Origin of the sequence: Nostoc sp. CCY0012 (assembly GCF_963920855.1) — a bacterium.
Lineage (GTDB): Bacteria > Cyanobacteriota > Cyanobacteriia > Cyanobacteriales > Nostocaceae > Cyanocohniella.
Window position 1 is genome coordinate 1 of record NZ_CAWUDM010000050.1, and the last position, 43,710, is coordinate 43,710.

A 43,710-nucleotide genomic window follows, 5' to 3' on the forward strand; every position below is an offset into this window, starting at 1 on the left:
CTCAGTCAGACTCCTGGTATACAAGCGGTTCAAGACTTTTCTGCACCACTAAGGCACAACAGATTAAAAAGCTAAATCAGTCAACTTTCTGCTTAATAATGGCGCGGAAGTTTTACCCAGATTCTACTGGTCAAAAAACTGCTAAACCTGATGATAAAATTAATAAACCATCAACCCGCAAAGCATTAGCAATGGCTGGTGCTGGTGTGCAGTTTCTATTACCCATCGAAAAGACCCGAAAAGCAAACTGTCTTAAACTCGCAAATTTTTTCCATAGGATGCAATCAGCATTAAAAGATTTAATCTTTGCTCATTCTGGTCGAATTGATGATATCAAAGAAAAAGCTGATAAGTATCTGCAAAATATTCCACCCGAAGCTAGACCAAAAGAAATTATTGCAATTACAATTGTCCGGAAACAAAAGGGTCGCGCTCGTGGAAACATTGGAAATACATTTTTACCAATAGCAATCCGCATCAATGTAGATACAGGAAAGTGTGAGTTCTGCTGTGCTTATGATAGAGGAAATTTAGTCACCAGTTCGTGGGCTAGTTTTTCTGATGCACGGGCTTTTATTGCACAGCTTACTCCAATAAAACTTGCTGATAAAGAAGAGGTACGCAAGACCCGATTCATGGACTTTGTAAAAAAGATTATTTCTGAATCTGTGGAAGAAGGGAAGCAACCATTGATTATGATTGATTCTTCCAACTGCGTTAAACTTTGGAATTGGTTAGCTGATATTAGAATTAATGCTAATGAAATTAACATTGGTTCGTGTCAAAATATGCAAATTAATTGGCAAGGCGCACGTATAATTCGCATACGCCAGGAAATTGCCCCTGGCATTATTGAGAAAAAATCTAGACATTTAATAGAGACTTCTGTAGAAGATACTAGAACTAAAGAAGAACTAAAGGAACTGCCTCCTACTCTAGAAATTCCTTCAGCATCTAGTGCAACTGGCTTATTTCGACTCAGTGCAACTAACAAAACTGGATGCGTAGCTTATCTATCTGTAGCGCGTGAGCTACCACATCAACATACTCGTGGTCAAAGTTGCTATCGATCAACCTACAGTCTAGATAAAAAAACTAATTTACTCACTAAACAAGCTCCGTTTGCAGGTCGCTGGCCTACTCCCAACCCCCTTGAGATTGTCGTTACCTTACGCCAAGCAGAAGACAACCCTGACGACTTAGCAGCCTTTGTAGAGTCACTACGCTACGGCTTTGGTCACTACAGTGATTGGACAGCCTTACCTGCTCCCCTATTTTTTGAGCGTGTTGTACGAGACTACATTAGCGATTTCACTATTGAAGATGAGGAAACTGAATCAGACTAAAATGTCTCACCACTAAACAACAAATTTCCCAAGAAATCCACAACCCCACACATTTAGGATTTCATGTTCTACTAAAGTGCGATCGCCAAATCTTCAAGCTTCATTATTTGGGCAGACTACAGATGGCGTTATACATTAATAAATATATCTGTAACACCTGACTAATTTGGGCTTGGTATTTCACAGCGAAGGGTTTAGAAATGTTTACTTCGTCAGAGACTCCCATAATTGGGACAATTTTACTAATTGCTTTGGGTATTTTAGGTTGGGGCTTTTATCGCGCTAGGCCTTTTGGGAAACTGGGAATCTTAGCCTGGTTGCAGTCGGTGGTATTGATGACTCCCTGGCTGTTATTCTTCGGTTTATTTGCCGCAGGAATTTACATTAATATAGTTGGTATCTTGATTTTGGTGGTAGTTTCTGCTGGTGTGTATGTTTATTTAGGCAGACAGTTACGCACCGCTGGGCAAGATGCCATACTTAAGCAACGGGCAACCGAAAGATTAGCGGCTAGTTCTGCACAGGAAGCAGAAAATAATCCGCAAGTGGTGCTGGAGGAATTAAAAATCGAACCACTACCAATCCCCGATGAAGATTTAAGCGCCATTAAAAGTATTTTTGGGATTGACACATTTTTTGCCACAGAAACTATTTCTTACCAAGATGGAGCTATTTTTAAGGGAAATCTGCGGGGAGAACCAGAAGAAGTTCATCATCGACTGACTGCAAGTTTACAGGAACGCTTGGGTGAGCAATATCGGCTATTTTTGGTAGAAAACACAGATACCAAACCTGTGGTGATTGTTCTACCTAGCCGTAATGATCCCCGTCCGATGACGTTATCGCAAAAGTCCTTTGCGGTGATTTTATTGATTGCAACTATCGCCACCAGTCTAGAAACTGCGGGATTACTGCTGAATTTTGATTTATTTGCTAACCCAGAAAAGTTTACAGCCGCTTTACCAATAGGTGTGGGGATATTTGCAATTTTGGCAGCTCATGAAATTGGTCATTGGGTACTCGCCCGTCGTCACCAAGTCCGCCTTAGCTGGCCGTTCTTTTTGCCGGCTGTGCAAATCGGCTCTTTTGGTGCCATTACTCGCTTTGAGTCTCTGTTACCTAACCGCAAGGTACTATTTGATATTGCTTTAGCGGGGCCTGCTGCTGGCGGAATCGTTTCTTTGTTAATGTTAATCACCGGTTTGCTGCTTTCCCACCCCGGTAGTTTATTTCAGTTACCCAATCAATTTTTTCAAGGCTCAATCTTAGTAGGTAGCTTGGCGCGGGTTGTCTTGGGTTCGGCTTTACAATCACCCGTAGTTAGTGTCCATCCTTTGGTGGTCATTGGTTGGCTGGGTTTGGTAATCACTGCTTTAAACTTAATGCCAGCCGGACAACTAGATGGGGGCCGTATCGTCCAAGCAATTTATGGACGCAAAACCGCAGGAAGAGCCACCATCGCAACTTTAATTTTACTAGGGATAGTGTCTCTGGGTAATGCTTTAGCTGTTTACTGGGCAGTAGTTATTTTCTTTTTACAACGGGATTTAGAACGCCCCAGTTTAAATGAAATCACCGAACCAGACGATGCTAGAGCCGCTTTAGGTCTTTTGGCTCTCTTTTTAATGATTACCACCCTCTTGCCTTTGACTCCTGGTGTAGCAGGAAGATTGGGAATTGGAGGATGAGGGTTAGGGAGATAGGGGCTTTTACCAAAAGATCAGGTTTAAAGCCGAGTGGAATTGTGGGCGGTAGCTCCCCTTACTCTGTTGGTTGTACTCTTACGGAGAAGCCAGCTACGCGCAGCGTCTGGTAGAGAAGCCCCAACCCCCAATCCCCTAGGGCGTGTTTTCAAACTCGTTATATCCTCAAAAAAGAGGCGATCGCCTTTGGCGCTGCGCTGCGCGCAATCGCTTGGGGATGATCATGAATCGAGGAGACTTAAGCAACGAACGTTGGGAGAGGTTAAAACTGTTACTACCACAGCAAAAACCGAAAACAGGCAAGCCAAGTAATGACCAGCGCACTATCAACCGACTTAAACAATTTCGTCGCATCGCCACCTGCTATGGCAAACTTGCAGCCGATTATACAGCTATGATGACGATCGCCTCCATTTTGTTGTGGTTATAGTTTGAAAACACGCCCTAGCCTCTAGCTCCTAGCCCGGTTATTCTAATACATTAGACAATCAATATTGTAATTAGGTAGGTACACACTGTGGCAAAGGCTTCATTTTCTTGGCAGCAACGGATCAACCAGATTCCCATTTGGTCGCTTTTAGAGTTCAAGACAAGAAGCCAGAAGCAAAGAACTTTCAAGCCTTTCTCTGGGCCAGGTGGTATTCTCGGCTTCCTGACAATTATCATTGCTATGCTGCTGTGGAACTGGAAACTCCTCTTGGCACTGATAGTAGGTATTGGGGTAATGTTATTAGTTTACTCAATGCCAAAATGGAACTGGCAACTAAACTGGTCGGAAGTACGGAAGTTTTTAAATGGCCCTAACTTTCGTTTAGCCTTAGCGGTTGGTAGTGGAGGTATTGCTACTGTTAGTACATATATGGCATCTGCCATCTGGGTTGAGTCTACCAGTTCTTGGATTGCCACTGGGATGATTTTGCAGGGTTTGGGGACGCTATTAACTTTAATTTTATTGGTGTGGCAAATTGTCAACTTTTATGGCAACCAAGAGGAAGACAGTATTAATCAGTGGATAGTCAATTTAACCGAGTCAGATCCCTTGAAGCGTTTGATTGCTATCCGCCAATTAACACAAATTATTACCAATAAACATCTTGATTCTCAGGTGCAGCAAGAAGTTGTCCAATGCTTGCAACTATTACTCAGTCAAGAACAAGAAACAGTCATCAGAGATGCCGCTTTAGAAAGTTTACAAGCCTTAAATGGTTTACAATCAAGTTCATCCAGTGCCATGCCGACATTGATTCCGCTATCGACAAAAGTCAAAACTCGCATATACCAGTAGTTTTGTCATTGCATCACATAGCACCAGATAAAAGGCGATCGCCTGATAAAACCCTATAATCTAACACGCTTTAATGAAGGTTTTGAGACTTCGGCGTGTTTCGTACTTAGGGTCTGTTGTCCATACTGAAACCATTAACTAGTTTTGTCTTTGATTTGTTGAGAAGTAGCTTCCAAAAATTCCACTATTACCTGTGTGAGTTTATGGATACCCTCACTACCCCCGGCAATTAACCCGCCTGTTAAAAACACATCTAACCAACGAAAAACAGTTACTTGATTATCAGGTAAACCCTGTATATTCACAAATGTTTCTAACGCACGAATGCCGACTGCACTAGTCATAATACCCAGTATCAGAGATGACCACTAAGCGTCGTGTATCAGATTTGTAGTTAGCCCTATCCATTTCATTGCTTTTTAAAGCATCAATTTCTAAATTCAATTGCTCAAATAAATCACCTTCTTGCCTGGGAGATTCTTTAATCACCGTAGCTGATTTTTGAGATAATTCACTATGATTAACGAGGCTTTCTTTAACTGATGTAGCAGAAATTTCAGTTTGTGGTTGATTTTCTAAGCGTTTATTGATTTCATAAATTTTACGTTCATGCTTATGGAGTTCAACATCTATTTTTTTGATAGTTGAACCCCGCCACGTGGATATAAAAACTTCTAAAGCCCGTTCTAGAAACAAAGAAATAAGTAAAAGTAAAGTTAGTAACTGCGTAACTTCGTTGACTCCGAAATCTTTAATAATGAGGGGTTTGGCAGATAGCCAAGTTGGCCAAGCAACTATAATGGCACCAATAACTGTTAAAAATAAAAATTGTTCAATTTTTTGTTTTTCCGCATTTTTGCGGTTTTCTGGAAATCCCTTCATAATTATTAAAAATCATCAATTTTTTTGTGTCCTGTTATTTTCACTTCAAAGTGGTTGCTCTTGTTTCCAGAAAAAGCGGGTAAAAATTCCATATCAATATTCATCCTCCAAAATCCGAAGAATTTTGAAGGATTGATTGCGGGGTTTTCAGGAGGCTACTTTATGGTAAATTTTCCCATTGCGGACTTGTACCACAGGATTATTGCACCGACGGACTAGTTGTTCATCGTGGGTGGTGACAATGACTGTGGCCCCAAATTTATTTAACTTTTGGAGAATCTGCATGATTTGCCAAGAATTATCTGGATCAAGGTTACCTGTTGGTTCATCGGCTAAAAGTAAAGGTGGCGTTCCCACGATCGCCCGCGCAATACTGACACGTTGTTGTTCTCCGCCAGAAAGCTGATCGGGAAAACAATCGGCTTTAGACAGTAAACCCACTAGCTTTAATGTAGGTTCTAAACGCCGTTGAATTTCTTTGCGGGTATACCCTTGAGCTTGCAAGACAAAAGTGACATTTTCGGCGACTGTGCGCTGGGGAATCAATTTGTAGTCTTGAAACACAATCCCAATGCGTCGGCGCAATAATGACAAGCGATCGCCCCGCAAATTTTTGACATGGCACTCATCAACAATTACATCGCCTTGTGTGGGCAACTCTTCGCCATATAACAGTTTTAAGAGAGTGGATTTTCCCGAACCACTGGGCCCTGTAATAAAGAGAAATTGTTTCTGTTGCACCACTAGATTCACGTCCAACAGCGCATAACAACCGTTGGCATATGTTTTACTCACAGCTTGTAATTGCACCATGGCCGCAGTATTGCTACTGTGCTGTTGAGTTTTGCCCTCTTCTGTGTTAATCGATTTGTCAGTAGTTCCTGGGGTTACTAATACTGGCATTGCTAGACTTTCCTCACGTCCTCAACCAAATAGCTGGAAATTTGCGATTTGAGATGCACCTTAAAACCAGGATTCCCAGGCAGCACCCAGGAATCTCAAATCACTAACCCAAAAATTAAAGTTTTGGAAGTTGTGAGGATTTAGTCAGTAATAATACTGAATATTAAGTACTAAATTGCACCCTTAATAGTTAAACGATACAGAAAAGCTTTCAATGCAAACTCCGGCAAAGCCAACATTCGCCGCCAACGCCAAGGTTCTTGATAAAGCCGATATAACCACTCTAAGTTATTATTGCCCAGCCAAGCTGGCGCACGAGTTTTCGTCCCTGACCAAATATCAAAACTTCCCCCGACACCAATCCAAATTGCTTGGGGACACAAATGGCGGTTTTGGGCAATCCATAATTCTTGACGTGGTACTCCCAAACCCACAAAAATTACTTGTGGCTGCAATTCAGTCAGTGTTTGTTTTAATTGCTCTTCTTCATCTGGGGAATGGTAACCAGAGTGAGTACCTACTAAATTCAAACTAGGAATTTGCTGCTGCCAAAACTCTGCGGCTTTTGCTGCTACTCCAGGCGCTCCACCGTAGAAAAAAAGTTTGGCATCTGTCTGCTGTTCTCCTATTTCACGCAACAAAGTTTCTGCTAGCTCAATTCCTGGACAACGCTGTACTTTTTGCCAGCAAAGCCACTGCAAATACAGAACTACCCCCGCACCATCGGGAATCACTAGCTCGGCATTGTGAATTACCTGAGCTAAAGAAGGATTCCGTTCTGCCTGCATAGTCATTTCTGCATTGAGCGTGACTACATGAGTCCCTGTGCTAAGTTGCAAGCATTCTAGCAACCAGCCTGGATAGTTACTCATAACATGAACTGGTATTCCCAGTACCGAAAACATTTTAGGCGGTTTAGACATAGCCTAGTTCTTGATTAAACTCACACCAGATTCTCTAGAACGATAGTCTATCAAATTTTTTAATAGGCCGCCTGCGGCAAAATGAGTAATAAATAATTTGCTCATTGAGCCAGGAAAACTAGGCTAAGTAAGTACTCAAGCTGCGTAAGCAGGCTGAAGTAAGACTATATACCACGATTTTTATTGAATAAAAATATTTTATATCACCGCCAGAGCTTTGTATCAGCGATTTTTGACAAGATTTTTGGCCCGACAAACCAAAAATATGAGGTTTCATTGGATTTATTTCATCTTGTGAGTTCACACACCTGCCACAATAGAAAGCAGAATTAAACTACTTGGGGTTAATCTTCGCTGCTGTTATATTGAAGTGTTTTGTACAAATGTTTTTAAACACACCGCATCTATATCTAAAGTTTTTAGTCAAGCATTTTTCGCCATGCAGCAATGCAGAGGTTTCCAGAGCGAAAAAATTTAATGTACCCCATTGAAGTTAAGGTAATGTCACGTGCGGAATTTGGCTATGAGTAAAATTCGGATTGCTCTGATTGAAGATCATGACCTCACTCGTGTAGGTATTCGGACAGCTTTACTCCAGAAGAACGAAATCGAAGTTGTGGGAGAAGCTGCCAATGCAGTAGAAGGGCTGAAGATGTTAAAAATAGCACAACCAGATATTGCCATTATCGATATTGGTTTGCCAGATAAAGATGGTATTGAACTAACGCGGGAATTGAAAGCTCTGACAGGTGGAGAAGACTCATCAATTAGGGTGCTGATTTTAACGCTTCAGGATAATAAAGAAGCTGTGCTGGCAGCTTTTGCCGCCGGAGCCGACTCATACTGCATGAAGGATATCAAGTTTGATAATTTACTAGAAGCTATACGTGTAACCCACAATGGTAACGCTTGGATTGATCCAGCGATCGCCCGGATTGTGTTACAACAAGCACAACAAAATCCGCCGAAACTAGACACAGACACCACAGATCACAAAAATTCTTCGCAAAACTCAGATTCTGAGGAATATCAAGAAAATATTGATGCTTATACCCTTACAGAAAGAGAATTGGAAGTGTTACAGTTAATCGTCGAAGGTTGTAGTAATGCACTCATTGCCGAACGACTATATATCACCGTGGGAACTGTGAAAACACACGTCAGAAACATTTTGAATAAGTTATGTGCCGACGACCGCACTCAAGCGGCAGTACGTGCCTTACGTTCTGGATTAGTAGGATAAATTTAATTTTTGGGTGTAGCAAGCCCGAAATCAACTAAAAGAAGTTAAAACTTTTGAGTCAATTTATACACTCAAACTGGGTAACTTCTGTGACAAGATAGGTTGTTGATAATTATTAGGTGAGATAAAAATTATTCTATCTCGCCACTTAAGTGTCCGTAAATTTAAAGTCAAATATGACTGATACAGGGATAGAAAAACTAAAGCTCATGGTCGTAGATGATGAGCTAGATAACTTAGATTTACTTTACCGTACTTTTAGGCGAGATTTTCAAGTATATAAAGCTAATCATGCCCTGAGTGCGCTAGAGATTTTAGACAAAGAAGGCGAAATGGCTGTGATTATCTCGGATCAAAGAATGCCGGAAATGAACGGCACCGAGTTTCTGAGTCGCACAGTCGAGCTATTTCCCGATACAATTCGGATTTTACTCACGGGGTTTACTGATGTTGAAGATCTAGTAGATGCCATTAACTCTGGTCAAGTATTCAAGTATGTCACCAAACCTTGGAAGCCAGAAAGCTTGAAGGTTTTAGTTGAACAAGCCACTGATACATATCGCGTAGTTAAGCAGCGTACCTACGAGTTACGTCGGGCCTTGCGGCGAGAATCATTGTTTAATGCGGTGACAACGGCAATTCGGGAATCTTTGGATTATGGCAGTATGCTACAAAAAATTGCTGCTACCATCGGCGAAACATTTGCCGCTACTTATTGTTTACTCAAACCAGTAGAAGGCGATCGCCTAACAGCAGACGAGTTTTACTATCAAGATACTGAATTTAGTTTACCTTGTTGTGACTACGATCCTGATCCGTTAATTGAAAAAGTTCTGCAAACTCGCCATTATCAACTGACTCAAAATACCTATAACGGCAAATTATGTCACCACTTGGTGGTACCACTTTCTTACCAAAAACACCTGTTAGCTATTCTGGCTATTTACCAATGGGGAGACGAACCACCTTGGCACAATGAAGAAATTCAACTAATTGCAGGTGTTGCCGAACAAGCAGCTTTAGCTTTATCTCAAGCAAAACTTTACCAGGATCTCCAAGAAAAACAAGCGCAGCTAAGAGCTGAGTTAGAAGTTGCTCGACAAATTCAAAATAATCTACTGCGCCAAACTTTGCCAGATATCAAAGATGCGAAGTTACAAGCCTGCTGTTACCCTGCGCGGGAAGTGGGAGGTGATTTTTTTGAAGTCTTTGTCCATCCCAAGGGCGATTTATGGATAGCCGTAGGCGATGTTTCTGGTAAGGGTGTTCCTGCGGCTTTATTCATGGCTAGTGCTATTTCCGTATTGCGGCGAGAATTATCTCAAGAAACACCAGCTGAACCGAATGTGGTGGTACATAATCTCAACAGCGCTCTTTGTGATGACTTAATTGGCAATAATTGCTTTATTACTCTCATCTTAGCCCGTTATACCCCGACCACAAGAGAATTGGTATACGCTAACGCTGGACACATTTATCCCCTACTTTGGTCACGTCCAGGCACCATAGCTGCTGAACCTCATTATCTCAAGGTGCGCGGCATTCCTTTAGGTATCTTACCTCAGTGGCAGGCTCAGTCGGGTCAGTTGGTTCTCGCGCCTGGAGACACCATCCTGCTAGCCAGTGATGGAATTACTGAAGCTGTAGTATCAAATGAACTATTGGAATGGGAGAAATCCGAGGGTAGCCTTCAGCCAATTGGCCGTTCTATGCTGAATCAAGAAGGTCTGTGGCAACTCTTGCAAACTGAACCCCAACCGTTCTCGTTGAATCATTTAATAACTCGCATCCAGGCAGATAACCAAGTTCAAGAAGATGATCAAACTATACTTTCATTGGAGGTTTTGTAGGTAATGAAAAGTGAGCTGCATGTACCAAGTGACTTAAATTATTTAAACATAGTCGAAAGCTGGTTACTAGGATGCTTAAAAATCCAGCTAAAAGAATCTGTTGATTGGTCACGGCAATCAAGTCGTTTGCGACTGGCTTTGGTAGAAGCGTATTCCAATGTAGTACGTCATGCCCACAAAGAGCAGGCGAATTTGCCAGTATTACTACGATTGGAACTGAAAGATCGAGATATCGCCTTAGAAATTTGGGACTATGGCGAAGGCTTTGATATGTCTACTTACTTTGCACCCAATCCTACAGATAAACAAGAAGGTGGCTATGGTTGGCTGATTATGAATCGTCTGATGGATAACGTAGAGTACCAATTACAAGTTGATGGTGCAAATTGTCTCAAGTTAGAAGCTACTTTACCAGAACTAGCTAGTTGATAATTTTGACAATTTTCAATGCTCAGATTGCCGATTGCTAGACTTTTACTGTATTCTCTACGCTCACTTGCAGAAAAAGTCTGGTAATTGCTAACTTTTTTATACACTCAGAAAGCTTGTTGGGGTATTTTGTTGAATGATACCCTGCGATAATCAGAGTCTTTTATGTTGACACATGAAACAATCCTTAATTCATGGGATAGCGGGGACGTGGTTCATGGACTAACCACACAGGCGGTACCATCATCGCTTCATAGAAGTCAATTGTATAAAAGACTCCCGGTTGAGCTTTCAATTCCACAACCGATCCTGGTAAATACTCAAACGCTTCATCCCAATTGGTTGCTGTCTCAAAGTTCATCATATTACATCAAATTATTTATGCGTGAAGATGGCAATTTGTCTATGGCTTGCCATCTGATAATCAACAGTAGAAATCACTTCTGTGTAACCGCATTTCACCGTAGCTTGGCACCCAAGCAATCCAACTATCCGGGGATTCCTGGCATAGCAGCAGTGCTTCGTCAAAACTATACTCATCGGGAAGTTGAAGTAGCTTAACCCACGAGTCACGATTATAAGTAATGTTGCAGACAGGATGCCCTGTAGGCGCACTTGTCTTATGAATTTCTGGAACTAATGGACAGGTTAAATAAGTTGATTTCAGTAGCATTTCTAGCCTCCGTCTCGCTCAAGGAAATTGGGCTTGGGGCAACTTCACCCACCAAGCCAACAAAGATAATCTAATTTATTTCTGTATCCATTGTTACAGTTTCTTGGATTTATAGCTTTAATTATTTTGCATAAATTTACAAAATACTGAAAGTTCCTCATTACAGTTCGCAGAGGTAATTTCATTAAAAAATATTAAGCGCGTTACTAACTTTTGCTAACTTTATTTGATTTCTCACTAGTAACTATTAAATACTGGAATATAGGCGCAAGCTGAAAATGCTGACTTTACATCAACAAAAAAGTAATGCTCAGATAAAACCAAAGATAACTAACGGCATAACCCCACAATCCTCAATCTTGATCCCCAGGATGATCAAGGGGTAAAGAATCACCTTAAGCGAACCAAAGTCATGACTCAATCTAGAGAAACTTTATTTTGTTTGTCGCCACGCTATCGCCTTGATGACGAATCGCCTTGGCTAGAGGGTATTGACCCCAGCCGTCATTACTGGGTGGCAGTGAATGGTGACAAAAATTTAACAGTAGCTATACCTGGGTTGGTAGTTTCTTCAATGAGCGAGTTGAAGCAGAATATTCGCCAATTTCGCGCTTTACAGCCAGGGGAAAAAATGACTGTGGCGAGAATTGCCAGTGCTTGCACAATTCACTGTATTAGTTCCAATTGTTATGCAATAGAAGATCAAATAAATGATGCTCAAGTTTGGCATCTATTTGATCAAGAAACTTTAGATAGTTTGTTAATGACTGCACATCCAGATTGGCAATGTGCGCCATCAGATATGGAATTAGGGCGTAGATTATTACTGCGCTCTTTGCAGGAGACAACCGCTACTAAGAAGTGAAAAAGCAGGGGGGCAGCACTTCGGCTACACTCAGTGGACGGGGGCAGGGGAGAAAAACCACCCACATATTTTTAAAGATTAGCACCGACTTATTTATTATCTACTGGTTAATCTTCCCGACGCAGAGAAAGTAACTCTTGGGGAGAAGCTAACAGCTTGATATTAGTGCTGAGAATTTGCTGTTGCTGGTTGAGGGTAAATAGCCACTTTACATTGACACCACACCAAGAAGTTTGAGCCTTACCTATTACTTGAACTTGGATGTGGCCATTTTCTAAAGTCTCAGCTGTTCCTTGCCGGGGGAAGGCTTGAATATTTTCAGCTTCTTGTTGTAAATAGGTAGCGATCGCACTTGGGCCCACAATACCAGATTCAAAAGGCGGATACATCACACCATCATCGGCAAATAAGGCAGCAGTAGCCGGAAATTCTCCGGCATTTAAAGTTTGAAAGTAACTCAGGATGCTGGATTCTGCAATTCCCTCAATTTGAAATTCTGTTGCCGCAATTGATTCAGCCGCTGTCATATAATCACCTGATATTAAGCTAACTGAATATTCATTGAAATATAAAAGTAGATATAAAAAAAGTTGCTATGGAGGTAGATTGCCAAAAGTACAAATAAATCTTTCTCGAGAAATATTAAATATCACTTGTGAAAGAATTTTTTCCCAGGTGTGAGCCGGGGATATACAATTGGCAACACATTGAGGTTGGAAACTTATGGACAGCTGTTTAGTCGGCTAGGGGGTCAACGCCCATCTCAGCTACGACTTTGCGGAGGACAGTGATTTGCTGACCAAAATCTAGTTCCTTGATAGCTTCAAGTACTTGTACACCATCACGAGATAGTTGATAGCCTGCTGGCATGGGAGCAACCAAGCCTTTTACCATTAATTCTGATAACTCGTACCAGAAAGCTAACTTCGTGTTATTGCTGAGAATACCGTAGGAGCGGCAAATTGGGGTGTTTTTCTTAGCAGCCAAGTCACGCATAACATTTAACTGGTCTGCATGAGACATCTGCTTAATTTGAGTTAGTAGACCTGCGGCTAATTGTAAACGAGCAGCACCTGTAGCGGCTGGTGTAATCGAACGTCCCATTTCTGTGTAGGCATACCAAAGCACTGCCAGTTGGTCATCGATGCTGAGGCTTTGGAAAACCGCAGTTGTGGAGGTAACAGCATCACCAGGCTGGTTGCCGTAATTCAAGGCGTTAGACAAGCCAGTTGCAGCGGAATCAGAAGTAAATGTCATGATGGCACCACAGTTGATGAATTTAGGTAAAAAGGTAATTAATGTGAGGTTTACATTACTCTGGGTTTTTTGACCTCTGTGTCTACATTCTGCATTATTTCTTAATAAACGGCAAATAAATTTTACATATAGGTGTGGTAACAAATATTAAACACAGGCTGTAGAAGCATAATGTATAAAGAAGTTGCCCAGAATTGCGGCCCAATTCACATAAAGAAATGAGTCAGTATTGCGTAACCAACAGCAGTCTAGTTAAAGAAAAAGCCCAAGAGTTGGGATTTCATCAGGTAGGGATTGCAGCTATAGCAGAGGGAGATAATACAGATAATCAGAGGTTAGAAGCATGGATAAACCAGGGTTATCACGCCGATATGCAGTGGATGAATAACCCCAAGCGTCAAGATATTCACTTAGTAATGCCAGAGGCGCGATCGCTTGTCTGTGTCGCTTTGAATTACTACACCCCACATCAACGTCCAGAGGGCGAAGAATATGCCAAAATCTCCCGTTACGGCTGGGGTAGAGACTATCACAAGGTGATGCACAAAAAGCTTAAGGCGTTGACAACCTGGCTAGAATCACTGGATGCAGGTATTCAAGCTCGTTATTATGCCGACACGGGCCCGGTACAAGATAAAGTCTGGGCGCAACGAGCTGGTATTGGATGGATAGCCAAAAATGGTAATGTGATCACAAGACAATATGGCTCTTGGGTATTTTTGGGAGAAGTGTTGACAAATCTGGAACTAGAGAGCGATCGCCCACATACAGAACATTGTGGTAGCTGTACTCGTTGCTTAGACGCTTGTCCCACAGGTGCTATTACTCAACCTTTTGTAGTGGATGCTAATCGCTGTATCGCCTATCATACCATTGAAAATCGGTCAGAATCATTACCAGAAACCGTCTCCCCTCATTTACAGGGTTGGGTTGCTGGTTGCGATATTTGCCAAGATGTTTGTCCTTGGAATCAGCGTTTTGCTCAGACAACGAATGTGGAAGATTTTCACCCTTATCCTGCCAATGTTGCGCCCCAGCTGATAGAATTAGCCAACATCTCAGATGAGGAGTGGGATAAACGATTTCCGGCATCAGCGTTGCGGCGGATTAAGCCAGAAATGTTACGACGAAATGCCCGTGCTAATCTTGACGCATCCAGACAACAGCATGACCCAGAAAGTAATTATTTTTGATTTTGATGGCACGATTGCGGATACAGTTGATGCTCTTGTCAGTATCGCCAATCGTTTCGCTGTAGAGTTTGGTTATGTCCAAATTACGCCAGAAGAACTTGCCCTCTTAAGAAATTTCACCTCTAGGGAAATTATTAAATATTCCGGCATCTCTTTATTAAAAATTCCCTTTCTTTTAAAAAAAGTCAAAGGAGAATTAAAACACAAAATCCAGGAATTTAAGCCAATACCGGGAATCCAAGAAGCCTTAATAGAACTGCAAAGCCAAGGTTATAGATTAGGAATTATTACATCTAATTCCCAAGAAAATGTCACAGCCTTCCTGAAAAATAATGAGTTAGATCAATTATTTGATTTTATTTATTCAGGAGTCACAATTTTTGGTAAGACAACAATAATCAATAATGTTTTAAGACAAAAACAACTGAAAACTCATGCGGTAATTTATGTTGGAGATGAAACCAGGGATATAGAAGCCTCAAAAAAAGCTAATATTAAAGTGATTGCAGTCACTTGGGGCTTCAATTCTCCAGAAGTATTAGCTAAACAAAACCCAGATTTTTTGATTCATCAACCCAGCGAACTTTTAGCAGTGATCAAAAGTTGTAAAAATTAAAACTGCCTTCACCCTATTAGGGTGAGGCTGTGCAGATAAAATTTGTTTTTCTCGTCTTGAAACGATTTAGGCGAATTTAATCTTAATTAAATTCCGACAAAATTACTTTTGCCGTTCACCTTTTTTCAATGCTTGTTGCATTAAATCATCATTAACATTGCTTACAGCCTCATTTTCAGAACCCCCGATTTCCTTAGCCATTTCTGAGTAATCGCTGGGATTCCCGCTTGATTGGGACTTAGATGTAGTTTCTTTAGCTTCAGGTATTTTTTGTTCAGGGGCGGTAGCAGTAGCAGCAGCAGCTTCACCTTCGCTTGTGCGGTCGATATCACTAACACTAAATTTTTGAGCAGCCGCATAATCAGCGTCAAAATCAACCTTTGGTGTTTTTTCTTCACCACTAGCCATATTTTCAGCAGCTAATTGTGCATCGTGGGTGGGTGCTTCATTAACGTTGGGCTTTATTTTATCGTTCTTATCACTCATAAAATGGTAGGTAAAGTTTTTTAATTGCTGGAGCGATCTTACCAAAGCTATTGGTAATAACATTTCCGTCTAGGGAGATATTTATATATCTATTAAATGGTAGGTAATAATGTTTACAACCAATAAATATAACTCTTACTTCAGGAAGTAGATTATAAGTGCTTAACTCTGATAATTCTTAGTTGACTCTATAAAATTATCATGGAGATCAGTTGTGACTGCAAGTTCAAATAAAACTACTCAAGCCTTGAGTAATGAAACTCTAAACGTAGTAGAAGCCTTTAATGCCTTAGATACCGATGCTAAATTAGCTTGGTTTTATTTAGTTTATAAAAAAATGGGTAAATCCATTACTCCAGCAGCTCCTGAAGCGACTGATCCAGAACTTGCTCCTCTGCTGTTGGGAGATTATTTCCAATTATCAGATGATCAACAAATGGCAATTATGCGGGATATAGTTAACTGTGCAGACACAGAATATTCCCGCGCCTATGGTGCGCTGAAAGAAAACAACCAACTTTTAGTTTGGTATGCTTGGGCAGTAGCTATGGGAAATACGGTCATTGGAATGCCTGATAACTACCAGCCAACTGATGCGATTAAGAATTTGCTTTCTCAAACTGAAAAACTAGATTTTGAAGGGCAAATATCCGTATTCCGCACCATCGCTGGTGAAATGGGTCACAGCGATGTCAAACCCATTGAAACACAAGCACAAACAGGGAAAACTTCTAGTTTGTAGGGACTGGTGACTGGTGACTGCGAATTGTTTAAGACAAAGTTAGTTGAGTCAAATCGTTTGGGGTCAAGTTGGTGTGAATTACTTCACCATCACGAAACCAAACAACGCGCTGTGTTTGACGGGCTACTTCTGATTCGTGAGTCACCATAACAACCGTAATTCCACTGGCATTTAATTCGCTAAAGATATCTAATACTTCTTGAGTTGTATGGGAATCTAGGGCGCCAGTGGGTTCATCGGCGAGGAGAACAACGGGACGGTTGACAATAGCACGGGCGATCGCCACCCGTTGTTGCTGTCCACCAGATAATTGAGTGGGTTTGTTATTCAGGCGGTTTTCTAGACCTACTTTTGTTAAGGCTTCGGCGGCGCGATCGCTTCTTTCTCTGGGGTCAACACTCGCATATACCATTGGCAACATGACGTTTTCTAAAGCTGTGAGTTGGGGTAACAGATGGAACTGTTGAAACACAAACCCCAATTTTTTATTCCGAATTTTTGCCAAATCTGCATCGTTCATTTGGGCGACATCAAGATTATCTAAATAATAATGTCCGGTGGTGGGGCGATCTAAGCAGCCGATAATATTCATGGCGGTAGATTTACCAGAACCGGAAGGCCCCATAATTGAACAATATTCACCTTCATAGATAGTCAAATTTACATCATTCAATGCTTTGACTTCAGTTTCACCACTACCATAAATTTTAAAGATATTCTCTAAACGAATAATTGCCGATTGCGGTGCAGGATTAGGAACGAGAGCATCGGTAATTGTGATAGTTTTTGCCATAATAATTTATTTATTAGTCTATAGTTGAGTAATCAAAGTGAATTATTTTGAGTATTTATTTCTCCACAGGTATTAGTTTCACAGGATACAATGGCTCAGATCCATTTAATTGCCAAATTCTAAATACCAATACAGCAGCTACAGTTAGCCATACACAAGAAAATGATAAAGTCATTCCGGCTACAGGATTAGTTTGCCAATAAATTGCCGTCACCGCTATAGCAGATAACCAAGGGCCTAAAATAACTACAGGAACAGCCGCACCTAATCTCCGTTCTACAGTAAAAATCGTATTCCAAGTATCTCCTAAAGCCAGATGTACCACAAACAAAATTAAAGGCAGCACTAAAAATTGGTGATTCATTTGCTGCCAAACTAATACAGAAGAAATTACCCGCAAAACGGCAATTATCATCCAAACTATGGGAAATGCCAAAGGTGGAGGGGCCCATCTTGGTCTGATTATTTGGTCATAGGTCTGACGAGAACGGGTATTATCTAAAAGAGAAAAAATTCGGGAACGGATACTTAATACAGCAAAAAATAATCCAGTCAATAAAGTACTAAACCAACTGGGAAAAGAAGAATTGTTATCAATCAACATTACTAATTTTTCCATTCCCAGCAACACAAGAATCATGACTACTATTTGTAAAATAGTTCCTAATTTGTAAACTAAAACAGCGCTGATATCTAGTTCTTGTGTAGTAGCTATTGATGTATCTGGAGAATATTGTTGATTAAGATTTTTTACCCCCATAACTGTATTAACAAACTGTTCAAGTATTCCACTATTATTGGATTGATTCATGATGAAGAGATTGTGCTTAGTTTGTAATTAGTTATAAGCTGATAATTTTGTGGTGATGTATTCCTCGTATTTTGTTTATTCGGTCTAGCAAACATATTTATATTTGGTCAATCATGCCTTCCACTATTCTGTAGTGGTCATTTTGTAACCTTAATTTTAGACATTTAGTGGTTTCATGATTGATACTCTAGTACAGCACAGCGCAAATAGGCATACCATTTGGAATCGTCAAATAGCCTGTTTGATAAGCTTTTTGACTTTTGACTTTTGACTTCCGCGCAGCGGTACTAATCTTTGCTAATTCGTTGAAAAAGATAACCTGTTCCTCTTGCTGTCAGGATATATTCGGGATTTTCGTGGTCATCTTCTAACTTCGAGCGCAAACGCGAGATATGCACATCTACAACACGAGTATCCGCGTGTTGTTCTGAACTATAACCCCACACCTGTTGTAAAATCTCTCCACGAGAAAACGATTTTCCACTGTGGCTCACCAGCAACTCTAGCAAGCTATACTCTACACCCGTCAAGCGAATCCGCTCATCGCCTCTGTAAACTTGTCGCTTATTTGTATAAATTTTCAGATTATCTACTTGGATTATCCCTGAACTGGGAACACCCACAGCACTTGATTTACTGAAGCGTCGCCGTAAAACTGAGCGAATTCGCGCCTCTAATTCTTTGGGCGAGAATGGCTTAACTACGTAGTCATCAGCGCCTAATTCCAGGCCAGTAATCCGATCTGCTACATCTGCCAAGGCTGTTAGCATAATAATTGGCACATCAGATTCTTTACGTAATTCTTGACACACACCATAGCCATCTAGCTTTGGCATCATCACATCTAAAACTACTAAGTCCGGCTCAGATGAGTGAAAAATTGACAACGCCTCTTCGCCATCACTAGCGGTGACGACATCGTAGCCAATCATGGAAAGACGCGTTTCTAAAATCCGGCGAATGCTAGCTTCGTCGTCTACCACCAGAATTTTTTCTTTGTGACTTTCCAAGTTTTTCAATGCTCCTTCACGGTAACAACTCTTATATGTGGACAGTTAGGGGAATACCATTATCAGTGGTTTTCAATTTTAGTATAAATGGCACAGCTTTCAATACCCATTCAGACACAGGGGTATAATTGGACGCTTCTTCCCCAAAGCTAATAGTGAGCATATCAGTATGAATAATCCCTGGATTAAGAGGAATAGCTGCCATACCAGCAGGAAGTTCTTCTGCTAGAGAACGAGTTAATCCTTCAATTGCCCACTTGGAAGCGCAATATGGTGCCACTTCAGGAGAAGTAGAGCGTCCCCAACCAGAACTGAAGTTGACAATAATACCACGCTTGTTTTTTACCATTGCTGGAACAAAATGGCGAATGATATTCACTACTCCTTTAATATTAATATCAATCAACTGGGAAAATTCATTAGAGGGTACTTGCCATAAAGGTGCTGGGTAATTAACAATTGCTGCGTTGTTAATGAGTATATCTGGTGGTTGATATTTGTTGAGTACGTGTTTTGCCCATTTTTCTACTTGCTGTTCATTTGCTACATCTACAGCGGTGAAATCGTTTGGCTCGCTAAACTTCTGACGTAGTTCCTCGATAGCTGCTGATGAACGAGCGCAACCAATAATAGTATGACCTTCTTGAATAAAACGCTCGGTCATAGCGTAACCTAAACCTTTACTGATGCCTGTAATTAAAATGAGCTTGTTCATACTTACCTAAAATCTAAGTAGGACGGCGTAAATAATTAAAGGTTTGTAGTGAGGACTTTAGTCCTCAAAGTGAACTAAGTATATTGCGCTAAATTCCGTAAAAGCGCATACTCAAGATGTATCAATAATAAAATCTCAACTAGCCTGATAGTCTGAGATTGCTCTTGAGCCACACCAGTCACAATCAATGATTAATAGTAATTCCATTAAGAGAATACTACTTTTAGCTGCCAATCCCATAGGCAGTAAATATCTGCGCCTAGATGAAGAAATGAGGGAAATCCAGGAGGGTCTAAAAAGGTCAAAGAATCGAGAGCAATATGCAATAGCTGTAGCACCAGCAGTACGTTATCGGGATATCCACAGAGCAATTTTAGAACACGAACCACATATCATTCACTTTTCCGGACATGGAGCAGGAGAAGAAGGCTTACTATTTGAAGATGAATCAGGTCAAGTAAAATTCGTTGATGCAGAAGCCTTAGCAGGATTATTTCAACTATTTTCCGAACAAGTAGAATGTGTAGTTTTAAATGCTTGTTACTCTCAATGCCAAGCCCAAGAAATAGCACAACATATTAATCATGTTATAGGCATGAATCAAGCAATTGGTGATAGAGCAGCAATTGAATTTGCTGTGGGTTTTTATGATGGACTGGGTGCAAATAAAGGCTATGAGTTTGCTTATAAATTAGGTTGCAATTTGATACGTATTGCCGGGATAGCAGAAAACCTGACACCTCAATTAATTACTAAAAGAGAAACAGCATTATCAAATCCTCCACATGACTCAAGGATAATATATATTGAACGTCCACCCATTGAAGCTAAATGTTATCAAGCAATTATCCAACCGGGGGCGTTAATTCGCATTAAAGCACCGCAAAAAATGGGTAAGACATTACTGCTGGAAAAAATACTAGATTATGCGAGACAACAGGGTTATCAAACAGCAAAAATAGATTTGCAACTGGCTGATATTGATATTCTGGATAACTTAAAAACATTTTTGCAATGGTTGTGTATTGAGGTTGCTGACAGTTTAGATTTAGAACCAAAACTGGATAAACATTGGCAAGACATTTTTGGTATCAATAAAAACTGTACTCGTTATTTTCAAAAATATTTATTATCCATTACCGATACTCCTCTAGTTTTAGCCATAGATAATTTTGAAAGACTGTTTGATTATCCAAATATTTTTCCCCAATTCTGCTTATTACTACGTGGGTGGTATGAAACTGCAAAACAAGGAGACAAGATTGGGAATATTTGGAAGAAACTGCGGTTAGTGGTAGTTCACTCTACTGAAGCTTATCCTTCCCTAGACACTAATCACTCACCTTTTAATGTGGGAACAGCAATTGATTTACCTGAATTTACACTGCAACAAGTATCAGAACTCGCCCAGCAAAATGAGTTAAGGCTTTTGGGAGAACAAAGCTTAATGCAGTTGATGGCGTTAGTAGGAGGACATCCTTATTTAATACAGCAGGCTATCACCCAACTGAAAAGTCAACAAGTCACCCTAGAAGAACTGTTAAAACTAGCACCAACAGAACAGGGCATTTTCAGCGACCATTTACGACAACAATTGTGGCATTTACAACATAATTCTCAGCTTGAGTTAGGGTATAAACAAGTAGTAATGGCGAATGCACCAGTTAGGCTAGATACTGAGGTTGCATTCAAGTTGCATAGTTTGGGTTTGGTAAAACATTCCAGTAATGATTGTGTTCCTAGTTGTGATTTATATCGTCAGTACTTCTCAACTCATTTGGGGTAGGTAAATCATGGTTGACCAATACATATTCTCTGGAAGTCTACCGGAAAATGCCAGTACCTACGTCACGCGAGAAGCTGATGCTGATTTATATGCAGGATTGACAGCGGGAAAATTTTGTTATGTATTAAATTCGCGCCAAAGTGGAAAATCTAGCTTGCGTGTGCGAACTATGCAGCGATTGAGAGAAGATGGTGTACAGTGTGCTGCAATTGACCTTTCTGCGGGTGGTATTCAGAATGTCCCGCCTGAACAATGGTATGCAGATTTAATTGACACCCTCATTGATAGTTTTGCAGTAGATTTAGATTTTGGTGATTGGTGGGAGGCGAATCAGTTAAATTCATTAGTCACACGATTTCGCAAGTTTATTGAAGAAGTATTACTTGTTGAAGTTCGAGAAAATATCGTTATTTTTATTGATGAAATTGATAGTGTTCTGAGTCTGAATTTTCCTACAGATGACTTTTTTGCTTTAATTCGTGCTTGTTATAATAAACGTGTTGATAATCCTGAATACAATCGTCTCACTTTTTGTTTATTGGGGGTGGCATCACCTAGCAATTTAATTGAAGATAAACAGCGTACTCCGTTTAATATTGGTCAAGCTATCAGCCTCAAGGGTTTTCAATTACATGAAGCGGAACCATTAGAAACAGGTTTGCGTGGTAAATTTAGTCATCCCCAAGAGATAATGCAGGAAATTTTGCAGTGGACGGGGGGACAACCATTTTTGACGCAAAAACTGTGTCAGTTTATGGTGGAAGAATCGGAACAAGAAAATCCTCGCTCTGTTGCAGAAGTTGTCAAGTCACGGATTATTGAAAATTGGGAATCGCAAGATGAACCTGAGCATTTACGCACGATTCAAGCCAGGATTCTTAGAGATGAACAACGGGCGGGATATTTATTAGAACTGTATCAACAAGTGCGGCTGAGTGAGGAAAAATCTGAGGTAACAGCAGATGATACATTAGAGCAAAGTGAATTACAGCTTTCTGGCTTAGTGGTGAGACAGCAAGGTAAGCTGAAAATTTATAACCAAATTTATCGGGAAATATTTACAGGAAATTGGATTGAAAATCAATTAAAAAATCTGCGTCCATATGCTGAGAGTTTTCGCTTTTGGGTAGCTTCTGGCGGTGTTGATGACTCAAGACTGCTGCGAGGAAAAGCATTAGAAGAAGCGGAAGCATGGGCGAAGGATAAGAATTTAAGTTATCAGGATAAACAGTTTTTAGCAGCGAGTAAAGAGAAGGAAATTCAGGAAGAAATTGCTGCTAAGGAAAAAGAAGCAGCTTTGGAAAGAGAAAGGAAAGATAGGGAAGCGGCGGAAGCCAGAAATCAATTACTGAGTCAGGCTAATAAGAAAGCTCAACAACGAATTAGTATTGGAGTTGTGATTTTGGTTTTAGCAGTTCTGGGTGCAGGAATTGTGGGGCTGTTGTCAAGACAGCAAGTGAAAAGTGCAAATGCTAACGTTAATGAAGCCCGAAAAAATGCTGAAACTGCACAGGACAATGAACGCAAGGCGAAAGTGAGTGCTGAACAAGCCAAGGAACAAGAAAAGAAAGCTAGAGAAAATGAAGAATTAGCACGAAAAAAAATAGTAGCATCTGAAAAAACTGCTATAGATGCACAGCAGCAAGAACAAATTGCTAAACAAAGTGCGATGAAATTTGAGGAAGATGCTCAAACAGCAAAACGGAATTTAGAGACAGCACAGAGTGATTTAAATACGAGAAATCAGGAACTATCTGATACTACTAATCAGCTTAGTCTGGCGCAAAAACAAGAATCAGAGATTTTGGCAAAATTGACAAATAAAGAAACTGAATTAAATCAAATCAGTGCCAAAAATGAAGAAGCTCAAAGCGAAGTTGAAACTGTGAGAAACCTTGTGCAACTAGCTGGAGAATTAAGGCAAAATCAAAATTCATCAGATTCAGATGAAGCTTTAAGATTAGCTGCACTGTCATTTAATATTGAGGAAAATCATCACCTTAAACAAACATTGTTATTTGCTGCTAAGTCACAAGCGTATCAAAGATTAGAAAACTGGAATAAGGCGAAGTCAGCAAGTGAAAAAAGCAATGATTATCTAGCTAAAATAGATAAAAATAAATTAAATGCTGATGAGCAGCACCTACAAACTCAAGTCTTATTTTATAGATATCAAGGTGGCTTATTACATAACGATAAAAAATATAATGAAGCAATAAAATCTTATAAGACGGCATTTGATCTTTTAAATAATTATCCAAATAAAACTGATTTTACTAAAGAGAATCAGTTGATTACAGCCGAAAATATTGAAGCTGTTCATCGAGAGCTAATCAAGCTAGTTTCTCAAAATAATACAGAAGAATCGTTAAAAAAAGAGGTGGAAGCATCCCTTACTAAACATTTATATGCTCAACTTGAATATTTTTTAAAGGCAAACAATTGGGAAGCCGCAGACCGACAAACAGACCGGCTCATGCTCAATATTGCTAGAAGGGAAGAAGACGGATTTTTTGATTTAGAACAAAATAATAACTTTTCTTGTCCAGACCTACGAAAAATAGACCAACTTTGGGTGAGCAATTCAAACCAACGTTTTGGCTTTAGTGTGCAAAAGGAAATATGGATTAATACCGGAAACAGGCTGGGTGTCCAACTAGCAGATTGGACTAGCGAAGATACAGAAAATTATCTGAAGTTTGCCAAGGCAGTAGGATGGTATGATGAGAACAAAGGAAATGAAACCAGAAGCTCAAGAGGCGAATTTGTGAGTTATGTGGATCTGATGAGGGGTATAAAAGATAACCCAATAAGATATGGGGGTAGCCTACCATCCTGGCATCCTGGAAGTTATTTTAAATTAAATATAAACAGTGATTCGATATTTCCTATTTTTTTATATTTGTTCTTCTCTCACGCTGCGACTTGTAAAGTGTAACATATAAAGCTTTCCGACTAGTGTAAACATTTGTCACAGCCTCCTTTTCCACGCAATAATCAGTATTTCACAATTCCGATACCTGGCAGCCCCTTCGGGGAAATCAAAAGTCAAAAGTCAAAAGTTTATTTTTTTAGCTTTCCTTTAGTCGTTACGATTGATTTAGTAATAATCTTAATTAACTGTTCGCATTCATTTAAAAGGCTTACTATTTTATCTTCAGGCATTATCTCTGACTTAACTAAAAGCTTTACCAGTATCTCGTTTCTTTTGCTTCTTTAAGAGCTATTGATTGTTTGCTGATAAAATCCTTATCACTCTCGGCAGAACGAGATTCTTCAATATTTGCGCCTATTGAAGTTCCCGACCTAAATAACTGATTAGCTAATAATCTGGGTGTACCCTGTTGTTGATCTAAATAGGAACAAAGTTTCGTTATTCTAACAGCAAATTCAAAAGCTCTATCAGGAATTGGGATGTAATTACTCATAAGCGAGTCGTCATTTAAATTGCATTATTTTCATGCTGGTAAAAGCTGCAAACCCTCTACCTTGCCCCCTGCTTCCCTGTGGACTCAATGTGCAAATTAAATGCTTAACAGCTTACTCAAAACTATACCAAAGCTCAAGTATTATTTTTGACTTTTGACTTTTGACTTTTGACTTCCCCAACGGGGCTATGTGGTAGCTAAATCCTGATTGCAAGTTACGTTTAGGGCGAGACATAAAGTAGAAAAGTAGATTGTGATCCCCCCTAGCCCCCCTTCAAAAGCTACGGTGTACACACAAGTCTTATCAAGTTGCCTAACAGCGTTTCGATCCCCCCTAGCCCCCCTTCAAAAGGGGGGAAAATTTCTTAAAGTCCCCCTTTTTAAGGGGGATTTAGGGGGATCAATCTACATTTTGTACGCAGCACAAAGATGTGTGTACACTTTAGCCTGCAAGGAGAGAGACTTTAAAAGCTTAATTTTTCAAATAGCAATCAGATTAAACCCCGTAACTCAACGAGTTGAAATTGTTCTATCAAACACGTAAAAAATACCGAAAATACTGAGATTTAGGCTAAACTAATGCCATTGTGTGAGGAGTGAACGATGGCAAGTAAGAGGTTTGTGCAGTTATGCTCATTGGGATTTATTAGTGGTTGTTTTGTTCTTGGCATTGGTATTGGTATATTTATTCGCTTTGGACAACTGCAACCTTCAGATGCTGCTACTACATTCACCGAACCCGATTCATTTCCCTTTGCTGTACCCGAACCCAAGCCACCATTAGGAGAAGAGGAAACTTTTCTAGACACCATCACCATTAAAGCTGTTGGGGATATTATTCCTGGAACTAACTTCCCTGATTATAGATTGCCTCAATCTAAGCATAAATTATTGCCACAGTCTTTGAGAAGTCACCTGCAAGGAGCCGATATTTTGCTGGGTAACTTGGAAAGTACTTTAACCAACCATCCTTACACTGCCAAAGATATTAGTCGGGGACAAGTTTTTGCCTTTCGCTCCCCACCCACTTATGCGGCGCTATTTGCTGAAGTGGGGTTTAATGTCTTCCACATAGCAAATAACCATGCAATGGACTTTGGTACGGTGGGTTTCCAAGATACAGTAAAAAACCTCAAAGATGTTGGTATCGCCACACTAGGTCATAAAAATCAAATTCTCTATTTAGAAGCTAATAATACTGCGATCGCCTTGATCGGATTTGCTCCCTATGATATGTATAATTCTATGCATAATCTGGCGGCAGCACAGGCACTTATAGCAGAAGCTAAAAAGAACGCCAAGATTGTTGTAGTATCTATGCACGCTGGAGCGGAAGGAACAGCAGCACTGCATGTTAAAAATCAAACTGAATATTTCTACGGTGAAAACCGAGGTAATTCCATCGAGTTTGCCCGGAAAATGGTTGATGCTGGAGCCGACTTAGTATTAGGACATGGCCCTCATGTTCCCAGAGCGATGGAAATGTATAAAGGAAAACTCATAGCTTATTCTTTAGGTAATTTTCTGGGATATCGGACATTATCCACAACTGCTCAGACTGCATACTCAATGATTTTAGAAGTACAACTGAGCGCCCAGGGAGATTTAGTGGCAAGTAAAATTATCCCAGTGCATTTAAATCGCCAAGGAATCCCCGAAATCGATCAACGTTTTCGCACTGTGGGACTTTTGCGGGAATTGAATCAGAATCAACATCTTGTTGGGCCCATTAAAATTAACAATGCAGGGGAAATTGTGTTGCTCAACAATAATGCCAGTGTTGCGAATTAAAGAGCAAAGGTAAGGAGTGGTACAATAACAGCGACAGCACTTTATAAAACTCAAATAGTTTCTAAGTAGTTCCAAAACTGGATGTTGCAATAATGTCAACTTGAAGAATTCTTATTTGATGTGTGTAAGCTCCTATGGTCAAGCGATCGCTCCAAGCATCATTCGCCGGAATTCAACAAGCTAAAAAAGCGTTTGCTTATAAGGGGTGGACACAAGAAAATTTGGCTTTTGAAGTTAACTTAAAGACTCGCCAACCAATTTGGCGGTTTTTTAGTGGGCGTCCCATTGAGCGTCATATCTTTATAGAAATTTGTTCTGTGTTGTCGTTGAATTGGCGGGAGATTGCGGCTAATGCTCCAGAAGAATTTTCTGAATCAAAAGAACTTGGTGCTGCTGAATTTTTAGATATTGATGCTCTAGTACAACAAGTGCGATCGCAACGCTTTGAGAAAATTCAAGACCAGTGCGGCACTTTGCAGTTATTAGATGTTAGTCGCCCCGTTAGAATCGAGGACATTTACATAGATGTCAACATTTTGGAGGAGATTGCCAGCTTTCAGTGGTTAGAGTTTGCTGACTTGCAAAAGTTTACATCCAAAGAATTTGATCGCTTTGGTTTAGGTGAAGTATCTCAAATAGAAATCGCGGGAATCACGGCAGTTCAAACTTACTCAAAGCTACGGGTGTTGGGTAAACCGGGAGCAGGTAAAACCACTTTTTTACAACATCTGGCGATTCAATGCAACCGAGGTAGATTTGCTGCAAATCGGGTTGCTGTTTTTGTCACCTTAAAAGATTTTGCCGACGAAACGAGAGTTGCAGGAGAGTTCAATTTACTCAACTATATTTGCAAGGAATTCTTTACCTGTGGGATTGCAGATCCATCTGTGCTGGAAACTTTGTTGTTGTCAGGCAGAATGTTGGTGTTGCTGGATGGATTAGATGAAGTGCTTCATCAAGAAAGGAAGGGTGTCGCCAATGAGATTCGCAGATTCTCTGAAAAGTATCAAAAGAATATATTTGTCGTCACCTGCCGCACGGCGGCTAAAGCTTTCAACCTGAGACGCTTTACAGATGTTGAAATTGCCCCATTTAGTCAAGACCAAATTGTTGCTTTTGCTCAGAAGTGGTTTACAGCCCTTACAACAACAAACATCCAGAATCAACAAGAACAGGCAATTGAGTTTATTCAGAAACTAGATTTACCAGAAAACTTACAATTTCGTAGACTTGCCGTCTCACCCTTGTTTTTGCATCTCGTCTGCTGGGTTTTTCATCACCAGAACAAATTCCCAAACCAAAAAATTGCGTTTTATAAGCAATGTTTAGACCTCCTCCTGGGCAAATGGGATGAAACTAAAGCAATTGAACGGGATGAAGCGTACGAAGGTTTCTTCTTATCACAAAATCTGAAGTTGCTGAGTCAGGTTGCTAGCGCCACATTTGACCAGGGGAATTACTTTTTTGAACAACGCATTGTTGAGCAATACATTAGCGATTATATCTGTGATTTACCGAATGCTTCGACGGAACCAGAGGAATTGCAATTAGATAGTGAAGGGGTACTTCAGGCGATAGAGTTACAACATGGATTACTAGCAGAACGAGTGCGGGGGATTTTCTCCTTCTCTTATTTGACGTTTCAAGAATACCTAACTGCTCGAAAAATCGTTGCCAGTTATAATTTACAAACATTAGAACAACCGTTAGAACGTCTGGTGAGTCATATTACTGAACCCAGGTGGCGTGAAATCTTTTTGTTAACGGTTGCCATGCTGCGGAGTGCAGATTTACTAGTACTGTTGATGAAGCAGAAAGTTGATGCACTAGTGGCTGAAGATCCATATTTGCAAAAATTTTTGACTTGGGTAAATCACAAGTCCCTTGCTGCTCCCCCCCAGCCTACTGCAATTCGCGCGTTTTACCTTGCTCTGGCTCGAACTCCTCACCTGATCTCGCACTTTGCTCTTCTCTGCATCTTCGATCAAGATATTTTTTTAGATGCCGCATTAGATAACCTAGTAATGGAATGCACTATTGACTGCAAATCTAATTTTGCCGATGTCCATGCCTGCGATGATGCTTTGAGTTATACTTTAGCGATCGTTCAAGATGCTGGCTTACATCAAGCTTTACAACAACTTAAAGACCTACTGCCTGATCCAGAACAAAGTAAAGAGAGGTTTCAGACATGGTGCCAAAGAAGTTATCCTGCCTGGATGGAACTGTTAAAAACTGCGATCGCCAGGCATCGAAACATTGAGCATCACTGGCACTTCAGCCCACAGCAACAGCAAGTATTGCAACAATATTATGATGCCAATCAGTTGCTTATCGATTGTCTCAATAGCAACTGTGAGGTAACAGGCGTTGTGCGGCAGCAAATTGAAGCTAGTTTGTTGTTGCCGAGAAAAGAACTCTCCAAGCGGTTTAAAAATCTCCTAGCATTTATTAGAGACTAGTAGCGCTGCGCGGAAGTCAAAAGTTTACCCTGAGCTTAGTCGAAGGGTCAAAAAGCTTATCAAACAGGCTGTTTGACGATTTCAAATGGTATGCCTATTTACGCCGTGCTGTACTAAGTAGAACAGGGTAAATAATTAAAGGTTTGTAGTGAGAACTTTAGTTCTCAAATCAGGACTAAAGTCCTGACTACGAACTGAACTTCAATAATTTACATCCCACATTCCGCACCCCCCGGTGTCACAATCGGTAATTTCGTATTTTTGAATTCATTTTAGGATGTTTTTTATACAAAAAGGTCGAAATCTTAGGTGGCGATCGCTAATCCCAAACCCCCAAACGACCATTTTTCGTTGTGTGACAGTTTAGGGTGCGGAAGATGGGTTACATTACTTTACATAGTTTGATTTTTTCAAGTCGTTCTACTTAGTACTTGATTTCTCATCAGCTTAAATGAGCATTAATGATATTGAAGTCTTGCTGTAATTGTTTGTCAAAATTGGATTTTTGGATAACTTCATCTCAGGAGGCACTATAACTTTTGAAGTCTTTGATTTGTTTGACTAAATCAGAGTTGTCTTGTTGCATGAAGCTTCCCCTACCGTTCTGCTAGTACTCTGATTTCATAAATTTCTCGCTGAATGAAATCGGATGTAAACATCAAGTGCTTACCAATACTGTTTACAAAGAAGAATCTCTGATTACGAGATTGGTGGCTAAATTTGATTTGTTCCCCTCGGCAAGAGTAGATTTTACCCCGAATTAAATCGGTAGATTTAAACATTTTCCACCTCCTCATACTCCTTATCAAAAACATACTTACAGCAGACTTCAGAAGTCAGGATTGACTACGCCCCACTGCGCTAACAGAAGTCAAACAGCCTTCATGCTGGGGTTTGAGACTTAGATTGTTTACAACACCCAGCTTGAAATTTGCTGTATGTCGTCCGCAAATCTGCTTCGGGAAGGAGGATCATACTTTCTGCACCAACTCTGCCAAAGTCAGGCTCTAGCCCTAATGCCATCTCAATGAGATACATCCATCTGCCATATTCAGGTGTGTAGCTCCGTACAATCCCTTCTCCACCAACAAAGCTCACCCATTGGGTATTGCGAAACTTAGGCCTCCTCATGAAGGTTGCAGTCATGCGTAAGACTCCTCAATTCATAGTTGATACTTTCTGTTTTATTAAAAAAAATCAAATATATTATGTATCTTTTTAAGTAAAAATGTAAGATATAACCTGTATCTTTGGAATGTTTTAAGTGTAGATTATGCAATTTATACGTAATTCAAACATTTGATATGGCAATCCTAAATCATTAAAGATTAAATCCCCGACTTTGTAAAAGTTGTCGAGGATCTGGACACAGCACATTTTTTACTTTTTCATAATTAAAATTAGTGGCTCTGTACCTCAATTACGAATTACGAACTCGTACTGAGCGTAGCCGAAGTATTACGAATTATCTGTGCCTCGTCCACTCAAATTCGTAATCATCAATACCAATTGAGTAAGCTCTATCGGTTTAGCTAGATGCATTTGGAAACCAGCATCAATTGCCGTTTGCCGCTCTTGCTCGGTGGCATAGGCAGTGATTGCTGCTGCTGGAATTTGTCCCCCAACTTCAGCTTCAAGCGCTCTCACCTGACGAATCAGGGAAAAACCATCCTCCTCTGGCATCCCAATATCTGCTAGAAGCACATCATATTTGCCAGGAGATTCAGTTAAAGCAGCGATCGCTTCCTTTGCCGATGTCACAACCATTACTTCAGCCCCGAAGTCTTCTAACATCGACTTGATTAAGTCGCGGCTATCCGCTTGATCGTCTACAGCCAAGATGCATAAACCTTCAAGGATAAGGGGTGCATTTTTAACATCTAATGTGTCCAGAGTCTCTGACAAAACGCTCGGCTCTAAATAAGTTGGCGGTGTAATCTCCAACGGCATTGAGCGCAGAGGCAGCCTAACGGTGATCGTGGTTCCTAGTCCCTCACCTGGGCTTTGCGCTTGAACTGTTCCACCGTGAAGTTCTATCAGATGACGGACAATTGACAAGCCTAATCCAAGTCCCTGAGTTGTTTTGCTGCTGCTGGAATCTCCTTGGCGGAAGCGATCGAAAACATAAGGCAGCAAGTCTTCCCGGATGCCAATTCCTGTGTCGCTGACTCGAATTTCAGCGTGAGTAGATACAGCTTCGAGCATAATTGCCACTCGCCCACCGGCTGGAGTGAACTTAATGGCATTAGAAAGTAAATTCCACAGAACTTGCTGTAAACGGTCAAAATCTCCGACAACCGTCGCTGAGTTCAACTCTGAAACAATTTCAATGCTTTTCGCCTCTGCGGAAAATTCGATAGACTCAATGGCGGCATTCACTACTGAAACTAGATCGATTAGATGAGTATTTAAATGAAGCTTGCCACTCGTAATTCGGGAGACATCCAGCATATCATCGATTAACTGAGCTTGCACCTTAGCACTCCGCTCCACCACTTCCCAGGCACGAATGATTGCTTCTGAATCTAAATTGCGGGTGCGGAAAAGTTGCGCCCAGCCCAGTATAGTATTAAGCGGGTTACGAAGTTCATGGGAGAGGTTCGACAGGAATTCATCTTTGGCTCGGTTGGCAATTTCCGCCTGTTGACGGGCTGACTGCTCCTGTGCTAGAAGCTCGGATCGCTCTAACTCTAAATTTTTACGATCGCTAATATCTTCAATGGCCAGCAAAATCATTTGAGACTCGCCCTGCTCAATAATTTTCCAACCATTGAGCAGCATGGTTTTCTCCCCAATCCGCTCAAAACTATGCTCTACTTCCCAGTTGTTAATACTGGTATCGTTGGCGAGAATATCTTCTAAGCGCGATCGCAGTCCGGGTAGGTTCCATTGACCATTCCCTAGTTCAAAAATCAGAGATTCTGCTGTCTCTGATGGTGAAACCTGAAATGTTTCATAAAACGAGCGATTGGCTTTGTTCACCCGGAAATCAGAATCAAGGACGATTAACGGCACTTGTACCGTCTCCACAATCCCTTCAGCGTAATTCCGGGCTTGTTCTAAGGTTGCGGCACTGCGTTTAAGAACATCAATATCTATTAACACCAACACTACACCGTCAATCTTGTTTTCTGTAGTGCGATAAGGACGGATGCGGAGGTTGTACCAATGTCCCCCCAGAGTTTGGACTTCTAATTCTTTGATGCTGAGTGTGTCCAGAACCTCCAAAATTAGAGTTTCTAACTCAGGAACATCGAGATTTGCTCTGATGTCGCTCAAAGGTCGTCCAGCATCGGTGAGAATCAAATTGAAAAGTCGCTGCGCCATTGGCGTAAAACGGCGAATCCGTAAGTCTAAAGTCAATATCAAAATGGGAATATTGATACTGGCAAGTAAATTCGTGAGATCGTTATTAACTTGGTGTAATTCCAGATTTCGACTACGAAGTTCTTCATTAGTGGTGTTGAGTTCTTCGTTGGTTGCTTGAATCTCTTCTTTGGCAGTTTCTAGCTCCTCATTGGTGCTTTGCAACTCTTCATTACTAGAGAGGATTTCTTCATTGGCAACTTTCAGGTCTTGATTGATATGCTCCTGCTCTTGGATCACCGCTTGCAGATATTCTTGAGTTGCAGTCCGCTCTTTAATGGCGGTTGCAAGTTCAAGCCTGAGCTGAACAATCTCCTGGGCTAAGTCTGACTGCTCTTCGCTCTCAGGATTTACTGTGCTGGGGTTGTTAATTATGGGTGGGGCTGATTCAAATAAAACCAGAAAGTAGAGTTCTTCGCCAGTCCCAGGGTCGAATGGAATCACCTCAAGATTGATGATTTTTGCCAGATCGCCCTCTTCAATTCGTAACCCTTCTCTTCTAACGAGAATTTTTTGCCGTTGTGCCTGATAAATTGTGGCGCGTAGCTCGATGAGCAAACCCTCGCGCACCATTTTGAATAAGTTAAGACTCGGTTTACCCGGTACAAGTTTGAGGTAGAGATCGATTTCTCCCCGAAATTGCAGCACGTCCATCTTGTCGTTGATTACTACACCCACTGGGGCATAGCGATTCAAGATTAGTTGGTCAGTTTTTTTCTCTAAATCAAACTCATCCGATGGATTCTCATCGGTCGGCTTCGATTCGTTCACTTTTACTATGGGATAATTGCTGGTAATGAACGAAAAGGTTGGACGAATTGCAGTTAGCTTTTTGTTATAGATTTTATACTTTTTGTCAATTAGAGTAAACCAGTCCGAATATTTACCTGTGCTTTCTGAAGTCCCTAGCAGCAGGAAGCCAGTCGGATTAAGACTGTAATGAAAGATGGGCAATATCCGTTTTTGCAACGTTTCGTCCAAGTAAATCAGTACATTCCGGCAGCTAATTAAATCTAAGTTAGAAAAAGGGGGATCGCTGCCCAAGTCTTGCCTAGCAAACACACACAGTTCGCGCACAGCTTTGTTAATTTGATATCTACCGCCCTCAAGGGCATTAAAAAATCTGCGGCGGCTCTCTGATGAGACTTCCACCATTTGATTCTCTGCATAAATACCCGTTCTCGCTTTGTCAATGGCGATCTCGCTGATGTCTGTGGCAAAAATTTGGATCGGCGGCGAGGTGACTTTATTTGATAAAAACTCCAGCAAGGAGATAGCGATGGAATACACTTCTTCACCCGTCGAACACCCAGCTACCCAAATCCGAATCGGCAACTCTGCTGATTTGTTTTCGATGATGGTAGGAAAGACTCGCTCTTTCAACACTTCAAATGCTTCGGGATCGCGGAAAAAATGGGTGACGTGGATCAGAATTTCTTCATACAGTGCCTTGACTTCACTCGGATTCTCTTGCAAATACTGGGCATAATCCTCCAAGCGTTCTAGTTTATACAACAGCATTCGCCGCTGGATGCGGCGATCGAGGGTGTTGGGCTTGTAGTGGCTGAAGTCAACGCCAGTTTGCGATCGCAGTAATACAAATATAGTCGCCAGGGCATCTCCCTGTTCGGGCAACTTCTCAACTGCGATCGGTGGCAAAGAGTTAGCAATAAAAGGATTGCGACTGAGGTTTACCAGTTCCTCGGCGATTTTTTGCGGCGGTAGCACAAAATCCACATTCCCGGTAGCAACAGCAGTATTGGGCATACTATCGAATTTTGCCGTGTCTTCACACTGAGCAAAAGTCACGCCTCCAGCTGCCTTGATTGCCTTCAGCCCCAGTGAACCGTCTCCATCCGCCCCAGATAAAACTACTGCGATCGCTTTGTGCCCTCGATCTGCTGCCAATGAAGTAAAGAACGCATCACCAGGCATATATTTACCCTGAACTTTCTCTCGCGGCGTGAGTTGCAACACTCCAGCAGACAGCATCATCTTAGTGTTAGGCGGAATGATGTAAACCTTGTTAGGTTCTACAGTCATGCCATCTTGCACTTCAATAACAGGCATTTTAGTTGTTCTTGCCAGAATCTCGCTTAATAGACTCTTGTGGTTAGGGTCTAAGTGTTGAATCAGCACAAATGCCATCCCTGTATCGGTAAGCAAATGGCTGAGTAACTGCGTAAATGCCTCTAATCCACCCGCAGAGGCGGCAATGCCAACGATGGGAAATAAAACATCTTTATTGTCTTGTTGCTCTACGTCGAACACTTCATTAGCGGTAGATTCAGATACAGGTTGTTCAGAGGGTTGATCGGATGTCATAGGATTAAGTTTAGTACCGCAATAGTTTAGCAACTAAAGGTTTATATTTTAGATTCAGTTTACTTACTTGCCCTTTATTTAATAATAGTTTGAGTATAAATTAAATAAATTAAGGCTGCTTTGGGTGGTGCGCGTTCGCGTTAGCGTCTCTGAAAGAAAAGCGTCTCGCCCAGAAGCGCAGCGCCAGCGCGATAGGCAGGTAGTAGGGAATCAGACTTTTCGAGTTATGCCGATTTTTTTCCCGCAATCCAACAGGAGTCTTAATATTCCCAAAATATAAACTATAAACCATGTAAGTTTTCTAAATCCAAGTCACTGCCACGAAGTAAGAAGCTAAAATAAATCCAATACCAATAATTCCGCTACTCAAAAGCAAAATTAATTGAGTTAAGTCATTCATGTGATAAATCCTGAGATTAATCCTATCGGTTATCAAGTTAATTAGTAGTATTTGAAAAATATTTATCCCTATCCATAAATGACCCATAGTATTAATTCTCACAACTTAAATTACTACATCTAAGACATTAATTAAAGCTAGTTTGCATGAGGATGGGGATTATTAGCAATTGCTAAAATGCCAAGTACAGCCACAAAATCATCAACAACTACGGGTTTAGCAACGCATAGACTAAACCCAGCTAAAAGAGCGTGTTGATACATATCTTCTCTTACAGTGCTTGTCAGAGCGATCGCTGGTACTACTTTGCCTCGCTCTCCCGTAAGTGTTCTCACTTGGTGAATCAGAGCATAGCCATCCTGATTTGGCGTGGAGATATCACTTAAGAGGATATCTGGTTGCCATTGCAAAAATATTTCTAGAGCTTGTCCTAAAAATGCCGCTTGCACGCTCACACCATATGATTGCAACATCGGCGTGAACGACTTGCAAAAATTGACATCATTATCTACAAGAAGTACTCGTAGCCCTTGAAGAAATGAAGGATGAGTAGGAAATTTATTATTTATATACATTACAGTGTCAAAATTGAGGTTTTATTGAGCTTTGCAATGTTCTTAAGTTGTACATCTATTGTGCTTGCTTGAAGTTCAATAAATGTCTCATCAGTATGTACAAAAATAGCAGAGACAATGTATTTAAATTACTCTTAATGATAATCAGCTTTAAATCGGATTCCGATAGTTGACCTGACTAAACATAAATTTTATTAACAGTGTTTACTATAACATCCTATTGTTATAGTTTATGTTTGAATAGATGTTTTAATAGTGTATATCTTCATATAATATGTATATTTTATGAAAAACTTTCTGATATAGAAACATTTAAATTATTCCGATGAGCGATAACTTTTCCCTGAAGGGGTAGGGCGAACGCATCTAAATAATCAAGGTAAAATTCCCCAACACTCCACCAGACTTAGCGAAGCGAGAAAGTAAATATTGAATTGCCCAGGTGCGATCGCTCTCTTCTAACAATGACAGCAGCCGTATCGCCTCATTAGTTACTCTGTCCGCAATAACCAAAAGCCGCTATAAGTCATACCGGAATCATCAGGCTGCACTAACAAAAAGTGTAATCCTTGACTCTGCTGTTGACGCTGTTGATAAAGTTGCGCCGCCGCAGTTACTTCTGCATCCTCAAAGGTGGCAACAATCCACCTATCCGCTAAACTAGCTTCTAAGATTAAACCATCTGGCGCACCAGCTATGTAATTCAATGCTACAGGGTGCGCTTGTGCTAACCATCGTGCTAAACGCATTGATTGCTTTCCTCCGTAGATGACTACACCAGGGACGGGTACTGTTGATGCTAAACCCAAATTTATGGGTTGGAGAAATTCTGGTACAGACAAAATAGGAATGGGGCGTTGGGCAAATATATCTATGAGTTCACCTGCTGGGAGTGTTGCAAAACGCCATTGTTCGCCCCAGAGGTTTTCTGGTAGTGGTGCTGGGGGTGGTTTATCTACAGTTACAGGATATTGCTTTTCTTGCAACCATTGTTTTAATGCCAAGGTGTGGCGAGTGGGTTCGACATTAATGCCTAAGTTGCGTCCCGCTGCTTGAATTAAACTCAAGGACTGGGGGCGAAATACTTGAATTACACGGGGAAATTGTTCTTCGGCTGCTAGCTGGAGTTGGTCTGTCACCCAGGTGGCATTGGCTTCTGACTGGGGGCAGGTGGCTGTATACTCGAAGCTACGATTAGGATCACAAATCAATAGCTCCCAGAGAATTTGTCCATTGGGATCTTTTTGTGGACTACGATAAAAATCGGCTTGCCAAGTTTTCATGTTTTTTGCCTCGCGCAAAGGCGCAAAGGCGCAAAGAAGAATGCAAAAGTATGATTAGTGTCAGTATTACAAAAAAAGGGGGCAGATAATCCACCCCTTATATCTAACCAGGAAACTTAAAATGCTTTACACTATCACCTTAGCCAAAATTGGTGACACACGGGTAGCGATTTCTGGTACATAGACTTGGGAAACGTAGTCGGCTATCATTCTGTCTGTGTTGAATAGAGGGGCATTGGTTTTAATTGATGCTTTCATCATTTGTACCCAGCGATGGGGGATACCTTGGGCATCTTGGTCGTAGTATAGAGGTACGATTTCTTCTTCTAAGAGCTGATAGAGCGATCGCGAATCAATTCGGTCTTGTAGTTCTTGGTCGCTAGTATGGGCGTCTTCTCCTATGGCCCAACCGTTAGTGCCTTTACCGTCGGGCCCTGCTTGGTAACCTTCACACCACCAGCCGTCTAGGACGCTGCAATTAATTCCCCCGTTGAAGCAGACTTTTTGCCCACTGGTACCAGATGCTTCTAAGGGACGGCGGGGGTTGTTTAACCATACATCGACACCTTGCACTAGTTTTTGTCCGGTGTAAATGTCGTAGTCTTCAATAAAAGCGACTCGGTTGAGAATCCCAGAATTTTGGCACCATTCCATTAAGCGCTGGATGATGCGTTTGCCTTCTTCATCTGCTGGGTGGGCTTTACCGGCAAAGATGATTTGTACGGGACGTTGAGCATTACCAAATATTTTTAATGCTCGTTCGGCATCTCGCAAAATTAAATCGCCACGTTTGTAAGGGCTGAAACGTCTGGCAAATCCAATTGTCAGGATTTTGGGGTCAAGTAAGTTATCTGTGGCTTGAATGAGTTTGTAATCTTCACCACGTTGTTCTCTGGCTTTCTTGACTTTGTAGCGGGTGTAGGCTACCAGTCTTTCTTTGAGGATGAGATGTAGCGACCACAGTTTTTCATCGGGTATGTCGTCAACTTTCGCCCACATTTTGGGGTCAACGGCACGTGTTTTCCAGTCTGCGCCTAGATATTGATTATATAGGTCAGCTAATAAAGGTGCAGTCCAAGTGGGTGCATGAACGCCATTGGTAATGTAACCGATGGGTACTTTGTCTTCAGTCCGGTTGGGGAAGAGAACTGTCCACATTTTGCGGGAAACTTGACCGTGCAATTCACTCACACCGTTACAGGTGCGACACATCCGCAAAGCCAAAACGGTCATCCCGAAGGGTTCCCAAGGGTCACCGAGTCTACGTGCGCCTAATGCCAAAAATTGCTCGCGGGAAAGTCCCAGTTGTGGCCAGTAGTGGGCAAAGAACGAGTCAATTAAATCGGGAGAGAACACATCGTGTCCGGCGGGGACAGGGGTGTGGGTGGTAAATACACAACTATTACGTACTTGGGCTTCGATGTCGTAGAAAGATTTACCTGTGCACTCAATTTCTAGTCTGGCAATTTCTAAGGTACAGAAGGCGGCGTGTCCTTCGTTGAGGTGATAGACGGAAGGTTTAATTCCTAAAGCATCTAAAGCCTTGACACCACCAATTCCTAATACAACTTCTTGAGCAATGCGGGTTTCTAGGTTACCACCATACAAATGTCCTGTTAACCAACGGTCAATGGGATCATTGTCATGGCGATCGCTATCTAGTAAATATAAACTGACTCGCCCTACTTGTACGCGCCAAATTTGTACTTTTACCTGGCGTTGGCGAATTTCTATTTGGATGGTGACTGGTTCCCCTTGGTCATTGGTAATTAACTCTAAGGGCATCCGGTGGAAGGGATTATCGAGATAGTAATCTTCTTGCCAACCTTGGCGATTTAAGCGTTGCCGAAAGTAACCTTGGCGATACAATAATCCTACCGCAACCATCGGGACACCCAAATCTGATGATGATTTCAGGTGGTCTCCGGCTAAAATACCCAAGCCGCCAGAGTAGACGGGTAGAGATTCATGGATGCCAAATTCGGCGCAAAAATAAGCTATGGGGCGTTCTTGCGAAACTTTGGGGGCTACGCGACTTACCCAAGTATCTTGCTGCGCCATGTAAGTATCAAACTCTTGGGCTAAGGCGGAAATCTGCTTGAGGTAAAGTGGATCTTCTGCTAATTGGGTGAGGCGTTCGTAAGTTGCGGACTCTAAAATTGCTACTGGGTTATGTCCACAGCGTTCCCATTCTTGGGGGTCAATGGTTTGGAATAGAGCAATGCGATCGCTTGTCCAACACCACCAATAATTATAAGCCAAATCTGCTAATCTTTTGAGGGGCAAAGGTAACTTCTGCGCCAAGTGAGTTGCTGCTGTCATTGCACTGCTATTAGCCATACAAATCTACACTTTTAGTTAATTTTTTCTCTATTTCACTTAACATCTGCCCCCAATTAATCTACCTTTCAACTTAATTTTTTATTGGTAAATTATTCTCTAAAAGTAGGAGCAAGTTATAGACATCACATTTTTTTGGTTTCTGTCTTGTTCGAGATTATCCTGTTTCTCGCTAATTTAGATATTTTTATACATCAAATTACTTGACATTATTTTAAAATATTTATTTTATTATTAAAATTTATTTAGAATTTGATTATAAGCAAACAAAATTTCACATTACATCTAAATAATAGTCAATTAAAATCAAAACTTTTGTTTAATATATTTTTTTGATACACTTCTTTCAGGGATTGTACTTAAAAGGTGGAGCGTGCGCCCAATCCCTGAGTCACCAAATTTATTTAAGTTTCCGCATTTTAGCCATATAATTCAGCAGAGTTACAATAACTATCAAAGTGTAGCAAGCATAAATAGCCACACTGAAAGTCAGAAATACTGGTAGATTAAGCCTTTTAATTAAAATTACTGTTCCTAGGCTAAAAATTGTACTAGCTACAAAAGCTAATAAATTTTTATTCAAAATATTCTCCTATGAATTATTTGGTGTTAAATTACTAATAATGGATTTCTATATCTAAATACCGTAAGCAATGTTACGTTTGGAGCTATTTTAATTTTTTTAAATTAGTTTAATATTGCCCTAAGTTAAATTCCTTACTTAATTGATGCCAGAGCGATCGCTTGCGCTAACTTGTCAGTTCGCATGGTGGCGGATATGGTCTTCAATAAAACTAGCAATGAAATAATAACTATGGTCGTAGCCTGCTTGGTAGCGTAAATTTAAAGGCTGGTTAACAGACGCGCAAGCTTGCTCAAACACTTCTGGTAATAACTGTTCAGCTAAAAACTTATCACCAGTACCTTGGTCAATCAAAATAGAACTGTGGTATCCCACTTGTTTGATTAATTCACTAGCATCATAGGTAAGCCATGTGTCTTGATTACTTCCTAGATAACGACTGAAAGCTTTTTGTCCCCAAGGACAACGCATAGGTGCAGTGATGGGTGCAAAAGCAGATACAGATTTATATAGTTGGGGGTTTCGCATGGCACATACTAGGGCCCCATGTCCTCCCATTGAATGACCAAAAATACCTTGTTTCTTTGGTTCTATGGCAAAGTTGGCTGCAATTAAAGTAGGTAATTCCTCAACGACATAACTATACATTTGGTAGTGCTGACTCCAAGGTTTTTCTGTAGCGTCAACATAAAACCCTGCACCTGTACCAAAATCCCAATCATCATCTTCACCTGCAATACCAGTATTACGGGGGCTGGTATCTGGTGCAACCAACATCAAACCGTACTCAGATGCGTAGCGTTGCGCCCCCGACTTTGCCATAAAATTTTCTTCAGTGCAAGTCAACCCAGAGAGGAAATAAAGTACGGGTACTGGTTGTTGAGTGGCTTGTGGTGGTTGATAGACAGCAAAGCGCATTTCACCATTGCAAGTTGAGGAAGCGTGAGAGTAAAAACCGAGTTTACCGCCAAAGCTTTGATATTCTGAAAGTAGGTTGAGGTTGGTCATGAGTCAAGCATGATGATATGAGGCTTTGACGCTATTATTCCATCAAATTATCACTTACAGGTTCACCTGGATACAAGCGATCGCCTCGCTAAAACTTTATTTCCTCAGTTAGCTGGAGATGGAGAGAGATTTACTAAGAAATTGACTAAATCACTGTGGCTAGTGAAATCTAACAACGCCTCGGCTAATTCCTCTAGTTGAGTAATGGATAATGTTTTAATTTGTTGTTCTACATCAGGTTGAATATTACCAAACCGACGTGTCAAAAGACGCAGAATCAGTTGTAGCGCCTCTTGTTTCTTCCCTCTTTCTTCCCCCTGTTGCAATCCCTTTTGCAAAATATCTTGATAAATTACAGACTCTTGCATAATTTCCTCTCGAAAAAATTGTGTAATCAAACTTTTTTCAAACCGCAAACCAGCTAAAACCTGAACACAAGCTGATATATTGTGTCGTTCGTCCGCTTCTTCAATCATATCGACACTAGCGGCGACTTGGGCTAATAACTCTGGTGGGGAGTTGGTTTTGGTTAATGTCGCCAATGGTAACAGTGCAGAGTTGGCTAAAAATGATGTGGGATCTTCTTCCCACAAACGAATCACCCGATATCTATGGGTAGTATTTTTATCTACATATTGCGTGTTAAATACAGTTTCCGACGAGGTAGGTTGTAAGAAAATCAACACCTGTTCAATATCACACCAGTATTGACGTTTTAATCTGGTGTAATAATCTAACATCCGAAAATCAAGGGGGGGTGTGGATTTAGGTGAAGTCTGAAACTCTAAATGTAAGATTTGATTGGCGGCTTGCAGCAATATCACTGCATCAGCGCGTATGGGTTCTGGGTTTAATTCAGTTTTGAGTACCTGGATATCAGATGTATCGGATGATAGTAACCATCTGGCAAATTCTACAGGGTAGGTTTCGGCAAGGTATTTGCAAGTATTATCGTAACTCAAGGCGATCGCTCTCTTGTCTGATTACTTTTGTCAGGGAAATGCAACCCCGACTTGTACAGAAAATCGGGGTTATGGTTGCAAGTTATAAAACTGAAATCTGACGAATTAAAATACTCATCACCTCACCAGAGTTAGCTGTTGGTAGTAACTGACTCCAGTCGCCGACGCTTGCATAACCGATCGCCTGCAAAAAGTGTATTGTACTGGTGACGGCTTTGGGCGAACCAATCAATAAATGTTTTATCGGTTCTCTTTGAGACAAGGGCTTTACTGTAGATTGCTTGAGGGTGGGTGTATCAAAGCTTTCGTTTCTCAAATACTGTTGTGGTGGTACTTGAGTGAGGTTTTGCTGGTCTACGAACTTTTGAACTTGTGCCATGATAATAATTGACTCCTAGTTGGGGGTTTAAAGAAAGGCGATCGCGGACTCTTCCAAAAGGGCGATCGCCTTTCTCATACTTATTGATATATAGTATAATTTTATACTTGTAAACTATTAGTTTCCCAAAACTTGCATCCCTATTTATCAACTTCCAAACTCAGTAAAACGGGCATTGCATAAATGCGGGATAATTTGCCAAGAATGAACTTAGATTCTTTGCGCCTTTGCGCCTTTGCGTGAGTTCAATTTATCCCCTAATTTTTCCGAAATTGAGGATAATACTGTGGAAGCTTCAACAAGATGCGTCTATCTCACACCTGCTCATGGATGAACAGCGCCTACAGGCTTATTATCAGCTAATTCAAGACCTGCTCAGTTGCCCCAATGGAGAAAAACAAGAGATATTAGCCGCTAATGCAGAATTGCTTGATGCTGGCTTTTTGGAGATTTTGTTAGCAGCAACAGAGTACTACTCACAGCAGGGAGAAGAAAATACGGCAAATTGGCTGAGAAACCTAGCAACACAACTCAGCGCAGCGCTGGACTTACCAGCAACATCTCCAGCAGGTGGTGAAACGTCTACTCTCACCCCAGAAGTTATGGAGATTTATGGGCAATTTTTAATAGAAATACTACGAACAACAGCAGACAGCAACGACGATGCTCAAGTAATTTACCCATTGCTGGCAGCAAATACCGATAAGCTCAATCATATTTTTGCAAAATTATTGCGCCTTTGGGCAACAAATACCCTAGCAGAAGCGGAACCAGATACAGCAACATTCATCGCCGCAGTAATTGGGAATTTTAGTAATCTGATTCAGCAGTTCCCCTTGGGTAGCAAAGCCAGCAACATGGAAATTGCGATCGCTGGCTACGAAATCGCCCTAACTGTTTACACCCGCAGTGCCTTTCCCCAACAATGGGCAACGGTGCAAAATAATTTGGGAAATGCTTACCGTGACAGAATATTAGGAGAACGAGCCGAGAATATTGAACAGGCGATCGCTGCTTTTACCTATGCTCTGGAAGTTAGAACCCGCAGCGCCTTTCCTATAGATTGGGCTGCAACGCAAAATAATCTGGGAGCTGCTTACGGTGACAGAATATTAGGAGAACGAGCCGAGAATATTGAAAGTGCGATCGCTGCTTATTCTGCTGCACTGGAAGTTTATACCCGCAGCGCCTTTCCCCAACAATGGGCAATGACGCAAAATAATCTGGGGAATGCTTACGGTAACAGAATATTAGGAGAACGAGCCGAGAATATTGAAAGTGCGATCGCTGCTTATTC

Annotated in this window: 39 protein-coding genes and 1 pseudogene; 16 read left to right on the plus strand and 24 right to left on the minus strand. The window is 41.0% G+C overall.

All coding sequences use genetic code 11. The features are described from left to right. The 4 genes from ACM0OS_RS15815 to ACM0OS_RS15830 form a co-directional block, all read left to right on the plus strand. Positions 1-1,346, plus strand: a 1,346-nt coding sequence (locus ACM0OS_RS15815) for an RNaseH domain-containing protein (RefSeq protein WP_414544147.1), incomplete at its 5' end; no start/stop codon positions are given. 200 nt (positions 1,347-1,546) lie between these two features. Continuing rightward, positions 1,547-3,034: a site-2 protease family protein gene (locus tag ACM0OS_RS15820; RefSeq protein ID WP_414544148.1), complete on the plus strand. Its 1,488-nt coding sequence runs from the start codon at positions 1,547-1,549 to the stop codon at positions 3,032-3,034. Between the two features lie 157 nt (positions 3,035-3,191). Beyond that, a complete protein-coding gene (locus ACM0OS_RS15825) occupies positions 3,192-3,479 on the plus strand; it encodes a hypothetical protein (RefSeq protein ID WP_414544149.1) in 288 nt (95 codons plus the stop codon). 87 nt (positions 3,480-3,566) lie between these two features. Continuing rightward, positions 3,567-4,334 carry an armadillo-type fold-containing protein gene (locus ACM0OS_RS15830; protein WP_414544150.1) on the plus strand — a complete coding sequence of 256 codons (768 nt, stop codon included), beginning with the start codon at positions 3,567-3,569 and terminating at the stop codon, positions 4,332-4,334. A 134-nt stretch (positions 4,335-4,468) separates the two neighbouring features. On the opposite strand, the gene ACM0OS_RS15835 is transcribed toward ACM0OS_RS15830, so the two are convergent. The 4 genes from ACM0OS_RS15835 to ACM0OS_RS15850 all read right to left on the minus strand — a co-directional run bounded on the left by ACM0OS_RS15835 (position 4,469) and on the right by ACM0OS_RS15850 (position 7,042). Further along, positions 4,469-4,678, minus strand: coding sequence for a hypothetical protein (locus tag ACM0OS_RS15835; protein WP_414544151.1), 210 nt, complete (start codon positions 4,676-4,678; stop codon positions 4,469-4,471). Next, a complete protein-coding gene (locus tag ACM0OS_RS15840; protein WP_414544152.1) occupies positions 4,671-5,216 on the minus strand; it encodes a hypothetical protein in 546 nt (181 codons plus the stop codon). The genes ACM0OS_RS15835 and ACM0OS_RS15840 overlap by 8 nt, the downstream gene beginning before the upstream one ends. A gap of 147 nt (positions 5,217-5,363) precedes the next feature. Further along, positions 5,364-6,119, minus strand: a complete 756-nt coding sequence (ftsE, locus tag ACM0OS_RS15845; RefSeq protein WP_414544153.1) for a cell division ATP-binding protein FtsE — start codon at positions 6,117-6,119, stop codon at positions 5,364-5,366. A gap of 170 nt (positions 6,120-6,289) precedes the next feature. After that, a complete protein-coding gene (locus tag ACM0OS_RS15850) occupies positions 6,290-7,042 on the minus strand; it encodes a WecB/TagA/CpsF family glycosyltransferase (protein WP_414544154.1) in 753 nt (250 codons plus the stop codon). A 523-nt stretch (positions 7,043-7,565) separates the two neighbouring features. Here ACM0OS_RS15850 and ACM0OS_RS15855 point away from each other — a divergent pair. The 3 genes from ACM0OS_RS15855 (at position 7,566) to ACM0OS_RS15865 (ending at position 10,564) form a co-directional block, all read left to right on the plus strand. After that, on the plus strand, positions 7,566-8,285 hold the full coding sequence (locus ACM0OS_RS15855; protein WP_414544155.1) for a response regulator: 720 nt from the start codon (positions 7,566-7,568) through the stop codon (positions 8,283-8,285). Positions 8,286-8,461: 176 nt separating this feature from the next. Continuing rightward, positions 8,462-10,135 (plus strand): SpoIIE family protein phosphatase, encoded by a 1,674-nt coding sequence (locus ACM0OS_RS15860; protein WP_414544156.1) that lies wholly within the window; start codon positions 8,462-8,464, stop codon positions 10,133-10,135. Between the two features lie 3 nt (positions 10,136-10,138). Beyond that, complete coding sequence (locus ACM0OS_RS15865; RefSeq protein WP_414544157.1) at positions 10,139-10,564, plus strand: ATP-binding protein; 426 nt, start codon at positions 10,139-10,141, stop codon at positions 10,562-10,564. A gap of 187 nt (positions 10,565-10,751) precedes the next feature. On the opposite strand, the gene ACM0OS_RS15870 is transcribed toward ACM0OS_RS15865, so the two are convergent. Further along, positions 10,752-10,928: a hypothetical protein gene (locus ACM0OS_RS15870; RefSeq protein ID WP_414544158.1), complete on the minus strand. Its 177-nt coding sequence runs from the start codon at positions 10,926-10,928 to the stop codon at positions 10,752-10,754. Between the two features lie 60 nt (positions 10,929-10,988). Further along, on the minus strand, positions 10,989-11,237 hold the full coding sequence (locus ACM0OS_RS15875) for a hypothetical protein (protein ID WP_414544159.1): 249 nt from the start codon (positions 11,235-11,237) through the stop codon (positions 10,989-10,991). A gap of 412 nt (positions 11,238-11,649) precedes the next feature. Between ACM0OS_RS15875 and ACM0OS_RS15880 the strand changes: the two genes are divergently transcribed. Continuing rightward, positions 11,650-12,102: a hypothetical protein gene (locus ACM0OS_RS15880; RefSeq protein WP_414544160.1), complete on the plus strand. Its 453-nt coding sequence runs from the start codon at positions 11,650-11,652 to the stop codon at positions 12,100-12,102. Between the two features lie 107 nt (positions 12,103-12,209). Here the strand turns inward: ACM0OS_RS15880 and ACM0OS_RS15885 are convergent, their stop codons facing one another. Both ACM0OS_RS15885 and ACM0OS_RS15890 read right to left on the minus strand, forming a co-directional pair. Continuing rightward, the gene (locus ACM0OS_RS15885; protein WP_414544161.1) at positions 12,210-12,629 is read right to left on the minus strand and encodes a ketosteroid isomerase family protein; all 420 of its coding nucleotides are present in this window, start codon (positions 12,627-12,629) and stop codon (positions 12,210-12,212) included. Between the two features lie 208 nt (positions 12,630-12,837). Beyond that, positions 12,838-13,359, minus strand: a complete 522-nt coding sequence (locus ACM0OS_RS15890; protein ID WP_414544162.1) for an orange carotenoid protein N-terminal domain-containing protein — start codon at positions 13,357-13,359, stop codon at positions 12,838-12,840. A 218-nt stretch (positions 13,360-13,577) separates the two neighbouring features. Between ACM0OS_RS15890 and queG the strand changes: the two genes are divergently transcribed. After that, positions 13,578-14,552: a tRNA epoxyqueuosine(34) reductase QueG gene (gene queG / locus ACM0OS_RS15895; RefSeq protein WP_414544163.1), complete on the plus strand. Its 975-nt coding sequence runs from the start codon at positions 13,578-13,580 to the stop codon at positions 14,550-14,552. Beyond that, positions 14,527-15,168 (plus strand): HAD-IA family hydrolase, encoded by a 642-nt coding sequence (locus ACM0OS_RS15900; RefSeq protein ID WP_414544164.1) that lies wholly within the window; start codon positions 14,527-14,529, stop codon positions 15,166-15,168. The genes queG and ACM0OS_RS15900 overlap by 26 nt, the downstream gene beginning before the upstream one ends. Before the next feature lie 102 nt (positions 15,169-15,270). Here the strand turns inward: ACM0OS_RS15900 and ACM0OS_RS15905 are convergent, their stop codons facing one another. Further along, complete coding sequence (locus tag ACM0OS_RS15905) at positions 15,271-15,654, minus strand: hypothetical protein (protein WP_414544184.1); 384 nt, start codon at positions 15,652-15,654, stop codon at positions 15,271-15,273. A gap of 214 nt (positions 15,655-15,868) precedes the next feature. Here ACM0OS_RS15905 and ACM0OS_RS15910 point away from each other — a divergent pair, with 214 nt between their 5' ends. Continuing rightward, positions 15,869-16,396 carry an orange carotenoid protein N-terminal domain-containing protein gene (locus ACM0OS_RS15910; protein WP_414544165.1) on the plus strand — a complete coding sequence of 176 codons (528 nt, stop codon included), beginning with the start codon at positions 15,869-15,871 and terminating at the stop codon, positions 16,394-16,396. Between the two features lie 28 nt (positions 16,397-16,424). Here ACM0OS_RS15910 and ACM0OS_RS15915 read toward each other — a convergent pair whose 3' ends face one another. The 4 genes from ACM0OS_RS15915 to ACM0OS_RS15930 all read right to left on the minus strand — a co-directional run bounded on the left by ACM0OS_RS15915 (position 16,425) and on the right by ACM0OS_RS15930 (position 19,725). Continuing rightward, on the minus strand, positions 16,425-17,189 hold the full coding sequence (locus ACM0OS_RS15915) for an ABC transporter ATP-binding protein (RefSeq protein WP_414544166.1): 765 nt from the start codon (positions 17,187-17,189) through the stop codon (positions 16,425-16,427). Between the two features lie 55 nt (positions 17,190-17,244). Further along, positions 17,245-18,000 (minus strand): TspO/MBR family protein, encoded by a 756-nt coding sequence (locus ACM0OS_RS15920; protein ID WP_414544167.1) that lies wholly within the window; start codon positions 17,998-18,000, stop codon positions 17,245-17,247. A 287-nt stretch (positions 18,001-18,287) separates the two neighbouring features. Continuing rightward, complete coding sequence (gene rpaB, locus ACM0OS_RS15925) at positions 18,288-19,010, minus strand: response regulator transcription factor RpaB (RefSeq protein ID WP_414544168.1); 723 nt, start codon at positions 19,008-19,010, stop codon at positions 18,288-18,290. 31 nt (positions 19,011-19,041) lie between these two features. Then, entirely contained in the window at positions 19,042-19,725 is a 684-nt protein-coding gene (locus tag ACM0OS_RS15930; protein ID WP_414544169.1) for an SDR family oxidoreductase, read from the minus strand. Between the two features lie 187 nt (positions 19,726-19,912). Between ACM0OS_RS15930 and ACM0OS_RS15935 the strand changes: the two genes are divergently transcribed. Together ACM0OS_RS15935 and ACM0OS_RS15940 are read left to right on the plus strand one after the other, a co-directional pair. After that, complete coding sequence (locus ACM0OS_RS15935) at positions 19,913-21,511, plus strand: AAA-like domain-containing protein (RefSeq protein ID WP_414544170.1); 1,599 nt, start codon at positions 19,913-19,915, stop codon at positions 21,509-21,511. 7 nt (positions 21,512-21,518) lie between these two features. After that, on the plus strand, positions 21,519-24,449 hold the full coding sequence (locus ACM0OS_RS15940) for an AAA-like domain-containing protein (RefSeq protein WP_414544171.1): 2,931 nt from the start codon (positions 21,519-21,521) through the stop codon (positions 24,447-24,449). 250 nt (positions 24,450-24,699) lie between these two features. Here ACM0OS_RS15940 and ACM0OS_RS15945 read toward each other — a convergent pair whose 3' ends face one another. Next, entirely contained in the window at positions 24,700-24,939 is a 240-nt protein-coding gene (locus ACM0OS_RS15945) for a four helix bundle protein (protein WP_414544172.1), read from the minus strand. 603 nt (positions 24,940-25,542) lie between these two features. Between ACM0OS_RS15945 and ACM0OS_RS15950 the strand changes: the two genes are divergently transcribed. Together ACM0OS_RS15950 and ACM0OS_RS15955 are read left to right on the plus strand one after the other, a co-directional pair. Further along, positions 25,543-26,730, plus strand: a complete 1,188-nt coding sequence (locus ACM0OS_RS15950) for a CapA family protein (protein WP_414544173.1) — start codon at positions 25,543-25,545, stop codon at positions 26,728-26,730. A gap of 134 nt (positions 26,731-26,864) precedes the next feature. Further along, complete coding sequence (locus ACM0OS_RS15955) at positions 26,865-29,192, plus strand: NACHT domain-containing protein (protein ID WP_414544174.1); 2,328 nt, start codon at positions 26,865-26,867, stop codon at positions 29,190-29,192. Between the two features lie 596 nt (positions 29,193-29,788). Here ACM0OS_RS15955 and ACM0OS_RS15960 read toward each other — a convergent pair. The 10 genes from ACM0OS_RS15960 to ACM0OS_RS16005 form a co-directional block, all read right to left on the minus strand. Then, on the minus strand, positions 29,789-29,974 hold the full coding sequence (locus tag ACM0OS_RS15960; RefSeq protein ID WP_414544175.1) for a hypothetical protein: 186 nt from the start codon (positions 29,972-29,974) through the stop codon (positions 29,789-29,791). 100 nt (positions 29,975-30,074) lie between these two features. Then, positions 30,075-30,338 carry a hypothetical protein gene (locus tag ACM0OS_RS15965; RefSeq protein ID WP_414544176.1) on the minus strand — a complete coding sequence of 88 codons (264 nt, stop codon included), beginning with the start codon at positions 30,336-30,338 and terminating at the stop codon, positions 30,075-30,077. Positions 30,339-30,650: 312 nt separating this feature from the next. Beyond that, positions 30,651-34,883 (minus strand): chemotaxis protein CheB, encoded by a 4,233-nt coding sequence (locus ACM0OS_RS15970; protein ID WP_414544177.1) that lies wholly within the window; start codon positions 34,881-34,883, stop codon positions 30,651-30,653. Positions 34,884-35,420: 537 nt separating this feature from the next. Next, positions 35,421-35,858 (minus strand): response regulator, encoded by a 438-nt coding sequence (locus tag ACM0OS_RS15975; RefSeq protein WP_414544178.1) that lies wholly within the window; start codon positions 35,856-35,858, stop codon positions 35,421-35,423. Positions 35,859-36,224: 366 nt separating this feature from the next. Continuing rightward, on the minus strand, positions 36,225-36,371 hold the full coding sequence (locus ACM0OS_RS15980; protein ID WP_414544179.1) for a hypothetical protein: 147 nt from the start codon (positions 36,369-36,371) through the stop codon (positions 36,225-36,227). After that, positions 36,350-37,141, minus strand: a complete 792-nt coding sequence (locus ACM0OS_RS15985) for a Tab2/Atab2 family RNA-binding protein (RefSeq protein ID WP_414544180.1) — start codon at positions 37,139-37,141, stop codon at positions 36,350-36,352. Before ACM0OS_RS15985 ends, ACM0OS_RS15980 begins: the two co-directional genes overlap by 22 nt. Before the next feature lie 126 nt (positions 37,142-37,267). Continuing rightward, positions 37,268-39,481, minus strand: coding sequence for an alpha-glucan family phosphorylase (gene glgP / locus ACM0OS_RS15990; protein ID WP_414544181.1), 2,214 nt, complete (start codon positions 39,479-39,481; stop codon positions 37,268-37,270). Between the two features lie 757 nt (positions 39,482-40,238). Beyond that, entirely contained in the window at positions 40,239-41,072 is an 834-nt protein-coding gene (gene fghA / locus ACM0OS_RS15995) for an S-formylglutathione hydrolase (protein WP_414544182.1), read from the minus strand. Positions 41,073-41,176: 104 nt separating this feature from the next. Further along, entirely contained in the window at positions 41,177-42,034 is an 858-nt protein-coding gene (locus tag ACM0OS_RS16000; RefSeq protein WP_414544183.1) for an Rpn family recombination-promoting nuclease/putative transposase, read from the minus strand. 82 nt (positions 42,035-42,116) lie between these two features. Continuing rightward, positions 42,117-42,416 (minus strand): hypothetical protein, encoded by a 300-nt coding sequence (locus ACM0OS_RS16005; protein ID WP_414544185.1) that lies wholly within the window; start codon positions 42,414-42,416, stop codon positions 42,117-42,119. Between the two features lie 323 nt (positions 42,417-42,739). On the opposite strand from ACM0OS_RS16005, the pseudogene ACM0OS_RS16010 reads away from it, so the two are divergent. Then, positions 42,740-43,710 (plus strand): annotated as a pseudogene (locus ACM0OS_RS16010) (hypothetical protein); the annotation flags it as partial.

Excerpts from the sequence above, each read along its gene's own strand:
- ACM0OS_RS15880 (WP_414544160.1), top strand. The coding sequence starts at position 11,650 with ATGACTCAATCTAGAGAAACTTTATTTTGTTTGTCGCCACGCTATCGC.
- ACM0OS_RS15855 (WP_414544155.1), top strand. The coding sequence starts at position 7,566 with ATGAGTAAAATTCGGATTGCTCTGATTGAAGATCATGACCTCACTCGT.
- ACM0OS_RS15890 (WP_414544162.1), bottom strand. The coding sequence starts at position 13,359 with ATGACATTTACTTCTGATTCCGCTGCAACTGGCTTGTCTAACGCCTTG.
- ACM0OS_RS15985 (WP_414544180.1), bottom strand. The coding sequence starts at position 37,141 with ATGAAAACTTGGCAAGCCGATTTTTATCGTAGTCCACAAAAAGATCCC.
- ACM0OS_RS15875 (WP_414544159.1), bottom strand. The coding sequence starts at position 11,237 with ATGCTACTGAAATCAACTTATTTAACCTGTCCATTAGTTCCAGAAATT.
- ACM0OS_RS15945 (WP_414544172.1), bottom strand. The coding sequence starts at position 24,939 with ATGAGTAATTACATCCCAATTCCTGATAGAGCTTTTGAATTTGCTGTT.
- ACM0OS_RS15950 (WP_414544173.1), top strand. The coding sequence starts at position 25,543 with ATGGCAAGTAAGAGGTTTGTGCAGTTATGCTCATTGGGATTTATTAGT.
- ftsE (WP_414544153.1), bottom strand. The coding sequence starts at position 6,119 with ATGCCAGTATTAGTAACCCCAGGAACTACTGACAAATCGATTAACACA.
- ACM0OS_RS15905 (WP_414544184.1), bottom strand. The coding sequence starts at position 15,654 with ATGAGTGATAAGAACGATAAAATAAAGCCCAACGTTAATGAAGCACCC.
- ACM0OS_RS15940 (WP_414544171.1), top strand. The coding sequence starts at position 21,519 with ATGGTTGACCAATACATATTCTCTGGAAGTCTACCGGAAAATGCCAGT.
- ACM0OS_RS15920 (WP_414544167.1), bottom strand. The coding sequence starts at position 18,000 with ATGAATCAATCCAATAATAGTGGAATACTTGAACAGTTTGTTAATACA.
- fghA (WP_414544182.1), bottom strand. The coding sequence starts at position 41,072 with ATGACCAACCTCAACCTACTTTCAGAATATCAAAGCTTTGGCGGTAAA.
- glgP (WP_414544181.1), bottom strand. The coding sequence starts at position 39,481 with ATGGCTAATAGCAGTGCAATGACAGCAGCAACTCACTTGGCGCAGAAG.
- ACM0OS_RS15915 (WP_414544166.1), bottom strand. The coding sequence starts at position 17,189 with ATGGCAAAAACTATCACAATTACCGATGCTCTCGTTCCTAATCCTGCA.
- ACM0OS_RS15870 (WP_414544158.1), bottom strand. The coding sequence starts at position 10,928 with ATGATGAACTTTGAGACAGCAACCAATTGGGATGAAGCGTTTGAGTAT.
- ACM0OS_RS15930 (WP_414544169.1), bottom strand. The coding sequence starts at position 19,725 with ATGAACAAGCTCATTTTAATTACAGGCATCAGTAAAGGTTTAGGTTAC.
- ACM0OS_RS15970 (WP_414544177.1), bottom strand. The coding sequence starts at position 34,883 with ATGACATCCGATCAACCCTCTGAACAACCTGTATCTGAATCTACCGCT.
- ACM0OS_RS15885 (WP_414544161.1), bottom strand. The coding sequence starts at position 12,629 with ATGACAGCGGCTGAATCAATTGCGGCAACAGAATTTCAAATTGAGGGA.
- ACM0OS_RS15820 (WP_414544148.1), top strand. The coding sequence starts at position 1,547 with ATGTTTACTTCGTCAGAGACTCCCATAATTGGGACAATTTTACTAATT.
- ACM0OS_RS15840 (WP_414544152.1), bottom strand. The coding sequence starts at position 5,216 with ATGAAGGGATTTCCAGAAAACCGCAAAAATGCGGAAAAACAAAAAATT.
- ACM0OS_RS15965 (WP_414544176.1), bottom strand. The coding sequence starts at position 30,338 with ATGACTGCAACCTTCATGAGGAGGCCTAAGTTTCGCAATACCCAATGG.
- ACM0OS_RS15900 (WP_414544164.1), top strand. The coding sequence starts at position 14,527 with ATGACCCAGAAAGTAATTATTTTTGATTTTGATGGCACGATTGCGGAT.
- ACM0OS_RS15850 (WP_414544154.1), bottom strand. The coding sequence starts at position 7,042 with ATGTCTAAACCGCCTAAAATGTTTTCGGTACTGGGAATACCAGTTCAT.
- ACM0OS_RS15860 (WP_414544156.1), top strand. The coding sequence starts at position 8,462 with ATGACTGATACAGGGATAGAAAAACTAAAGCTCATGGTCGTAGATGAT.
- ACM0OS_RS15975 (WP_414544178.1), bottom strand. The coding sequence starts at position 35,858 with ATGTATATAAATAATAAATTTCCTACTCATCCTTCATTTCTTCAAGGG.
- ACM0OS_RS15960 (WP_414544175.1), bottom strand. The coding sequence starts at position 29,974 with ATGTTTAAATCTACCGATTTAATTCGGGGTAAAATCTACTCTTGCCGA.
- ACM0OS_RS15955 (WP_414544174.1), top strand. The coding sequence starts at position 26,865 with ATGGTCAAGCGATCGCTCCAAGCATCATTCGCCGGAATTCAACAAGCT.
- ACM0OS_RS15935 (WP_414544170.1), top strand. The coding sequence starts at position 19,913 with ATGATTAATAGTAATTCCATTAAGAGAATACTACTTTTAGCTGCCAAT.
- queG (WP_414544163.1), top strand. The coding sequence starts at position 13,578 with ATGAGTCAGTATTGCGTAACCAACAGCAGTCTAGTTAAAGAAAAAGCC.
- ACM0OS_RS15865 (WP_414544157.1), top strand. The coding sequence starts at position 10,139 with ATGAAAAGTGAGCTGCATGTACCAAGTGACTTAAATTATTTAAACATA.
- ACM0OS_RS15835 (WP_414544151.1), bottom strand. The coding sequence starts at position 4,678 with ATGACTAGTGCAGTCGGCATTCGTGCGTTAGAAACATTTGTGAATATA.